Consider the following 57671-nt stretch of genomic DNA (forward strand, 5'->3'; position numbering starts at 1 on the left):
AGCTCAAAAATAAAACTTTAAACGTTGACGTTTTTGTTCGTTCAGTTTTCAAAGAGCAATTTAGTTTATCGCTTAAGGCGACTTTCACAATATATCATTTATCGACTTTGACGTCAACAACTTTTTTTAAAAAGTTATTTTGTTTCCCGTCAGCAGCGACGTTTATTAATATAACAGCATATTTATCCTTCGTCAATAGATTTCTAGAAATTTATTTAATATTTTCCAAATGTAATTAGCCTTTCTGTTCTTTCCTTTGATTATTACGCATGTACTTAAGACATTCATTAGGCGCTGCGACCCGCTTGAATAAAGAAAATAATATTTTATACCTTTCTTCCATCGCCCTTTTGACAATATAATCGATTCGTTTATCTTTTAAGTCAAATAAGATTTCATCCATTTCCCTTTTTATTAAGTATTGCATTTCTTTCACTTCTTTTTGACTAATTAGGATCCCTAACATCATAAAACCCCTTTGTACCAATCTATTTTTTGTAGTATTTTCCATTTAATTTATTTTTATGAATATGATATTTCATTCATTTACAAAAATAGTTCTGCATAAGATGAAGACAAGGATTGTATTGGACGAGGTGAAGGGAAAAATGAACTTCTTTTATGTGCTAAATGGAAAATCATTAAAACAAATTACTTTGATTTTGATTGCTGCTTTTTTTGCAGCCTGGATTCTGTATATCGGAAATACTGTCTATCTGCCGGTATTCTCTACAAAAGATGGGCCAAAGGCTATTTATAAGGGCGAGAAAGACTTAGCCCTTACCTTTAACATTGGGTGGGGGGATGAAAAAGCGGAGCCAATTCTTGATATTCTCAAAAAAGAGAACGTAAACTCAGCTACCTTTTTCCTTGCCGGGTCTTGGGCAGAGCGCCATCCGGAAATTGTCGCTCGAATGGTAAAGGAGGGATATGAGATTGGCATGCTTGGCTATAATTACGAAGATTATACTGAAATTGAAGAGGCAAAAATTAGGCAGGATTTAGCGAAAGCACAAATTGCATTTAAAAAGTTAAACGTAAAGGACATTAAACTAGTCCGGGCCCCTACAGGACACTTTGACCAAAAAACATTAAAAATTGCGGAAAGACTTGGATATTCAGTCGTCCATTGGAGTATTGATTCGAAAGACTGGACCAACCCGGGGGTAGAAGCAATTATTAATAATGTGTCAAAGGCAAAAAAAGGTGATATTATTTTATTTCATGCTTCCGATTCCGCTAAACAAACCGCTATGGCATTGCCGCAAATAATCAAAGAAATGCAAAGAAAAGGCTTAAAACTAGTCACTGTTTCAGAAATGATCACAAACGCTCAAACAAAAACAAGTGAGATAAAGTGAAAACGCTATTTAATTATAAAAATCAAAAAAGCCGTCCTTTTATTTGGTCGGCTTTTTTGCTGCTATTTTTTGTCTCTGTATTTGAGATTTTTCATTAAGCTTATGAAGAATAAGCAGCTGGTAGGCGTTACATACTAATAATGGAAAGAGCATAAAGTACACCCAGCTTTCTTCATTTACTCTTAATGCCGGTGTCCACTCAAGTGCAGTAACAACTACCATAAAGAATACAGCGGGAATAAACGCCTCTTTATTGGTCAACTTAGCTTTAATCGCAGCAATTACTAGTCCTGCCATCAGGACAATCAGCGCTAATCCGATATACGGAAGCAAGCTGTCCCCTTTTTCCGCAAATGCATTATAACGAAGATAAACTAAATCAAATACGACAAATAAAATAAGAACTACCTGAACAGCATTCCATAATAAATGGGATTTAAAAATCCCCAAACCGAAACGGTGAACGGTTAAATACGCAAAGAACCCCATTTGGCTAAGGACACTAAAAATTAAGCCGACACCCATTAGCCAAAACAGCACCGATAAAATCTCAGGCACGTCGAAGGCCATAAACATGGACTCATATTCTTTCCATCTAACGATAAAACCGACAACTCCAGTCGTTAATCCTCCAACTAAAAGAGTTGACATAAATAACTTTACCCAATTACGGCTAGTCAATTTATTTTTCCTCCATAGCAAAAAAATTCATACACTTTATGATTGTACCAACCTGCCTTTGAAAAATCTAGGTATTCCATTTCAAGCGAATAATATTTGCTAATTTTCTTCATTCTAATAGTAAGAGTAATAACTGAAAGGAGCTTCAATATGATTAAAAGACACCGTTTGCTCCTGCCATTTTTGATGATCATTTTTATTACTGGCTGCGGTGCAAAGGAAGCACGCAGTGGTCAAATGGATTATGATCAAACTAAAAAAATGGTTGTTGATATCCTAAAAACCGATGATGGAAAAAAGGCCATTCAAGAACTCATGTCAGATGATAAAATGAAGCAGAAACTTGTCATGGATCAAGCAATCGTGTCAGACACGATCGAAAAAACATTAACCTCTGAAAAGGGAACTGAATTTTGGAAAAAGTCATTTGAGGATCCTAAATTTGCTGAAAGCATTGCAAAAAGTATGAAAAAGGAAAATGAACAGCTTTTAAAGGATTTAATGAAGGATCCGGAATATCGCGGAATGATGATCGAGGTCTTGAAGGATCCAGAACTAGAAAAAGAAGTGACAACGATTTTAAAAAGCAAAAAATACCGGGAGCATTTACAAACCGTTGTAACAGATACGTTTGAAAGCCCAATCTTTAAAGCCAAAATCCAAGACATTCTTCTTAAAGCCGCGGAAGAAGTTAAAGCCGGAGAAAAAGGGGGCGGACAAGGCGGTAGCGGCGGAAAAGGTGGACAACAAGGTGGCGGCGGTCAAAGCGGAGGTTCCAAATAAAAAAAACGCAGCGTCTTGGACCCTCAATATACACAAGAGTTGGACAATTTATCTAAATCGAGTAGGGTAATATTTCAATAAAAAACCTCTTCTCGAGTGAGAAGAGGTTTTTTCAGATTACTTTCCTTCAAGAGAGTTAACCACTTTTTCGGCTATATCTCGGTATATTTTACCTAACTTATGATCTTCTTGATAAACAGAAGGGGCAAAATCGTCTTCATTCCAATCCGGCTGAGCTAATGGCAATTGGCCTAAAACCTTCGTTCTTAATTCATCAGCCAGCTTTTCTCCCCCGCCTTGCCCGAAAACATATTCTTTCTCTCCGGTAAGCTTACTTTCGAAATAAGCCATGTTTTCAATAACACCTAATATTTCATGGTTCGTCTTTAATGCCATCGCTCCAGCACGAGCAGCAACAAAAGCTGCAGTTGGATGAGGAGTCGTTACAACGATTTCTTTACAAGATGGGAGCATTGTATGAACATCCAATGCCACATCCCCAGTCCCAGGAGGCAAATCTAACAGTAAATAATCGAGTTCTCCCCACTCTACTTCATTGAAGAAACTATTTAGCATTTTCCCAAGCATTGGACCTCTCCAAATAATCGGTGAATTATCTTCAACAAAGAACCCCATCGAAATCACTTTCACGCCGAAACGATCGACAGGAATGATCCTTTCGCCCCTCACAACAGGGCGCTCTGTAATCCCCATCATATCCGGAACACTAAATCCATATATATCTGCGTCGATCAATCCGACCTTCTTACCTAATCTTGCTAAGGACACAGCAAGGTTAACGGAAACAGTCGATTTACCGACCCCGCCCTTTCCGCTCGCAATAGCAATGAACGTCGTCTTGCTGTCAGGGGATAGCAATCCCTTATCTTCCTCTGTTACCGATGCTCTGTATTGTGATAAAACAGCCTCAGGCAGCTCACTGAAACGTATGCCAACTGTAGCTGCTCCCGCTTCTTTCAAAAGATTAACAATTTGGGTTTGGAGTTGAAGCTGCTCTGCAGTCCCCGTTTTCGCTATCTGTATTTTCACACTGACATGATTTTTTTCTTCTTTAATCTTAACTTCTTCAATTGCACCAAGCTCGCCTAACGCTTTATGTAAAAATGGCTCCTGCAGTCCACCTAAAACATCTCTAATGTTCTGTTCAGTTAACATAATAGCACCCGCCTTATTGAATTCGTTTCCATTAAAGTATAACATACTCATTCGATGCTACTGTTAATTCTATCACACCTCAGTTAAATTAAACCAATCCTAGAGATCCGAGTAAAATTACAGCGTGAAGAAAGATGCCATTTGGCACCTTTTTATTCCCACACTTCAGTTAATTCTTTTTCATTCGAATAATGACGCATGATTCCATTGTAAATAGAGGCGGCAACTTTATCCTGGTATTTCTCGTTCTTTAAGTTAGCTCTTTCAGCTGGATTTGATAAAAACCCAACTTCAACCAATACACCTGGTTTCTTGGCGTTTTTTAGTATATATACACTGTTAATTTCTTTCGAATTTCGATTGGTGTTTTCTAAATTTCTGCGGAGTTCATCTTGAATAAACTTTGCAGCCTTGGCATTTTCCGGTATTTTAGGCGAATAAAATGTTTGTGCCCCACTCCACCTTGAGGATGGAATCGAATTTAAATGAATGCTTACATAAAACTCCGCACCTGATGTATTAATCAATTCCAGTCTCTTTTTTAAATCCTCTGCCTTTCTCCTGCTATATCCCCTCGTCCCTTCTGGAGCCAGGTCACGATCATCTACCCTCGTCATAATCACCAGAGCGCCTTGTTGCTGTAGGTAATCTCTAACCTTTAACGAAATATCAAGGGCAATCCCCTTCTCAAGCGCATCTTCATCGCCCGCTCCTCCATCCGGCCCCCCGTGACCCGGATCAAGCAAAATGATTTTACCTGTTAAGGGCAAGTTCCAAGACTCCCATGAATCATCCTCCGAAAAATCATATTGCAAAATTAAAAACAGGACGATAAGTCCAATCCCAAATGCGCCTGTTTTAATTATTTTTGTCATATCGCAGTCAATCCTCCCACTCGTCCTCACATTAAATATATGGGACAAGAAGGAGTTCTAGAACACGAAATCAGTGGAGTCTTAGCTTATGTCTTCTTTCTCCTTTCTGATAACCGTCCATCCACCAGCTACACACATACTGCTCGCATAAATAATAGAGAGATTCACCCATCACACCCTCTTCACCATGCCCCCAGTACAATAAAAAATGATATAACGTATCAATTAAATGCTGCTCTTCCTTCCTGCAGCGATTTTTAACGTTATCAATCGTCTCACCGTATATGCCGAAATGACTGAAGTTCGCTCCCAATAAATAAGCTTCGATCGCTACATCATAGCAAGCTTCCTCAATCCCTCTATTCATCATTAGCCCCGATACAAACCTTGAAGAACCAAAATACTGTTGTATTTTTTCTTTAAGTGCCTTGATCGAAATTTCCCGTAAGACGGATTTTTCATATTTGATCTGCTTTTCTCTTTTCTTCTCTGTAAATGTTGTTATCACATTCACTTCTATTCACCTCTTGCAGATAGTCTTTATCCTTTGTAAGGGAGAAATACAAAATGCAAATACCTTTCTGCTGCCAATTTTTATTATGCCGCTATTAAAATTAAGGCTGTGTTAAATGTAGCTGTTGATTTTCGCTGCAGGCACTCGCTTTCCGCTACAATCAACAAGTGCATTTATCAACATTAAGCTTTAACATAGCCTAAATTAAAAAGACTGACCCTTATTGAAGTCAGTCCCTTTCGCTTTCGTGTCTAAAGTTATTTAAGATTCATCAATGTTGCTTCATATTCCGTTAATGCTTCGTCTAGTTTTTGTAATCCCTCGTCAATTTGCTCCTTTGTGACAATTAGCGGTGGAATCATTCTGATTACTTCACTATGATTTCCGCAAAGATAGAATAATACCCCTTTTTCAAGCGCTAGATCAAGGATTTTTAACAATCCCTCTCCATTTGGTTCCCCTGTTTTTGGATGAATGATTTCAATTCCAATCATTAATCCAACAGCGCGGATGCTACCGATTACAGCGTGTCGTTCTTTTATGTGCTCAAGCTGCTGGACAGCATAGCTTCCCATTTTTCTAGTATTTTCAAGCAGATTTTCCTCTTTAATCACTTCTAATACTGCTAATCCAACAGAGCAAGCAATCGGATTGCCGCCGAACGTCGTTCCATGACTGCCAAGCGGCCACTGCTTCATTAATTCACTTGACGCAACGGTCGCACTGAGAGGGAGACCAGAAGCAATTCCTTTGGCAATAGCCATAATGTCTGGCGTCACATCAAATGTTTGTGCTGCAAACCATTCGCCTGTTCGACCGAATCCCGTTTGAACTTCATCAAAAATGAGTAAAATGTTGTGCCGATCACAGATTTCACGAACCTTTTTCAGCCAGCCTTTTGGCGGAACAATATACCCGCCCTCCCCAAGGACAGGCTCTAAAATAACACAAGCGACTTCTTCAGGTGTCACTTGATGACTAAATAAAGTGGCGAAATCCTTTTCTAATTTATTGATTACGTATTCCTCATGATCAGAACCAGGAGGGCATTCTTTCACATTTGCATAAGGTACTTGATAGGTGAGACCTGATGGCTGCATAAATTTGCGGTATTTACTTTTTGATGTTGTTACACTTAATGCGCCTAATGAACGACCATGGAAACAACCCGTGAATGAAATCACATAAGGACGCTTCGTTACATACTTAGCGAGCTTAATTGCCCCTTCAATGGCCTCAGTTCCACTATTCGCAAAGAAAAAGCAATCAAGGTCACCAGGTAAAATATCGGCCAGTTCATCTGCCAATTGTAAAATGGATTCATACATAATGACGCCAGAAGGACCATGCATCAAACCATCCGCTGCATCTTTGATCGCTTGAACCACTTTCGGGTGACGGTGTCCAACATTTGTTACAGCAATACCAGACGTGAAATCAAGATATTTCTTTCCATCTACTCCAAAGTAATAGCAGCCTTCTTCTTTCACAACCGGTAAGTTCGGATGATCTTTGGCCATACTAGGCGCTAATCGGTTTGGCATATTTTTCAGGAGATGATCCCATTTGTTTTCCATTCAATTGACCTCCATAATCGTATTGCAATCCCCTCAGAAAAGCGCAAGAGCCCGTTCAGCGTCGTATAGACTGGAGCACTTCGACTGAGATAAAGGAAACACGGTGAGTGGAGCGAACCGATGTTGACTTATCATAGGGAGAAGTGCGAAGTCTACTAGCCGCTGGGCGCTGGAGCTAGACAGTTATCTAACTCGAAAAAAGTTATGCTTTCGTATAATTTCAAAATTAAATGACATTCCTTATTTAATCGACTTTAAACTTTCTTCCCGAATGAGCGTCAATAATTCCTCTTTATATTTGCCAAACTCCGTTGTCCCTTTTACACTGAATTCCCTTGGTCGTTCAAGTGTAATCGGAACCTTTTTCTTTAATCGCCCCGGTCTTGCAGTCATCACATAAACCGAGTCTGCTAAAAAGATTGATTCCTCGACATCATGGGTAATAAATAAAATCGTCTTTTTGGACTCTTCCCATGCTTTAAGCAACACTTCTTGCATAATGTTTCTTGTTTGGGCATCCAGCGCGCCAAAAGGTTCATCCATTAATAAAATTTTCGGATCGTTAGCTAAAGCGCGCGCAATGGCTACACGTTGTTTCATGCCGCCTGATAACTGAATCGGGTAATGCTTTTCAAATCCTTCTAAACCAATTAATTGAAGGTAATGCCTTGCCACATCATCTCGCTCTTTTTGCGGAACACCCTTTAACTTTAAACCAAATGTTATATTTTCTTTCACGGTTAGCCATGGATATAAGGTATACGATTGAAAGACCATGCCTCGGTCAGGTCCTGGACCGCCTATTTCTTTCCCATCAAGGAGAACATGACCTGAGGTTGATTCTTCTAAACCTGCTACAATGCGCAAGACGGTTGATTTGCCGCATCCCGAAGGCCCTAAAATAGTCACAAACTCTCCATCTTCAATATTAAAGGAGGTTCTTTCTAATGCCGTCGTTTCGCCGCTTTTCGTTTTGAATATCTTCCCTACATCCTTAATTTCCAACTTAGGCGTTCTCACCTTCGAAACATTCTTCTCTCCGCTTTGCGTATCGAATTTCCCCGCTTCATTGATTTCTAACTTTGGTGTTCCCATCTTAAAAACCATCCTTTCTCATCCAAGAAAACGAAGCTCGGTAAATCGCTTTAAACAGAATATCTGTAATAAGCCCTAGCAAACCGATAATTAGAATTCCCACGATAATTTTATCTGGCTTCAGGAAACGTGAAGCTTGCATGATCATATAACCTAAACCACTGGATGCTCCGACAATTTCCGCCACCACCAAATAAGTCCAGGCCCATCCGAATGTAATCCGAAGTGTGTCGACAATTCCCGGTAAAGAAGCCGGAAGAATCACTTTTGCAAAAATTTGGGCTTTCTTAGCTCCTAATGTATAAGAAACATCAACTAAATCGTTTTGCACATTTTTGGTCACATCCATTACCATAAGCGTAAGCTGAAAAAACGTCCCTAAGAAAATTACGGACATTTTTTCTGTCTCACCAAGACCAATCCATAATATTAATAATGGTATAAATGCTGAAGCCGGCATATAACGAATAAATCCTATAATAGGCTCAAAGGCCCCTTCAATAATTCGCAGTGATCCCATAAAAATCCCTAAAGGTATCCCAATTACTGCAGCTAAAAGAAAGCCCGCAAGAACCCTTGAAAAACTAATCCCGATATCAGAAAGGATCTCGCCGCTTATAAATAATTTGGTGGCTGTAGCTAACACTGTCGTTGGAGTAGGCAAAAATAAAGGATTTACAACCCCGCCGTAGCTCAATACTGACCAAACCCCAAAAACAATAATAAAAGTAAGAAATCCTACCGATGTATATATCGCTTTTGGTATTTCTTTTTTAGGAGTAAACCACTTTTTCCCCATTAAAACCCCTCCATCTATGTACCAATTCGGAAAGTTCCTGACTCAGGAGGCATAAAGGATAGGCCTTTTGAGTCAGGTAAGTGCTTGATAAATTCGAGAAAGTGCTCGATAGGAACTGAAAAGCGCTCGATAAAGTTACTTTTTCGAATTGCGGCTAAGCTTTTTATTTAGTTCAAAAAGCTTGAATTAATTACATCTTCGGCTTTTGGTTCTTTATCAATCAATTTTTGCTCTAAGTAGAACTTAATGGCATTTTCCGTTGATTGATAAATTGCCCCTTTGGCACTATCTGAACCGAATAATTTATCGTTATCCTCTTTTGTCATGAATTTCAAGCCTGTTTCCGTAGCTTCAAATTCCGCTACATCAATATTTAGGCCCTTTGCCATAATTTCATTCGCTTCTGTTTTATTCTCTTTCCAATAATCCATCGCTTCACCCATCGCTTTCACAAATGCTTTCACATCTTCAGGGCGGTTTTTAATGACGTCTTCCTTAAAGCTGATCGTATCGACGATAATACCTGGGAGATCTTTTGTCGTTAACAATACCTTGCCGTTCGCTTCTGCGCCTTTTGTTAACCAAGGTTCCCATGTCACCGCAGCATCGACTTTGCCAGCTGCAAATGCTGCACCTGCATCACCCGCTGACATTTGGACGACTTCCACATCTTTTTCGGTTAATCCCGCTTGTTGCAACGCTGTTAATGCAAGCATATGGCTTGTTGAACCAACCTCAAATGCGACCTGTTTGCCTTTTAAGTCTTTTACATCATTGATATCATTTTTGACGAGAATCCCATCCCCGCCATAAGAATCATCCAATAACCACACAACTTGCACCGGAATATCAGACGCCGCTAATGTTACTTGCACGTCCAATGCTGTTGCCATGCCATCAATTTTTCCACCTGCCAACGCTTGTTTACGCTCGCCCAATCCTTCAATAATCGAAAGCTCAACATTTACGCCATTTTTTTCAAAAAAGCCCTTTTCTTTCGCTAAAAATAGCGGTCCATACCCCGTCCATGTTGGAAGCGTTACTTTTAACGGCGTCGTTGGCTTTCCATCCACGGTTTCCTTAGACACTTCCTCTTTTCCACATGCCACCAACGCGATCAGCAGCATAAACGAACATACAATCGTCAACCATTTTTTCATCCTAACTTCCCCCTTTTTTAAACTGTTTTCTTTTTGTAACTTAATTACCTTGCAATTTTTATGCCAATGTTTATTCTATTTTATATTTCTTGATTTTTCTAACTATAGAAGGCTGACTAATCCCTAACGCTTTAGCCATTTGAGTCGTTGTTTTGTATCGCTTTCTTGCTTGAATAAGTACCTGCTTTTCTACGCCTTCAAGAATGTCCGACAGTGACCGATTTCCATCGTCAACAGATGATACGTCATAGGAAGACTTCCGATAACGATCAGGCAAATTTTCCATTTCAATCAGATGTTTAGATGAAGTAACAACAAGCCTTTCAATTAAATTGATTAACTCCCGTACATTGCCCCTCCATTCTTGCGTTAGCAACAAATGGATAACCCCTTCATCAAGGCTGCGCTGACGGTTATATTTTTCTGAGAAATACTTAAGAAAGTAATCAATTAACGGAATAATATCAGTTGTACGTTTCCTTAATGGCGGTATTGTGATGGGTACAACATTTAAACGAAAGAAGAGATCCTTCCTAAACGTTCCTTCTTCAACAGCTTCTTCTAAATTTCGGTTAGTTGCAGCTATCATTCGAAAATCAGCGGTTCGCAGTTTCGTTCCGCCAACCCGGTAAAACTGCTTCTCTTGAATAAACTTCAATATCTTTACTTGATTGGCTAATGACAGCTCGCCGATCTCATCTAAAAATAATGTTCCACCTTCAGCAAGCTCCGCTAAACCTACCTTGCCTTTCACATTTGCACCTGTAAAAGAACCTGATTCATACCCAAAAAACTCTGCCTCGAAAAGCGTCTCCGGAATCGCTCCACAATTCACCTCAATAAAAGGACCGCCTTTTCTAGGACTTTTGTTATGAATAAATTTAGCGATATGTGATTTTCCCACTCCTGATTCGCCAAGCAGTAACACATTTACATCAATTTCAGCCACCTGTAATGCGAGGTGAAGGACCTTTTTCATTTCGTCACAAGTTGCGATCATGCCATCCTTATAAAAGTGAAGATTTCTAAGCATTTCAAGCTCACTCTTCACTCTCTCCATTTCGCCTTCCATGTCCTTTAAGTATTTTTTCATGTTAAGTAACTCAGTCACATCATGGGAATAACTCACAATCCGGACGAGCTGATTTTCCGGATTGAAAACTGGAATACCAGTAACAAGTAACTTTTTCCCATCCATCGTTGTTTGCACGAAAGTAATCTTCTTTTTTTCCTTAATAACCATCGGTGTCAAAATAGGTGTAAAAACACCTTCTTTTTCAAGATCATAAACGGAACGACCAACCATTTCCTTTGACTTCATATTATAAATCGCTTCTGTTGCTTCACTGACTTTCAAAATAATTCCGTCTGTATTCGTTACTAAAATATCATCTTGCAATGAGTGAAGAATCGCTTCATTTTCATTCCAATCTTTTTTTTTATCAATCAAAAATAGTCCTCCCTTCTATTTCGCTTTTCTCTAATTAATTATTTAATAATGAATAATCAGTTGACGGAATTCTCCCATAACTCAGTTATATCAAATAACAAGATGATTTTATACAATTTTGAATAATTTATTTATTTTTAAATAATCTTTAGGCAAGAACTGCGGTACGGAACTAAAATAAGTGTTAAATCTATTTCTTCTAAATCCTACAACTAAAAGCAAAAAACTCGCCGCTTGGCGAGTTTTCATATATAAAACCGATTTCCATCATGAAATGTGATTATTAGTGATAAAATTAATAGAATAGAAACTTGCTTCTCCTTATATGTCTTTCTAAATAAAAGAAGGTATTAAAGGACTTTATCGATTTTAGCCGATTTTCGGCACCTTGCGTATGGAAATTTTCCACTTGGAGCCTGTTTCGATATGATACGCTTGGGCGAATGAACCTTGATTGATTGCTACCCCGAGCTTGTCGAGTGAATTGACGAAAAGTAACGGCTCTCCCAAGTGACTATCTGCGAATGACCTGCCATACGTCATGATATTTTTATACACTTGGCGGACATCATTTTGGAGCGTTACTTCAAATGAATCACCGTGTTGGACATCCAATTGCTTGAAAAGCGTTCGATCGATATTCGTCCAAAGATTCCCGAAACGTATATCGAGAATATCAATATTCCCTGTAACTACCCCGTCCTTCAACGCTGCCTCGAATTTTGTTAGCTGAATCAGCGATTCTACAGATATTTCCGGCCCTATTTCTTCAAAGGTAATAATTCCTGAAGCAAGTCTTGCTGCTGTATAGGCGTACACGTCACGCCCATGGAATGTATAAGATTCACCCGATTGTGGCAAACGATTAACCGTTTCATCAATCATTCTTGCTTCGGTCACACCGATCTCCGCTTTAATATGGGTAAGAGTTCCATTATCAGGCGTCACAATATATTGATTTTCAGCTGTTTTGATAACAACGCTACGTCGGTCCGTCCCTACTCCAGGATCAACAACTGAAACAAACACTGTTTCTTCAGGCCAATACGAAATCGTCTGGTATAACCGATAGGACGCCTCCCAAATATTATACTGAGGGATATCATGGGTAAGGTCAAAAATTCTTAAAGAAGGATTTACCGAAATTGCCACCCCATACATTGCACTTACCGCTCCATCACTTGTACCAAAATCCGTCTGTAAAACTACATTTCTTTTAGCCATCATAATCCCTCCCAAATATAAAATTTCCATTAGAACATAAAAAAACCACGCCCTTATCAATTAAGATAAGGACGTGGTTGAATTCACGTGGTACCACCTTATTTCACCGTTTGCTTACGCTATACGGCCTCTGCAAGTACAGTAGAAAAAAACATCTCAGTATACTGTGGTTTTGATAACGAGTACCAACTCTCGTCGTGTCCTACTAATTTTCGAAAAAATGTTCAGCATGAGACTCCGAGGCCATTGTTCAGATTATTATTTTTGCTTCTTTTCAGCTACCGAAGCTCTCTGTGTAAAATAAGTGATCCTACTTTTTCTCATCAACGTCATTTAAGATTGATTTAGTTTTTTATTAAACTGAATTATACAACAATTACCCAAAAACACAAGTCTTTGTAATTTTTTTGATCAAGCAACTACATTACCCCAAACATGCCATTGATAAATGGTACTTAACGAACTAATCATGTTCAATCGTTATAAAGATTTTTTTACTTACCGCCATTACATTAATATACCCTCTACACATGAAGAATATTCATCCAAAGCAGAGTAAAGAGGAGGGAATAGTGAATTTGCTGTAACAAAAGAAATGACCGAGAAAAAATGACTTTCTCGACAATCTTTAGAAGAGTACACTCTTCTCTGTAAAACCTACTTAATATATTCATGGCTAACTAGATCGTCAGAAATAACTTTTGTTGGGATGACAAATTCAACAACTCCCATATAACCTGGGGCAACCTCATATTTGTTAAAGGAGATAACTAATTTTCCATTATTATTAATATAGAAATTTTGATCCTTCTTAATTGCTTCAAATGTTTCCACAAGGTCTTCATCCTCGAGTCCGGCTTCCGTAACCCAATATACTTTACCAGAATCAGTATCCTTCATTTGCTCTCTCATTTGTTCTTTAATGTTCTGACTAATGATAGGCACATAACGCTCATCTTTAAATAGCATAGGCAAGCTTAACAATATTTGATTTTTCTTGTCAATTGTGTCATATTTCATGACAGTCGAGGATGAACCAACCGTTTCTACAGTATATCTACCAATAGATAAAATCCGATCGTTATCGGTTTTGACTTCATAACCGCTGTTAACACCAAGATGCCCGCCGCCATTTTTCTCTAGATCCTCAGTATCAGCCACGAACTGCTCGTATAGTTGTTTTCCTTCTTTTGTATATTTTTTATTGAGACTTTGCGCTAAATCTCTATTTTCCAAATCTGTTACTACTGGCACTTTAATATCTGCCTGATAGTTATCTTTATCAAGTTTAAACTCTGTAAAAGTCAGGACTTTGACAATATTTCCAACAACCGGAACTTCTGCTAAGGAGCTAGCCATTGCTGGACTCATATTAATGCTTCCAACAAAAAGCATGGAAGCTGCAGCTGCTACAGAGATCCATTTATAATGAGTTTTCCTTTTCCTTCCCTTCTTTAATGCTTTCTCCACGACGAAATTGAGTTCATCAGGAATTGAAATATTTTTATATTGCGTTTTAAGTTGTTCCAATTTTTTATCCATACTATTTAGCTCCTTTGATCTTTTCATCATTCATTTCAATACGTAATAATTTCAAAGCTTTATACAATCGCGTTTTAATCGTATTGACATTTTCATTCAATACAGCCGCTACTTCATCGAGCTTCAAATCTTCAAAATATCGTAAAATAATAATGCTCTTATATTCTGGCGCCAATTGATCCACTGCCATTTCTAAATCAAAAATTTCATAATGGTCTTCTTTTCCTGAACACATCATCTCTATCGTTTCAGCATCGACAATACTGACTCTCTTATGTTTCCTAAGGAAATCTAGAGAAGTATTCACAACGATTCTGTAAAACCAGCTTTTAAGCATGCTTAAATCTTGAAGGGAATGACTGGAACGGATCGCTTTGTGAATGGAGTCTTGTACAATATCTAAAGCATCCTCTGGATTTTTCACATAGCTATAGGCCAGTCGGTAAACATTCTCTTTGTTTTCTCTTATAAATTCAGTAAATACATCATCATCAATGAATCTGCTTTTCTTACCCATTCGCAAAAAGGCTCCTTTATTGCATTTAATTTGTATACACTAATAAGACGTTTTATCTATTACAAAAAGTTTTACCCTTATAAGTGACATTCTTATGTTTCCAAACGGGAAGTGTCCATCATTACCACCATGATGGACATTTTTCCGATTAAAAGAACCGACATTGTCCTTCATATACTTTTCCCCATAAAAGAAGCGTTCCCCGAAAGGAACGCTAACATGAACACATTAGTAGATAAAACGAAGAAAGTTTCCTTCTGGTTAGTATTACGAAGAACAGCATGATCCCTGCATATTACTTGATGGCTACTTATATAATCGGACTTGTAATAGTTGGCGTTTTTGTTAAAAAAACAGCTGGGAGATCGTTACGTGGGTCTGCACCAACTGTAGAAGATCCAAGCGAAATCGATGAAATATTGAAAAGTCCAGATAAAGCTCTCTGGCGGAAAGAAGAAATGCCATTGAAAGCAGCGGTAGAAAGTGACCATAATCAAAACGTATCTGCAAAATAACAAAGGAATTAATCAAAGGAATATAAAACACATTACAAAAGATCATCTTCTCTTTTATGAGGTGCTTTACTTTTTATTTAATAGCAGTTTTTAAGCCTATTGTGTTGACCTCTTGATAATGATTGTTATGGATGCTATGTTAAATATGATAGAACCCACCACGCCTCTTAACAATGCGGACCAAGGTGTTATCTTTAGATAATGTGGGTCAAGGATATTTAAATAAAAGGCATGAACATATTTGACATATCAAATATGTTCATGCCTTTTTGTTGCTTTGAAATAAAGTTTGATCTTTTTCTATATATGTTGTTCAATCAGCGCCCCGATTATGGAAGACACACTAATTCAATTTAAATATTATCTATTATTGTTTTTTCTCTTCATGATTTCCCGTATGAAAAGTATTATAAATATAATGTATAAACAAATGGTAATAATACTAACCAAGACCAATGGAGTTAGAGCTATTTGTTAATGAAGGAGCTTGTGTAATCGCTACAGATATACAATTTGAAAAACTTTTGGGAAAGGTCGGTGAACTTAAGGGCCTTGCAAAAAAAGACAAATTGTGAATATCGAATCATTATTAATCTCGCTTCGAGACCGCCTTGAATCTGAAAAATTAAGGTATCGTAAATCTTTAGAAGAGAAAGAATTTCGAAGAAAGATAGCCGATGATCGATCTCGAACGAATTATAATCCCAACTCGGACGGACAAATGTCGCGCACGTATTATACTGGTCAATGGGGTATAGGGAGAAAGAAATGAATCTTCCATTGAAAGAAGAAATCAATCTTCCTTCTAACGTTGATTTCTTCCTTGCTACTTTTGTTGTTTACTTCTTAGAAACACACCTTTTACAAGAACTTCAAATAAAAGAAAATTAGGTTGCAGGAGCATACATTTACGCCTGTGACCTAATTTTCTTTTATCTATATACGATCAAACTGTAAACCGAACTGAAGCGATGTTCTTTTTCGTCTTCATTGCAATTACATAGACAATAATTGAAACGTTCTATGAACTCTTAATGGTGAGGATTTTTCATGCGGGTATCCCAAAACGCAGGCTATTAGCCATCATGACTACCGTTCGGGGTACTTTCTTATTAAAACGCGTTTTATAAACCTTTCATGAATACCATTCGAGCCGCTTTCCTACTAAAAAATACTCCAAGATTCCCTTATCCCCGCCTCTCCATCAGCCCTTCACCAAATGACAGCGAACCATCCGCCCTAATCCACGGTATTTTTGCACGAGAAACTTGCTTCCGTAAAATAATTACATTCACTAACTTTTCCACAAACGGAAACAGGCTATCCCATCATAAATGAGATAGCCTGTATACGTTGATATATCAATATTTTTAATACGATTAACGTTTTGAGAACTGAGGTGCACGACGAGCGCCTTTTTAATCTAGCTACTCTTACTTCTTGCGGGGCATCCCCAAGCGCCAAAGCGCTTATTAGTGAAATTCCTAAGTTCAATTTATCTGATAAAATAAATTGGCTAAAGGTAAAATATCTAAAAGATTTTTCAGACAGCCTTTTAAACTAGTATTTATTAAACTGCTTCTTCTATTTTCTCTCTTTTTTTTAAAACATAACTGAGCAAGTCGAGAGAAATGCGAGCTGCAACTTGACCCGTCATTCCTGTCGGGTCATAAGGAGGAGCGACTTCAACAATATCAAATCCAATGACGCTGCCTCTTTTTGCAATTCCTTCAAGCAACTCATTCACTTCATCATAAATAAAACCGCCTGGTGAGGGTGTACCTGTACCTGGAGCTATGGAAGGATCGATTCCATCAATATCAATGGTAACATAATATTTTTCTCCAGCAGGAATTTGCTCAATCACTTGATCTATACCCATTTTTCGTATGTGACGTGGCGATAGGATTACACTACCGTATTCCCTAGCTGCATCTACATCTTCTTTTTTACTACTACTGATACCGCGAATACCAAATTGAAATATTTTCTGCACATGATCTAATTCAGATAAACGTCGGATGCAGTTACCATGTCCATATCGCATTCCAGAGCGGTGGTCTGCCCAGTCCAAGTGAGCATCAATTTGAATGACATGAAACGGCCCTAATTCCTCTAAGCCTTTCCCAACCGCGGCTGTAATGGAGTGATCCCCTCCTAACACAACTGGCATGGCACCTTTTGATACAATCTTTCGAATGGCTTCTTCCGTATTTTCATGACATTGCATCAAATCACCATGAACCATATCAACATCACCGCAGTCAACAATCTTCCACTTTGGCCCAAGATACATGATATCATTCTCAATATCATAAGCACCGTCCAAGCCAAAACTATAAAGAGTCGAGCCTTCGCGAATTCCCCTTGGTCCCATTCGAGCACCCGATTTCCACTGTGTACCCATATCATTCGGAACACCTATTACAGCTACATCTGCGTCCAATTTCTCCAAATCATCACATATTGGATATTTCCCAAACGTACAAATCCCGGTAAAAGGCAAATTTAAAAATTGCTTTTCGTCTTTGCTGACCATTAAAATACCCTCCATACTTTGACAAAAACTTGCTTAAAGCTATAAAAAACTTAAGCATTCATTTATAAAACTATTCTTGATCGCCAAACCAGTTTGTTGGTTCCACTTGAAGGTTAATATTAATTTGTTTTACTTCCGTAAATTCTTCCAAACCAAATGTTCCTAGCCCGCGTCCAATCCCACTTTGTTTATAACCACCCCATGGGGCTTCGTTATACGCAAGGTTATAGGCATTCACCCACGTAATTCCTGCTCGCACCTTTTTAATGGTTCTTAAAGCCTTCGCTCCGTCTTGTGAAAACACACCAGCTGCTAGTCCATATGGCGTATCATTTGCCAATTGAATTGCCTCTGCTTCATTTTTAAACTTTTGAACGACAAGCACTGGTCCAAAAATTTCTTCTTGAACAATTTTCATATCAGGCGTTGTATCTACAAAAATAGTTGGCTCGATGAAATAACCCTTTTCAAGTCCATTCTCAGTAATCCGCTTGCCGCCGCAAGCCAATTTCGCACCCTCTTCAATGCCCGCTTGTATATAACTAAGTACTTTATTCATATGCGATTCACTTACAAGAGCACCCATCTCAGTCGAATCTTGATTGCCAGGACCTACACGAATTGCTTGCGCTTTTTCAACCAATTTGTTTACAAATTCATCATGGATGCTTTCTTCAAGTAGCAATCTTGATCCAGCATTACAAACTTGTCCTGCATTCATGAAAATCCCATTTAACGCGTAATCAATCGCGGTCTCGAGATCGGCATCCGCAAAGACGATATTTGGCGATTTACCGCCGAGCTCAAGTGATATATTTTTAATGTTTCCTGATGCATTTGTCATAATGCTTCTACCTGTCGCTGTACTACCTGTAAACGAAATCATGTCCACTTTATCGCTCTCAGCGATTTCATTTCCAACGGTCGATCCGCCGCCCATAACAAGGTTTGCAACACCTTTAGGAATTCCTACTTCCTCCATAATTTCAAATAATTTAACCGTCGTAATCGGCGTTACTCCAGAAGGCTTAAAAATTATGGTGTTCCCAGCTGCTAGAGCAGGAGCAATTTTCCACGCACCTGTTAAAAGCGGGAAGTTCCATGGAGCAATCAATCCACAAACCCCTATTGGCTCCCGTACAACCAACGCCTGAACCGGATCAGACACTGGATATGTTTGTCCGTTCGGTTTTGTAACTAAGCCCGCATGGTAGCGAAAACAATTGACCGCATCCGCGATATCGAATTCCGCTTCCCTATATGGCTTCCCAGTATTGCTAGATTCAATTCTGCTAAGTTCCATCGCATTTTGTTCGAGCTTATCCGCAATTTTAAATAAGTAGTCTGCGCGTTCTGCAGCTGGCAAGTCGGACCACACCCCCGAATCGAACGCCACACGCGCTGCTTCAATAGCCTTTCTCGTATCTTCAACGTCCCCTACAACAGCTTCTGCAATCACCTCACCGTTTGCAGGATTGATCACTTCGCTCATTTCATTCATTTTTGAATCGACCCAATTACCGTTAATATACATTTGTAACTTCAACAATTCGATTACCCCCAATTGATGATGATGTCTTTTTTTACAAACACCAAGATTATTCAAAACATGACGTTAGTACGTAAAACCCTCTCCATAGCGACTTATTGAATATTTCCCCTATTCAGAAAGGATAACTTCTGCTTCATATGCCGATTGAAATAATTTTAGATACTCTTCATATGACAATTTTCGTGAATTCGTAATGGTGCACAAATGCTTGAATGCACTTTGCGCTAAAAATGGGAAGTCATCAGAATTCACTTCACTCAAGCTATTAAAGCTCGGAATTCCTAATTTAGCCGCAAGTTCTTTTAGCAAACGCACACCTTCATACGCTGTTTCTTCTGCCGATTCTTTTGGGCTTGCCCCAAGTTTAATTGCGATATCCGCATGTTTTTCAGGATTTGAAGGAATATTGTATTCAAAAACATACGGAAGGAAAATGGCATTTGCGACTCCATGTGGCGTATCGTAAAGCCCTCCCAATGGCTCTGCCATCGCGTGAACCGCACCAAGATCTGTATTATCGAATGCCATACCAGCAATTAAGCTCGCAACCAACATATTTCTTCTCGCCTCTAGATTACTACCGTTCTCCACCGCTTCAGGAAGATGCTTAGCAATTAGTTCAATCGCATGCAAACTTAGTCCGTCTGATATCGGTTGTGCGAGAGTACTCGTATAAGCTTCAATCGCATGTGTAAGTGCGTCCATTCCTGTTGCGGCCGTAATTGAACGAGGCAACGTTAAAGTTAATTCAGGATCGAGAATTGCTAATTTCGGAGCAACTCGAATGTCTAAAATAGCCTCTTTCTGCATCGTAACTGTATCTGTAATAACAGCTCCTGTTGTCACTTCACTACCCGTACCGGAAGTAGTTGGAACACAAATTAAAGGAATAATTTCTCGTTCAAGTCGGTTTACACCATAGCGCTCTCTCAATTCACCATCATGCGTCAACAGTGTCCCAATTGCTTTTGCAAAGTCCATGGAGCTTCCTCCACCAATCCCAACAAGTAAATCAATATTCTCATTTTTAAATCGCTGGGCTGCTTTTTCGCAGTCAACATCTTTTGGGTTCGGTGTAACTTCGTCGAACACGATATATTGAATTTTTTCTTGATCGAGGGCGATTGTAATTTTTCCCAGAATACCTGTTTTCGCTAAACCTTTATCTGTCAGGATCAGAGCTTTTTTACTTCCAAAGCTTTTTGCTCTTTTTCCGATTTCATGTATTTTTCCATCTCCAAATTCGATAGGAGTAGCTATCTTAAAATTAAAATTCCAAGTCATCATTTAATTCTCCTTTATTTATAATAATTTTTCGAAATCTAATTGTTCAGTGTAATAGGGTTTTACTTTATCCCTTGAAAATCACCTCCTTTAATAAATAAAATCGTCCTAACGAGCACTTTCCTCCTTAGATTCGATTACTTGTTTATCTAAATTGATATCCATGAGGCTTTTATTAGAAAGCTTGGTCAAATAGATTAGGTAGAATAAACCAAACACCATCCAAGCACCCCCAACGACTAATGCTGAGATCTCTAGATTTGTCCACAACCAGAAGGTCAGCGATGCACCAATTAGCGGTAAAATAAGATATCTTGCATAATCATTAAAAGTAGAGCGCTTACAATTGCGAATAAAATAGTGTGCAATGACCGACAAGTTAACGGAGGTGAATGCCATAAGCGCTCCAAAGTTAATAAATTTGATCACTTGTTCCAGCGTTAAGACGATCCCTAGCATCGAGAAAATAACGATAACTAAAATGGCACGTGATGGTGTTTTAAATTTCGGATGTACATAGCCAAAAATTCTTTTAGACAAGACAGAGTCTCTTCCCATCGCATATAAAACGCGTGATGCACTGGTTGTTGCAGCAATACCAGAAGTGAAGTTTCCAATAAGCATAATGCTGATAAATACCGCTTGGAAAAGGTTTCCGCCAATGATTGCAGCGATTTCGAGCGATGCTGAATCTGCATGTTCGAATGAAAATCCCGGAAGAACCAATTGTGACAAATAGGAGGAACTGATATACAAAAAACCGATTATGAGCAACATAATGATAATTGCTCGTGGAATTGTTTTTTCTGGATTAATTGTTTCTTCCGATAACGTCGTAAGCGAGTCAAAGCCAAGAAAACTAAAGCATAAAATAGCAGCACCTGATAACATAACGGACATAGGAACATCTGAACTAAAAAGAGGTGCTACGGAGATAATGCTTCCTGCTCCAACTCCTTCTAGTAAACTTTTAATGGACAGGATACAGAACAAAATAACAAAAACGATTTGCACGAGAACGAAAATTTTACTCATAAAGGCCGAGAAGTTAATACCGAGTATGCTCGGTATAACAATCCCCACTGTCCAAAGTATGATCCAGACAAAATGTGGAACGACCGGAATGATAGTACTTAAGTAAATCGTAGACATTAAAGCCGTAACGAGTGGTGTTAACATATAGTCCAACATGATCGTCCAGCCTACAATAAAGCCAACACCCGGATGGATAGATTTTTGAGCAAATGTGTAAGCCGATCCGGCAATCGGGTAAGCTTTTGCCATCTTCGCATAACTAAGCGCTGTGGAGAAAATTGCCAAAAAAGCTAAAATATATGCACCCGTTATCACGCCGTTTGAAGTTACAGTTGCAATTCCATACGTATTGAAAAAAACTGCTGGATTATTCCATGCAATTCCAAGAATAACTACTTGCGACAGGGTAAGTATTCTTGCGAGTTTTACTTTCTCCATTCTCATTCCTCCTATAAAACTGTTTAATTTAAAAAACAATTTAAAGCACTCTAGCTTATTTCACTCCAATAAAACCTCCTTCAAAAAAGCCTCTTTCTACGATTATTTTGATATTTCATATAATTTAAAATAGTCCATATTCGGAGTTTAAACTTTTGTGTTGCACAAAGGTCAATAGTGGTGTTTACTATTTTTAAAGAAAATATTTTAGGGAGTGAGAATTGAGATGAAGGAAAAATTAACGATTGGTGAGATGGCAAAGTTACGAAATCTAACGACTGAAACGTTGCGACACTATGACCGAATCGGTTTATTCAAGCCTCAATATACGGACCCTCAATCGGGATACCGGTATTATTCCATCTATCAATATGAGATTTTAGGAACGATTAAAGAATTGCGACAGCTCGGCATGAGCACCGATGAAATTAAAGCATATTTTGATGAACGAAGTGTTCGCAAATCTCTAGAACTGCTTAGGCAGAAACATGAAGAGCTTGTTTCAAAGATTAACGAAATAACTGAACTAGAAGAAAACATTAGTGAAAAAATTGCTTACCTTGAACAAGTCAGAGCGGGAGAAGATTATAAAAAAGTATTTTTCCGTCATATCGAAAGCAGAAGATTAATTACATTAAACGAAAAAATTAATAATAATTTGGAGCTTTGTTATGGTGTGACCAAATTGGAAAATTTGCTTAACGAGAAGGCACCGATTTTAGCTAGTAGTCGACTAGGCATTATCATTAATGAAGAGGAACTACACCAACAACGTTTTGAAGAACCTTCCGTTATTTTTATCGTTGCAAAAAACCATCGACAGCTCTCAAAAAATTATGAGCGGATCATTCCTGCCGGATTATTTGCGTGCATTCGTTATAATGGCGAATTGCTTTGGAATCGAAGCAAAAGCTTAACTGAAATTCTTGAACATCTCGATAAAAATGGTTTTCGTATTACAGGTGATGCGTTACAAATCATGTACATCGACATTACAATCACAGACAGGCTAAATGAAATTACATTCGAAATTCAAGTACCTATTGAAAAAATTTAAGTAGGGAGTCGTACATAGAAGACTTTCTACATTTTAGGGAAGGGTATGAATTTACATCTCTCAATCCGTAGAAACAATAGAACAAGGGGCTATTTCAAAACTTCCGAAGTTAACAAGGAGCATATGATTATCAATTTTATTATTCATTCTGTATAGAAGAGTTGCTAAAAACATCATGGAGTATGATGATTTGAACAACTCTTCTTTGATGCTGAAAAATACCTGTATTTTACAAACGATCCAAATACCTCTTATGAAAACGTGATTGTTAGTACTAAATTACTAGCAAGGTGATCAATCAAATGATATATTTGGGAGGAATGCGTAGTAACTATGCCCAATACTTGAAAGCCCTTCAGAATGAACATCGCGACTCTAATTTATTTGCCTACCAATCGCTAAAAGTCCCTTTATCGGAAGAGAAACCTACCACCATAATTTCCCTTCAAGCAACATTCTTTGTTATTCCCTTTTCACCTCAATACCTGCATAATAAGAAATTTCTTGTCCGTTTTTAAGTGGATAAGTCTATCAAAATCGGATCCATTATAATCGCTAGCACTTTTTAACAAATTATAGAAATAGGAGTTGGAGTGGACCATGCATGTAAAGTCTCGTGTTGTGTCAAATGAATTAAGTATATTGAGATCTATAAACGCACGAATGAATTTATCATTAAAGGTTAAGAAATACTATTTAAACATCGAAAAAGGCTATCAGGGTGAAGTGTTATTTGATCAATTAACTGCTCAGCTGCAATCCGATATGTACATAATAAATGATTTATGCCTTGAATTTAACCATTCTGTATTCCAAATTGATACGTTAATCATTTCTCAAAAAACAATTTTCACCATCGAAATAAAGAATTATGAAGGCGATTATAAATACGAATCAGAAGAATTCCGAGGAGCTTTTTCCAACCATGAAATTATGAATCCACTGATTCAGTTAAAACGCACCAATTCATTACTCCGCTCCTTACTTAAAAGTATACGGATAAACCTACCAGTCGAAGGATACGTAACCTTTGTAAACCCCGAATTCACTTTATATCAAGCCCCCTTAGATTCATCGATTATTTTTCCAACCCAGCTAAATCGTTTTGTAAAAAAATTAAATGAAATGCATTCGAAACTAAATGAACAGCATAAGCAGCTAGCTGACCTTTTACTCTCGATGCATCAAGCTGAATCCCCGTACACCCGTTTACCACCTTATGACTATGGTGAATTGCAAAAAGGGATAACTTGTGTAGCCTGTCGTTCATTTGGGATTACTGTTGGGAACAAGAAAATTGTTTGTAATCAATGTGGGTTCATAGAAGATGTTGACTCCGCAGTTCTGCGCAATGTCGAGGAATTAAGGCTTCTTTTTCCGGAGAAAAAAATTACGACTAATCTTGTTCATGAATGGTGTAAGCTGGTTAAGTCGAAAAAGAAAATTAGAAGGATTCTCCTGCAAAACTTAAAATCTGTTGGAGCAAGGGAGCATAGATATTTTGTATAATAATCAGTGAATTATCCTTTTGATTTTAACAAGTACATCGTGTGCGTTCCTATCGAAATTTCTCATTTTTTGATTAGTGTAATTTGTTTTTACATACCAATAATGCACTTTTTCCTTTTCCGGCAATGATAATAGCTTTCTTATACTTTAATTACAATAGAATTGCAGTACATTTACCATGAACGGAAATTCTGACGCTGCGCGGGGAATGGAAATGCCTTCCTTTTACCCTGAACGAACTTTTTGACGCTACATGGGAAGTCGAAGCGCTTTCCTTTTACCCTGATCTAACTTTTCGACACTGCACGGGAAGTCGAAACGCTTTCCTTTTACCCTGAACGAACTTTTTGACGCTACACGGGAAGTCGAAGCGCTTTCCTTTTACCCCAAACGAGAATTTTGGCGCTTCTGGGGAAATCGAAACGTATTCCATTTACCCTGAACGCACATTTTGCCACTTCGCGGGAAATAGAACTACTCTCATTTCCCTAAAACTCCTCTTTTCTCTTCACCCAGGCATTGTAACTCGACCAAATAAAAAAGACCCCCAACCAAATCGGTTGAGAGCCTTGAATTGTTGATAGATTAACGTTTTGAGAACTGAGGCGCACGACGAGCGCCTTTAAGACCGTATTTTTTACGTTCTTTCATACGAGCGTCACGAGTTAATAGTCCTGCACTCTTAAGTGTTGGACGGTATTCTGGGTCAGCTTGAAGTAACGCACGAGCGATACCGTGGCGGATTGCGCCAGCTTGACCAGTGTATCCACCGCCATTTACATTTACATGCACGTCATAGCTGCCGACTGTTTCAGTAGCTACAAGCGGTTGGTTTACAACTGCACGTAATGCTGCAAATGGGATATACTCTTCAATTTCACGACCATTGATAATAATTTTACCGTCGCCTGGAACTAAACGAACACGAGCAACGGAGCTCTTACGACGACCAGTACCGATATATTGAACCTGTGCCAAGTTAATAACCTCCTCTATTAATTATCCACGAAGTTCGTAAACTTCAGGTTGTTGTGCTTGGTGCGGATGTTCGCTACCAGCATATACGTGTAATTTCTTGAACATTTGACGGCCAAGAGAGTTCTTTGGAAGCATGCCTTTGATTGCAAGCTCTAACATTCTCTCAGGGAATTTCGTACGCATCTCAAGAGCTGTTCTTGATTTCAATCCACCTGGGTGGTTTGTGTGACGGTAGTAGATTTTGTCAGTTAGTTTCTTACCAGTTAATTCAATCTTTTCAGCATTAAGAATAATTACATGATCACCAGTATCAACATGTGGTGTGAAAGTTGGTTTATGTTTACCACGTAGGATTGATGCTACTTCAGTAGAAAGACGACCTAGAGTCTTGCCTTCTGCATCAACCACGTACCATTTACGTTCGATATTGTTTGAATTCGCCATAAACGTTGTACGCATCAGTTTCCCTCCTAAATAATTCCATTATCATAGTTCATTTGGTTTCTATATTTTCGACACAATAAGTTCCGGGGCTTATCGTGGGTTTAATAATAATACCTATGCTATAATATAACTTTGAACAGCTAATGTCAAGAAAATGTTACGCCAGGTTTAGTTGTTTTAAGAATTTTTTATATAATAAAGCAAACTTTACAACGCTCCACCGGCATTTCTTCTAATCCTTTTCCATTTTTCAATAAAAAACTTCCCATAAATACAGTCCCTGCCCCGGAGCAGTTTTTCCCGCCAGTGCTCGATCTTTCCCTTCGACAATCTCTGGAATGGAGTGAGGAGCCATCCCCCCAGAACCGACCTCGATCAGCGTGCCTACTAGAATTCTTACCATATTATAAAGAAATCCATTTCCGACAAAACGAAAAACGAGCAGTTCCCCATCTTCATGCAGCTCGATCTTTGTTATCTCTCTTACCTTATCCTCTACATCAGTCTTTGCAGAGCAGAAGCTCGTAAAATCATGCTTGCCAATTAAATACGGCAGTGCCTCTTTCATGGCCCGAATATCTAGAGAATACGGATACTGATAAGCAAAGTTGCGCCGAAATGGATCCCTTGTGGGGGATAAGTGAACATAATAGCGGTATTCCTTCCCCTTTGCATCGAAACGGGCATGGAAGTCACTTTCAGCAGCCTCTACCTTGACGATCACAATATCATCAGGCAAGAGAGAATTCAGAGCCACCGCCCACTTTGAACAAGGAATATTGAGCTGGGAATCAAAGTGAAAAACCTGCCCCTTCGCATGGACGCCCGCATCTGTTCTCCCAGAAGCGCTAATCTTTATATCTATACCTTTATGAAGCTTGTTCAAAGCACGTTCAATTTCGCTCTGTACAGTGAGTTTATTGGGCTGAACTTGATAACCGGCAAACCGGGTTCCGTCATAGCTGACAATACATTTATATCTTTGCATCCTTCCACTCCATTACGATCTCAATAATATTAATACGAGGGTTAATATTCCGAGTAAAACGAGCATTCCTGTATCATTTAAACCCCAGCTAAGCTGCCTATATTTCGTTCGCCCTTCTCCCCCCCTGTATCCTCTAGCTTCCATCGCCGTCGCAAGTTCTTCCGCCCTTTTAAAGGAGCTGACGAATAGTGGAATAAGCAGTGGGATAATTGCCTTTACCCTCTCTTTAATAGGGCCGCTTGTAAAATCGACTCCTCTTGCCGTTTGCGCCTTCATAATCTTATCTGTCTCTTGCATAAGAGTCGGGATAAAACGAAGCGAAATAGACATCATGAGAGCAAGCTCATGAACAGGAAACTTGACTTTATTTAACGGATCCAACAGACTTTCTAACCCATCAGTTATTTCAATCGGTGTCGTCGTTAATGTAAGGATCGATGTCATTAATATGAGCAGGAAGAACCGCATAGCGATAAAAGCCCCCTGTCTTAACCCTTCTTCATAAATCGTCAACCAGCCTGCCTGAAATAGAATCTCCCCTTCCTTTGTTAAGAACAAATGGAGAAGCAAAGTGAAAAGGACGAGCCAGAGAATGGGTTTCAGCCCTGTATAAATAAAACGAAAGGGCACTTTTGACAATGAAATCATTAAAAACGTGTAAATAACTAAAGCCCCATATGTCAAACTATTGTTTGCGATAAAAACGATGCAAACGAATAAAAAGATAATAATTAGCTTTGAACGGGGATCCATTCGATGGATTAAGGAATGAGCAGGTACATAACGGCCAAAAATCATTTTCTCCATCATTTCAGCTCATCCCCCTTTAAAAAAGCAGCAACCTCTTCTGATAATTCTTCTACCGTTAAACAAGTTTTTGGAAACTTTATGCCAAAGGTTTTTTCTATTTTGTGCTGAAAGCGAACCACTTCTGGGACATCCAATCCAAGCTCAAGTAAGCCATCAGGAGATGAAAAGATTTCTTCGGCCGTTCCTTTTTTATACACTTCTCCTTTATGCATGATAACAATTTGATCCGCATATCTTGAGGCATCTTCCATACTGTGTGTAACTAACACCGTCGAAAGCTTCCTGTCTTGATGAAGAGCATGGAACATGTCCATAATTTCCTTGCGGCCTCGGGGATCGAGACCTGCGGTCGGCTCATCGAGCACGATCACATCCGGCTCCATCGCTAACACCCCGGCGATTGCTACCCTGCGCATTTGCCCGCCTGATAAATCGAAAGGCGATTTACTTAAGATGTCTTCTGAAAGCCCTACTTGCCCGATGGCAATTCGCGCCCTCTTTATCGCTTCTTCCTCAGACACACCAAAATTCATCGGCCCAAAACAAATATCCTTCTCAACTGTTTCCTCAAACAATTGATGTTCAGGGAATTGAAAGACGATCCCTACCTTTTGCCTTACCTCTTTGAGTTTTTTCTGTTTTTTATTTGCGGTTATTTCTATGTCCCCAATGATTACTTTGCCCTCTGTAGGCTTTAACAAGGCGTTCAAATGCTGTAAAACGGTCGACTTCCCAGAACCTGTATGCCCGATAATTGCTAGGAACGTCCCCGATGGAATATCGATAGAAACATTTTTAATAGCAAGCCGTTCAAAAGGGGTTTTAACCTGATACCGATATTCTACTTCTTGTAGTGAGATGTCCATAACTCTGCCACCAACTCTTCTTCCGATAAAAAATGTTTAGACAGGGAAATTCCTTGTTCCCTTAAAACCTTACTCACTTTAACTGGGAAGGGAATATCCAATCCAAGTTTAATCAGTTCTTCATCCATTTGAAAGATTTCCTCGGGGCTTCCCTCTCGATAAAGTTGGCCTTTATTCATTACGAGGATTCGATCAGCTTTTGCGGCTTCTTCTAAATCATGTGTAATCGAAATAACAGTCATTTTATGGTGCTCCTTCAACTCTCTGACTGTTTCTAATACCTCTTCCCTACCTCTCGGGTCAAGCATCGATGTCGCTTCATCTAGAATGATTATAGACGGTCGGAGAGCTATGACACTGGCAATGGCCACTCTTTGCTTCTGGCCACCTGATAGATGGTGCGGCTCTTGATCAAGAAATTGCGCCATTTTCACCTTTTCCAAGGAATTATTGACTCTTTCTACCATTTCATTTCTTTCAATCCCATTGTTTTCTAAACCAAAAGCCACATCATCTTGAACCGTCGTTCCAACAAACTGATTATCAGGATTTTGAAATACCATCCCGATTTTCTTTCTTGTCTCCCAAACCGTTTCTTCTGTCAGCAGCATTCCATTAACTACAATCGAACCTTCTTGGGGATATTGCAGCCCATTTAATAGCTTTGCAAGTGTTGATTTCCCAGACCCATTATGTCCAACAATCGCAAGCCATTCCCCCTCGTATATCTCAAAAGAAACATTTCGAAGAGCATAACCGGATTCGATGTCATATTGAAATGAGACATTCTCTAATTGTACTAACGGCTTATTGCTCATTGGGGCTCCTCCTCTCAACTCTCTCTTCTCTCTATTCTAAACTGTTCTACCAAACAATCAAACATTTCAATAAGCTTTTTTTAGGTGAGTAAGTCTGATAAATCAAATTCGCCTTGGCGTATTTGTGCCCAGATTTTTATCGAGCTAACTCGATAAATTCCTTTGAAAAATCTGTGGCATCCGCCGGAGGCTTAACTTTATTCAGCAGAGGTTTGAACCCCCACTGAATTAGATACCTGTTTAAATTCATCTCGCCATTTATATCGTCTAGTGACTTCTGCTGAATAAAGTTTAACCTAATAAAAAACCCGCCACATTTGGCGAGCTTCAATAGTAATGACAGTGGATATATGGCTGATAACAAATGTAAGCAAAGATTGTTCCTGCCGTTAACAAGAATAGAAAAGAAAAAATTCCAAATAAACCATTTTCTATCCAGGCTAATAAGACACTTAAACTGCCCCTATTCAAGCCCAACATTACAGTATATCTTTGATTAGCAATAAAAAAGCCTGCACCTTTCCGAAAACAGGATGACCTGCTGCGCGAGAAATACTTGAATAAAATCGGAAAGGTGCATGCAAGAGCTAGACGAGACATGGCACGATCGGGAAAAGCCCGCCAAATTCTTTGGTAACGCCTGCACCAGTATTCCTGTGCATCGAAATCCTTTTTAATCCATGCTCATCATAACGCTCACTTTTGGCTAAACTTCATTACGCTGCCACCTATGGACAGACAGCCCTCTTACAGAAAAAGGGCAAAGAACAAGTTTGTTAAAAAACCGTCCCGCCCTTGTTGTCTGTAAAAGATATTATACTAACTCGATAACAACCATTGGTGCTCCGTCTCCACGACGAGGCCCTAATTTCATAATACGAGTATACCCACCTTGGCGTTCTTCGTAGCGTGGTGCAATATCGCTGAATAATTTTTGTACAGCATCTTGATTTGTTTCAGCGTTTGCTACCTCGTTGCGTATGAATGCAGCTGCTTGACGACGTGCGTGTAAATCGCCGCGTTTTCCAAGAGTGATCATTTTCTCAACAACTGAACGAAGTTCTTTCGCACGAGTTTCAGTTGTTTGAATGCGCTCATTGATGATTAAATCTGTTGCTAAGTCACGTAGCATAGCTTTACGCTGAGAGCTAGTACGTCCTAACTTTCTGTATCCCATGAAAGTTTCCCTCCTTTGTTGAAGTCATTCATTCGGCTCTAGAGCTTTCAACAATATAATTAGTTAAACAATTGTTTAACAAATCAATCGTCTTTTCGCAAGCCTAATCCGAGCTCTTCTAGTTTGTGTTTAACTTCCTCAAGAGACTTTCTGCCTAAGTTACGCACCTTCATCATATCTTCTTCAGTTTTGTTAGCAAGTTCCTGAACGGTATTGATGCCTGCACGTTTTAAACAGTTATATGAACGAACAGAAAGATCTAGTTCTTCAATTGTCATCTCAAGTACTTTCTCTTTTTGATCTTCTTCTTTTTCAACCATGATTTCTGCATTTTGAGCTTCATCGGTTAAACCAACAAAGATATTCAAATGCTCAGTTAAGACCTTCGCACCAAGTGCAACCGCATCTTGAGGACCAGTACTTCCGTCAGTCCAAACATCGAATGTTAACTTATCATAGTTAGTCATTTGGCCTACACGTGTATTTTCTACTTGATAAGAAACACGAGAAACTGGAGTATAGATGGAATCGATAGGAATCACGCCGATAGGCTGATCTTCCCTTTTGTTTTGGACAGCAGTAATATAGCCGCGACCACGTTTAGCAGTCAGGCGCATACGTAAATGGCCGTTCGTTCCAAGCGAAGCAATGTGAAGATCCGGATTTAGAATTTCAACATCACTGTCGTGGGTAATGTCCGCTGCTTTAACAACGCCTTCGCCCTGTACATCGATTTCTAGAGTTTTTTCTTCATCAGAGTAGATTTTAAGCGCTAGTTTCTTAATGTTCAAAATGATAGATGTTACATCTTCTACGACGCCTTCAATTGTTGAGAACTCATGAAGTACCCCATCAATTTGGATCGATGTGACTGCGGCACCTGGGAGTGAAGATAATAGGATACGACGTAAGGAGTTACCCAAAGTTGTACCATACCCACGCTCAAGTGGCTCGACGACGAACTTCCCGTACTTGGCATCATCGCTGATCTCAACCGTTTCGATTTTTGGTTTTTCTATTTCGATCATGAAAATATACCCTCCTTCAAAACGTCGAAACCCCGGTTAGCAATTTCTAACCGAAATTCCCCCATGTATACGTTCCCGTTTTGTGCACAACAACTGGATTAAAAATTCTGTATGAAAGTAAAAACTTTCCCATCATATCCCATTATAGACAAGGATACAAAATTTATACAGAAAAATTAAACACGGCGACGTTTTGGCGGGCGACAACCATTATGTGGAACTGGAGTCACGTCTCTGATTGCAGTAACTTCAAGACCGGCAGCTTGAAGAGCACGAATAGCAGCTTCACGTCCAGCACCTGGTCCTTTAACTGTTACTTCAAGAGTTTTCATTCCGTGTTCCATGGAAGTTTTCGCTGCAGTTTCAGCTGCCATTTGAGCTGCGAAAGGAGTAGATTTACGTGAACCTCTAAATCCTAGAGCTCCCGCACTTGACCAAGAAAGTGCATTACCATGAGCATCAGTAATTGTTACGATTGTGTTATTGAAAGTAGAACGAATATGTGCAATACCTTGTTCAATATTCTTTTTCACACGACGTTTACGTGTATTAGTTTTACGAGCCATTAAAAGTACCTCCTTTACCGATTATTTCTTCTTGTTCGCTACAGTCTTACGAGGACCTTTGCGTGTGCGAGCATTGTTTTTTGTATTTTGTCCGCGAACCGGTAAACCACGGCGATGACGTAGACCGCGATAGCTTCCGATCTCCATTAAACGCTTGATGTTAAGTGAAACCTCACGACGAAGGTCTCCTTCAACTTTTAATTTATCAATGACTTCACGGATTTTATTTAATTCATCTTCCGTTAAATCACGAACACGAGTGTCTTCAGAAACACCAGCTTCTGCTAACACTTTCTGAGCAGTTACTTTACCAATTCCATAGATGTAAGTTAATGAGATTACTACACGTTTTTCACGTGGAATATCTACACCAGCAATACGTGCCATTCGCCCAGCACCTCCTTGTTTTTAACCTTGTTTTTGTTTATGTTTAGGGTTTTCACAGATAACCATAACTTTTCCACGTCTGCGGATAACTTTGCACTTTTCGCAGATTGGTTTAACAGATGGTCTTACTTTCATTATCCTAACCTCCTTAATAGTACGGAGTGCATTGGTTATTTAAAACGATAAGTGATTCTTCCGCGAGTTAAGTCATATGGAGAAAGCTCAACCGTTACTTTATCCCCTGGTAAAATGCGAATAAAGTGCATGCGGATTTTACCGGAAACATGAGCCAGCACTGTATGACCATTTTCTAGTTCTACTTTAAACATGGCATTTGGCAGAGTATCAACAACTGTACCTTCTATTTCAATTACATCGTCTTTCGCCATCGAACGTGTCTCCCTTCTACTTTTCAAATACGAAACCTTTGAACACTTTGCAAAAGCAAAGCATCATTTCCCATTAGTTACACGACCGGATTTCTGATAACTTTTTCTGAACTTCTGGTACATAATCAATGAGTTGTAAAAAGTCATATATGCTTTATCTAAAGGTGATCGTATATTCAATACACCATCAGTTATTTCATATAGAATGAGTCTTCAAACAACACAACCATATTATTATAGCACATTGATTAGCACCCGTCCGCAAATAACCAAAACGATTTGACCTGCAAACGGAACAGAACGGGATAAAATGCGATCAACTACACTTTAGAGCTGTGTAAGGATCTCATAACCTGTTTCAGTGATGGCAATCGTATGCTCAAAGTGTGCACACATTTTCCCATCAACCGTAACAACTGTCCAATCATCGGCTAACGTTTTTACATATCGGCTTCCTGCATTCACCATCGGTTCAACAGCAAGTACCATACCCGGTTTTAAACGTGGACCTTTGTTTGGGGGACCGTAATGAGGGATTTGAGGAGCCTCATGTAAGTTTTGCCCTACTCCATGGCCTACATACTCGCGTACAATGGAAAAACCATTTGATTCCGCATAGGTTTGAATCGCGTGTGAGATGTTCGATAGACGTTCACCTGGCTTTGCTTCCTTTAGGCCTATATATAATGATTCTTCTGTTACGTCTAGAAGACGCTTAGTTTCATCATCAATCCGGCCTACGGGATAAGTCCAAGCTGAGTCACCATGATAACCGTTATATTTAGCACCGATATCCAGACTGATAATGTCGCCCTCTTTTAATACCCGATTACCAGGTATGCCATGAACAAGCTCATCATTTACTGAAGCGCAGATACTGCCAGAAAAGCCATTATAACCTTTGAAAGATGGAATTGCATCATGCTTCAAGATAAACTTTTCCGCAATCGCATCCAATTGTTTTGTTGTAATGCCAGGCACAATATGCTGTTTCAATTCCTGATGAGTCAGTGCGACAATTTTGCCGGCTTCACGCATGATCTCAATTTCACGCGGTGTTTTGCAAATGATCATTATTGCAAGCCCCCGAGTAAAACATCCAAATCAGAAAATACTTTGTCTATTTCCTGTTGGCCATCGATATTGCGTAAATAACCCTTTGATTCATAAAAATCAAGCAAAGGTTTTGTTTGTTTAATATTAACGTCCAGTCTATTCTTAACAGTTGCTTCATTATCATCTGCACGCTGATACAGTTCACCGTCACAACGATCGCATATTCCCTCTTTTGCAGGAGGATTAAATACGAGATGATAAGTAGCACCGCAATCTTTACAGATACGACGGCCAGTTAGGCGATCCATCAGAATATCCTGATCTACATCAACATTAATCACATAATTAATTTGTTTACCCAATTGTGTAAGAATGTTTTCTAATGCATCCGCCTGAGCCACTGTTCGTGGAAAACCATCAAGAAGGAAGCCTTTTTCACAATCATTCTTACTTAATCGTTCACGGACAATACCGATTGTTACTTCATCAGGAACAAGTTCGCCTTTATCCATGAATGATTTTGCTTGCAGGCCTAGTTCCGTTTCACCTTTAATAGCTGCACGAAACATATCTCCAGTAGAGATATGAGGGATGCCGTATTTTTGGACAATCTTCTCTGCTTGTGTACCTTTACCGGCACCAGGGAGCCCCATTAATACTAAATTCACACGAATTCCCCCTAGCATCAAATTGGTTTTTAGGGAACAGAAGTCCCCTTTAAACCAAATTATTTTATAAACCCTTTATAATGACGTTTAACAAGCTGAGCTTCAAGCTGTTTCATCGTTTCAAGCGCAACGCCGACAACGATTAGCAAGCTTGTTCCTCCAATTTGAGCCGATGCTGGCAAGCCTGCTATTTTAGTAAAAAATACAGGCAGAACAGAAATCGCTGTTAAGAAGAGCGCACCAACTAAAGTTAAACGGTATAAGACCCGAGTTAAATACTCTTGCGTGTTTTTCCCTGGACGGATTCCAGGAATATATCCGCCTTGCTTCTTCAAGTTATCCGCAACTTGTTCAGGATTAACTTGAATGAAAGCATAAAAGTAAGTAAAAGCAATAATTAATGCACTGTAAATGATCATCCCAATTGGCGACGTATTGTCAAAAACTCTCTCAATCCAGGCCGCTGTATCACTATTTCCGAAGAAACCAGCAATGGTTCTTGGGGTAACGATAAACGACATGGCGAAAATAACCGGGATAACACCAGCTGCATTTACTTTTAATGGCAAGTGTGTGGATTGACCGCCAACAGGGTTTTTACCCTCAACCATACGCTTAGCATATTGAATAGGGATTTTTCTTAATGCCTGTTGGATAAAGATTGTACCGACAACGATCGCAACAACGGCCAAAAGAATAAGCAATACAGTAACAATGCGCAAGAATAGTTGTTCTCCAGCATTTTCAAGTTGCTGAGCATAGATTTGGTTTACCGTATTTGGAATACCAGCAGCGATACCAGCAAAGATAATGATAGAGATCCCATTCCCTACACCTTTAGCAGTAATTTGCTCACCTAACCACATTAAAAATGCTGTACCGGCAGTTAATACCGTGGCAATTAAAAGATACGTTCCAACGCCAGGGTTTTCAATTAACATACCACCAGCAAGGTTATTGAAACCGTAAGACATACCAAGAGCCTGAATAAAACCAAGCACGATAGTAAAATAGCGGGTAAACTGAGCTAATTTACGGCGACCAACTTCTCCTTGCTTTGACCACTCCGTAAACTTCGGCACTACATCCATTTGCAGAAGCTGAATGATAATAGATGCTGTAATATACGGCATGATTCCCATCGCAAGAATGGAGAAGTTGAGCAACGCCCCACCGCCGAATGTATTCAGTACCCCAAATACATTTAGTTGGTCTTGTGATTTTAATAGTTCTGCATTTACATTCGGAACTGGAATAAACGTACCGATACGAAATACAATCAACATTAAAAGGGTGAAAATGATTTTTCTTCTAATATCACCAACGCGCATAAAATTGGAGATGGTCTGAAACATTAAATCACCTCAGTTTGACCGCCGGCAGCTTCAATAGCTTCCTTGGCAGCAGAGGAGAATTTATGAGCTTTAACTGTAAGCTTTTTCTCCACTTTGCCTTTAGCAAGAATTTTAATTCCTGCTCTTTCATTACTAACAACGCCAGTTTCGATAAGAAGTTCTGGAGTTACTTCAGTTCCATCTTCAAAACGATTTAATGCATCAAGGTTCACAATCGCGTATTCTTTACGGTTAATGTTCGTAAAACCACGTTTTGGCAGACGTTGGAACAAAGGTGTTTGACCACCCTCGAAACCAGGACGAACACCGCCGCCAGAACGAGCGTTTTGCCCTTTATGACCTTTACCAGCAGTTTTACCATTACCAGAACCGATTCCACGACCTTTACGTTTACGTTCTTGACGTGAACCTTCTGCAGGCTTTAATTCATGAAGTTTCATGTTGGCACCTCCTTATTTGTAGAAGAATAAAATTATTTTTCTTTTACCATAACAAGGTGAGCAACTTTGTTGATCATTCCGCGAATAGCAGGATTATCTTGATGCTCAACTGTTTGGTGCATTTTTCGTAAGCCAAGAGCTTTAACTGTTTCGCGTTGGTCACCAGGACGACCAATCACGCTGCGAGTGAGGGTAATTTCTAGTTTATTCGCCATTTGATTTCCCTCCTTATCCTAACAGTTCTTCTACTGATTTACCACGTAATTTCGCTACGTCCTCAGCACGTTTTAGTTGTGTTAAACCGTTCAAAGTTGCGCGAACCATGTTAATTGGTGTGTTTGTACCTAAAGATTTAGATAGGATGTCACCAACACCAGCTAATTCTAAAACGGCACGAACTGGTCCACCAGCGATAACTCCAGTACCTTCATATGCAGGTTTTAAAAGAACTTCACCAGCACCAAAGTACCCAATTACTTGGTGAGGAATAGTTGTTCCAACCATTGGTACTTGGATTAAGTTTTTCTTCGCATCTTCAATCGCTTTACGAATTGCTTCTGGTACTTCTTGTGCTTTACCAGTACCAAAGCCGACATGTCCGTTTTTGTCACCTACTACTACTAGAGCAGAGAAGCGAAAACGACGTCCACCTTTAACAACCTTCGCTACACGATTAACCGTAACTACGCGTTCTTCAAGTTCAAGTTTGTTTGGATCAATACGACGCATCTTTTTGTGTCCCTCCTTTGACTATTAAAATTCTAACCCGTTTTCGCGTGCTGCATCAGCTAATGCTTGAACGCGGCCATGATAAAGGTATCCTCCACGGTCGAAAACGACTGCTTTAACACCCTTTTCTACTGCACGTTTTGCAACTAATTCTCCGACCTTAACTGCTGCATCAACGTTGCCTGTAGAATCTAGACTAACTTCTTTATCTAATGTAGAAGCACTTGCTAAAGTCACTCCATTTACATCGTCAACTAATTGAGCATAAATATGCTTATTAGAGCGGAACACATTTAAACGAGGACGAGCTTCAGTTCCAGAAAGCTTTGCACGGACACGGCCATGTCTTTTCTTACGAACTGCATTTTTGTCAGCCTTCGTAATCATTTCAGTCACTCCTTTCGTTTACCTATGCGGCATTACTTACCAGTTTTACCTTCTTTACGACGCACATATTCGCCTTCATAACGGATACCTTTCCCTTTGTAAGGCTCAGGAGGACGAACATCACGAATGTTAGCAGCTAATGCACCAACACGTTCTTTGTTGATACCTTTAACGATAACTTTTGTATTAGATGGTACTTCAACTTCGACACCTTCTTCAGGCTCGATTTCAACAGGATGAGAGTAACCAACGTTTAATACAAGCTTTTTACCTTGTTTTTGAGCACGGTAACCGACCCCGATTAACTCAAGACCTTTTTCGAAACCTTTAGATACACCTTCAACCATATTAGCCAATAACGCACGAGTTGTACCGTGGTTTGTGCGGTGCTCTTTTGATTCAGATGGACGAGAAATGTTAATAACATTATCCTCCACTTGAATGATCATATCAGGATTAAATGAACGTGTAAGTTCACCTTTAGGTCCTTTTACAGTAACTGTGTTCTTATCCATAGTGATTGTAACACCAGTTGGAATTTCAATTGGTTTTTTACCTATACGAGACATTTATTGCACCTCCATTCATTAAGAAACTCTTTTACCAAACGTATGCTAAAACTTCTCCGCCAACTTGTTTAGCACGAGCTTCTTTATCTGTAAGAACTCCTTGAGAAGTAGAAACTAGTGCGATCCCAAGGCCGTTAAGTACACGTGGCACTTCGTCAGCTTTTGCGTACACACGAAGACCAGGTTTGCTAATACGTTTTAGACCAGTGATAACGCGCTCGTTGTTTGCACCGTATTTCAAGAAAATGCGGATAATACCTTGCTTGTTGTCTTCGATAAACTCAACATCACGTACGAAACCTTCACGTTTAAGGATGTCAGCAACCTCTTTTTTGATATTAGAAGCAGGAACTTCTAATTTTTCGTGACGTACCATATTCGCATTACGGATGCGAGTAAGCAAATCTGCAATTGGATCTGTCATGACCATTGTTTTTACCTCCTTCCCACACTTGGGGTTTACCAGCTAGCTTTTTTCACACCAGGAATTTGACCTTTATATGCTAATTCACGGAAACAAATACGGCAAAGCTTAAATTTACGGTATACAGAATGTGGACGTCCACAACGCTCGCAGCGTGTATATTCTTGTACCTTGTATTTAGGCGTGCGTTTTTGTTTCGCAATCATTGACTTTTTAGCCACGTTTTCGCCTCCCTCTATTTAGCGATTACTTTTGGAATGGCATTCCAAATTGAGTTAAAAGTTCACGAGCTTCTTCATCAGTATTAGCTGTAGTTACGATAACGATATCCATACCACGAACTTTACTTACTTTATCGTAATCGATCTCAGGGAAGATTAACTGCTCTTTTACACCTAGAGTATAGTTCCCACGTCCGTCGAAAGATTTCTTGGAAATACCGCGGAAGTCACGAACACGTGGAAGAGATACAGATACTAACTTATCGAAGAACTCATACATGCGCTCTCCACGTAATGTAACTTTTGCACCGATAGGCATACCTTCACGAAGACGGAAACCAGCGATAGAATTTTTCGCACGAGTTACTACTGGTTTTTGACCAGAAAGTAATGCTAATTCTTCTACTGCATTGTCTAGTGCTTTTGTATTTTGAACAGCATCACCAACACCCATGTTGATAACGATTTTATCAATTTTAGGCACTTGCATAACTGATGTATAGTTAAACTTGCTCATAAGAGCAGGAGTAATTTCTTTTGAGAATTTTTCTTTTAGGCGGTTCACTTATTGTACCTCCCTTCTTCTTTGGACTATTTATCTAGAACTTCACCGGATTTTTTTGCTACACGTACTTTTTTGCCATCAACCGTTTTGTAGCCAACACGTGTTGGATTACCAGACTTAGGGTCGACAGGCATAACGTTTGATACATGAATCGGAGCCTCTTGGCTAATGATTCCGCCTTGCGGATTCACTTGGGAAGGCTTTGAATGTTTCTTTACAATGTTCACACCTTCAACTAGTACACGACTTTGTTTAGGGAACGAAGCAAGAATAACACCCGTTTTGCCTTTATCCTTACCAGAGATGACCATAACTTTGTCACCTTTTTTTACATGCATCTGTAAGCACCTCCTTAAAGGCAATTAGATTGAATTTGAATTATAGAACTTCTGGTGCTAAAGAAATAATTTTCATGAAGTTGCTGTCACGTAGTTCACGAGCAACTGGTCCAAAGATACGAGTACCACGAGGACCCTTGTCATCACGAATAATTACACATGCATTTTCATCGAAACGAATGTAAGTACCATCATTACGACGTACACCACTTTTCGTACGAACAACTACTGCTTTAACAATATCACCTTTTTTAACAACGCCACCTGGTGTTGCTTGTTTCACTGTACAAACGATGATATCACCGATATTAGCGTACTTGCGGCCAGTGCCTCCAAGAACTTTAATTGTAAGTACTTCACGAGCACCAGAGTTGTCAGCAACTTTTAAACGTGATTCTTGTTGAATCATGTGTGTAACCTCCCTTCGGAATCAAACTTTTTCCGAACCATTAGATAATTACTGCTTTTTCTACTACTTCTACAAGACGGAAGCGTTTTGTCGCAGAAAGCGGACGAGTTTCCATAATACGGACAACATCCCCAGTTTTCGCTATGTTTTGCTCATCATGAGCCTTGAATTTTTTAGAGTACTTAACGCGTTTACCATATAAAGGGTGCTTTTTATGTGTTTCAACAAGGACAGTAACAGTCTTATCCATTTTGTCGGAAACTACACGCCCAGTGTAAACTTTGCGTTGGTTGCGTTCACTCATTGTGCGAACCTCCTCTCACTATCACTTAGTAATGCCGATTTCTCTTTCACGAATAACAGTTTTCATACGGGCGATCGATTTACGTACTTCACGTATGCGAGCTGTATTTTCAAGTTGTCCAGTCGCCAATTGAAAGCGAAGATTGAATAACTCTTCTTTTAATGATTTGACTTTTTGTTCGATTTCAGCAGTGGTAAGGTCACGAATATCATTAGCTTTCATTTGATTCACCACCAATTTCTTCTCGTTTTACAAACTTACACTTAATAGGAAGTTTGTGTGCTGCAAGGCGTAAAGCTTCACGAGCGATTTCCTCAGATACACCTGCAATTTCAAACATTACTTTCCCAGGCTTTACAACTGCTACCCATCCTTCTGGAGCACCTTTACCGGAACCCATTCGGACCTCTAGAGGCTTTGCAGTGTAAGGCTTATGCGGGAATATATTAATCCAAACTTTACCGCCACGTTTCATGTAACGGGTCATTGCAATACGGGCAGATTCGATCTGACGGTTTGTGATCCATGAAGCTTCAGTAGCTTGTAGACCGAACTCACCGAAGTTAACTTCTGTTCCGCCTTTTGATTGACCGCGCATTTTCCCACGGAAAACACGGCGATATTTAACGCGTTTAGGCACTAACATATTATTTGCCTCCTTCCCCAGTTTTCTTCTTCGTAGGAAGGACCTCTCCACGATAGATCCATACTTTTACGCCAAGTTTACCGTAAGTTGTATCAGCTTCAGCTGTAGCATAATCGATATCAGCACGAAGAGTATGAAGTGGAACTGTTCCTTCGCTGTATGATTCCGAACGAGCGATGTCAGCACCGCCTAAGCGACCAGATACCATTGTTTTGATACCTTTAGCACCAGCGCGCATTGCACGTTGAATCGTTTGTTTTTGAGCACGACGGAAAGACACACGGCCTTCTAATTGACGAGCAATGTTTTCCGCTACTAACTTCGCATCGATGTCAGCTCTTTTGATTTCAAGAATATTGATGTGAACACGTTTACCAGTTAATGAGTTAAGTGATTTACGAAGTGCTTCAACTTCAGTACCACCCTTACCGATAACCATACCTGGTTTGGCAGTGTGAATAGTGACGTTTAGACGATTAGCTGCACGTTCGATTTCAACTTTAGAAACAGAAGCATCTTTTAAACGCTTTGCAATATACTCACGAACTTTAAGGTCTTCGTGTAAAAGATCAGCATAGTCTTTGCCCGCGTACCATTTAGATTCCCAATCACGGATGATTCCGATACGCAAACCGACTGGATTTACTTTTTGACCCACTGATTATCCCTCCTTCTTTTCTGATAAAACGATAGTGATATGACTAGTACGCTTGTTAATTTGGCTTGCACGGCCCATTGCGCGAGGACGGAAACGTTTCAATGTCGGTCCTTCGTCAACAAATGCTTGAGCTACTACTAAATTGTTTACGTCCATTTCGTAGTTATGCTCTGCGTTTGCTAATGCAGATTTCAAAACTTTCTCTACGATTGGAGAAGCAGCTTTTGGTGTTAAGTTTAAAATGGCTACTGCTTCACCCACTTGCTTACCTCGAATTAAATCTACGACTAAACGAGCTTTACGAGGAGCAATACGAACTGTTCTTGCAACAGCTTTAGCTTGCATATGAATGCCCTCCTCTCATTAACGTCTTGTTTTCTTATCATCATTGCCATGGCCTTTGTATGCACGTGTTGGAGCGAATTCTCCAAGCTTGTGGCCTACCATGTCTTCAGTGACATATACAGGTACGTGTTTACGACCATCATAAACAGCAACTGTGTGTCCGATGAATTGCGGGAAGATCGTAGAACGGCGAGACCAAGTTTTGATCACTTGTTTACCATCTGTTTCATTTAGCTTTTCGATCTTTGTCATTAAATGTTCATCAACAAAAGGTCCTTTTTTTAAGCTGCGACCCATGATTGAACCTCCCTTCGTGATTGTTCTACGGTTCGATTGGGGAACCGTAGGGCAATCCCGTTATTTTTTACGACGACGTACAATGAATTTATCCGACTTGTTTGTCTTTTTGCGTGTTTTGAATCCAAGAGTTGGTTTGCCCCAAGGAGTCATTGGAGACTTACGTCCAATTGGTGAACGGCCTTCCCCACCACCGTGCGGGTGATCGTTAGGGTTCATTACAGATCCACGAACTGCTGGGCGCTTACCTAACCAACGAGAACGTCCTGCTTTACCAATTTTGATTAGTTCATGTTGTTCATTACCAACTTGACCGATAGTAGCGCGGCAAGTAGCAAGAATCATACGAACCTCTCCGGAGTTTAGACGAACTAGTACGTATTTGCCTTCTTTACCAAGGACTTGTGCAGATGTTCCTGCAGAACGTACTAATTGACCGCCTTTTTCTGGCTTTAGTTCGATATTATGGACAACTGTACCTACTGGAATATTTACCAATGGCAATGCGTTACCCACTTTAATATCTGCTTCTGGTCCAGACATTACTTCCATGCCCACTTCAAGGTTCTTTGGAGCTAGAATATAACGCTTTTCACCGTCTACATAGTTGATTAAGGCAATTCTTGCTGAACGGTTTGGATCATATTCGATCGTAGCAACGCGTCCTGGAATGCCATCTTTGTTACGTTTAAAATCAATAATACGATACTGGCGTTTATGACCGCCGGCTTGATGACGAACAGTTATTTTACCTTGGTTGTTGCGGCCTGCTTTTTTCTTCAATGGTGCTAACAGTGACTTTTCCGGTCTATCAGTAGTGATTTCCTCGAAAGTGGAGACTGTCATTCCGCGACGACCATTAGAGGTAGGTTTATACTTTTTAATCGCCATTTCTTTTCCCTCCTCTTCTTAAATATTAAGCTTCAAAGAATTCAATTTCTTTGCTATCAGCAGTTAATTTCACAATTGCTTTACGACGTTTATTTGTGTATCCGCCGAATTTACCCATACGTTTGAATTTACCTTTGTAGTTCATGACATTAACTTTCTCAACTTTAACACCGAAGATTGTTTCGACAGCATCTTTAACTTGAGTTTTATTAGCTCTAACGTCAACTTCAAACGTATATTTTTTGTCAGCCATAAAATCAGTAGAACGTTCAGTAATCACGGGGCGCTTAATGATATCGCGTGCATCCATTATGCAAGCACCTCCTCTACTTTTTCGACCGCTGCTTTCGTCATGATTAATTTATCATGATTTAAAACATCCAGAACATTGATTCCAGAAGCAGAAACAACAGTTACACCAGGAATATTACGAGCAGATAATGCTACGTTTTCATCTAGGTCAGCTGTTACAATTAGTGCTTTTGAATCAACAGAAAGGCCTTTTAAGACACCTTTAAAGTCTTTTGTTTTTGGAGTTTCGAAAGCAAGGCTTTCTAATACTAAGATATTTTCTTCTAGTGCTTTAGAAGATAACGCTGATTTAATAGCTAAACGACGTACCTTTTTAGGCATTTTATAGCTGTAGCTGCGAGGTACCGGACCAAACACTGTACCGCCTCCACGCCATTGTGGGGAACGGATAGAACCTTGACGAGCACGGCCAGTTCCTTTTTGACGCCACGGTTTACGTCCGCCGCCTGCTACTTCAGAACGAATTTTTGTTTTATGAGTTCCTTGACGTAAAGAAGCTCTTTGCATAACAACTGCTTCGAATAACACATGGTTGTTAGGCTCAATCCCAAAGACAGTATCATTCAGTTCGATTTCACCAACTTTAGATCCACTTTGGTTAAACAACGCTACTTTCGGCATTCTAATTTCCTCCTTTCTGACTTAATACTATGCTTTAATCGCACTTTTGATTTTTAGTAATGCTTTTTTAGGACCAGGTACGTTCCCTTTAATTAGAAGTAAGTTGCGTTCAACGTCAACTTTTACAATTTCAAGGTTTTGAACCGTAACTTGCTCTCCGCCCATACGTCCAGGTAATAATTTACCTTTAAATACACGGTTTGGAGCGACAGGACCCATTGAACCAGGGCGACGGTGGTAACGTGAACCGTGTGTCATTGGTCCGCGTGATTGTCCGTGGCGCTTGATTGCACCTTGGAAACCTTTCCCTTTTGAAACTCCTGTTACATCCACAGTTTCGCCCGCTGCGAACATATCAACTTTGACTTCTTGACCAACTTCATATTCTCCTAAATTAGCACCGCGCAATTCGCGTACGAAGCGCTTAGGAGCAGTGTTAGCTTTTGCAACATGTCCTTTTTCAGGTTTGTTAGACAGCTTTTCACGTTTGTCTTCGAATCCAATTTGGATTGCTTCATAGCCATCAGTTTCAACTGATTTCTTCTGAAGAACTACGTTAGCAGCAGCCTCAACTACTGTTACCGGAATTAATTCTCCGTTTTCAGCAAACACTTGAGTCATACCAATCTTTCTTCCTAAGATTCCTTTGGTCATTTCAGTCACACCTCCTAGATTAGTTTAGTAAAATTTATTTCATTAAAGTTTAATTTCGATATCTACACCAGATGGTAAATCCAGACGCATTAGAGAATCAACCGTTTGTGGTGTTGGGTTAATGATGTCGATTAGACGTTTGTGTGTACGCATTTCGAACTGCTCACGAGAATCTTTGTACTTATGAACGGCACGTAGAATTGTGTACACAGACTTTTCAGTCGGCAATGGAATCGGGCCTGAAACAGCCGCTCCAGAACGTTTTGCAGTCTCAACAATCTTTTCAGCAGATTGATCAAGAATTCTGTGATCATATGCTTTCAAACGAATACGAATTTTTTGTTTTGCCATTACTTTCCCTCCTTTTCGCCTATTTTCAAATAGACATTCTCAGTGAAAATTTCCCACACACTCGCCATGGCAAAGCGGCCGGGTGTGTCAGCAACCTTTCACATCATCGCAGTCAAAGACCAACATTGTCTATTATAAAGAAATCACAATCAAAATGCAACATCTTTCTTCTAATTTCTTTATGTTTGTAACCACTCGTATTATTATAGCGACTTCATTAGCAATATTCAAGTATCACTTTGTATATCCAGATATTTCACTTCATTTACATGAAATACAATCCCTAATATACAACATTCATTTTATTGATTTATAGGGATAGTATTCTAATAGAAGATACTAGCTCTTATCGTATAAGTAAAACAATTTATCAAACCATCCTTGAAAATAAAAAGGCCCAAGTGGATCGTCATCCACTTGGGCCTTTTTATATAAATAATTAATTACTCAGTGATTGTAGCAACAACGCCAGCGCCTACAGTACGTCCACCCTCACGGATTGAGAATTTTGTACCTTCTTCGATAGCGATTGGAGCGATAAGCTCAACAGTCATTTCAATGTTATCTCCAGGCATAACCATTTCTACGCCTTCAGGAAGATTACAAATACCAGTTACATCAGTTGTACGGAAGTAGAACTGTGGGCGGTAGTTTGTGAAGAATGGAGTATGACGTCCACCCTCTTCTTTAGATAACACGTAAACTTCAGCTTTGAACTTCGTGTGTTGTGTAATTGATTTTGGTTTTGCTAAAACTTGTCCACGTTGGATATCATCTCTTGAAACCCCACGAAGAAGAGCACCAATGTTGTCTCCAGCTTCAGCGTAATCTAGTAATTTACGGAACATTTCAACACCAGTTACAGTTGTTGATTTTGGCTCTTCAGTCATACCGATGATGTCAATAACGTCACCGACTTTAACTTGTCCACGCTCAACACGTCCTGTTGCAACTGTTCCACGTCCAGTGATTGAGAATACATCCTCAACTGGCATCATGAATGGTTTGTCTGTGTCACGAGTTGGGTTTGGAACGTACTCGTCAACAGCAGCCATAAGCTCAAGAACTTTTTCTTCCCATTCAGGTTCGCCTTCAAGAGCTTTAAGAGCAGAACCTTTAACAACTGGAATGTCATCGCCAGGGAATTCATATTCTGATAATAGATCACGAATTTCCATTTCTACTAATTCAAGTAGCTCTTCATCGTCTACCATGTCACATTTGTTCATAAATACAACAAGGAAAGGTACACCTACTTGACGAGAAAGAAGGATGTGCTCACGTGTTTGTGGCATTGGGCCATCAGCAGCAGAAACTACTAGGATTCCGCCGTCCATTTGTGCAGCACCAGTGATCATATTTTTAACGTAGTCAGCATGTCCTGGGCAGTCAACGTGTGCATAGTGACGGTTTGCAGTTTCATACTCTACGTGAGAAGTTGAGATTGTGATTCCACGCTCTTTTTCTTCAGGAGCCGCGTCAATTTGGTCATATCCGCGTGCTTCTCCGCCACCAGCTTTTGCAAGAACAGTAGTGATAGCAGCTGTTAAAGTTGTTTTACCATGGTCAACGTGTCCAATTGTACCAATGTTAACATGGGGTTTTGTACGGTCGAATTTAGCTTTTGCCATTAGGAAAATCCTCCTTTAAATTATAAAAATTAAGTATTTTTTAATTGCTGCAGGAAGGAGACCTCCCTGCAGCTTCATTGCCTACATTAGTAGTTATACTGTATTCATAAGGTGAAATCAATTATTCACCTTTATTTTTTTTGATAATTTCTTCTGAAATTGATTTTGGCACTTCTTCGTAGTGATCGAAAACCATTGAGAATACTCCACGACCTTGTGTGCTAGAACGCAGGGAAGTAGCATATCCAAACATTTCAGAAAGTGGAACTGTCGCACGGACAACTTGAGCGTTACCGCGAGCTTCCATTCCTTCTACACGACCACGACGGGAAGTGATGTTACCCATAATATCGCCTAAGTATTCTTCAGGCATAATTACTTCTACCTTCATAACTGGCTCTAGAATTACTGGGCTACATTTTGATGCAGCGTTTTTAAGCGCCATAGAAGCAGCGATTTTGAACGCCATTTCAGATGAGTCAACATCATGGTAAGATCCATCGAACAATCTAGCTTTAATATCAACTAACGGATAACCAGCAAGAACTCCTCTATCAAGAGCATCTTCTAAACCAGCTTGTACAGCAGGAATGTATTCACGAGGAACTACCCCACCGACGATTCCGTTTTCGAATTCAAAACCTTTTCCTTCTTCGTTTGGAGAGAACTCAATCCAAACGTGTCCGAATTGTCCGCGTCCACCTGATTGACGTGCGAATTTACCTTCAACTGATGCTGAACCACGGAAAGTTTCACGATATGCAACTTGAGGTGCACCAACGTTTGCTTCCACTTTAAATTCACGACGCATACGGTCAACTAAAATATCTAAGTGAAGTTCACCCATACCAGCAATGATAACTTGACCTGTTTCTTGGTCAGTATGTGCACGGAATGTAGGATCTTCTTCTTGTAGTTTTTGTAGAGCTGTAGACAGCTTATCTTGGTCAGCTTTTGATTTAGGCTCAATAGATAACTGGATAACTGGTTCTGGGAACTCCATAGATTCTAGGATAACGAGCTCTTTCTCGTCACATAGTGTATCTCCAGTTGTCGTATCTTTAAGACCTACCGCTGCTGCGATATCTCCTGCGTGTACAATTGAAATCTCTTCACGGGAGTTAGCATGCATTTGTAGGATACGTCCTACACGTTCACGCTTTCCTTTAGTTGAGTTTTTTACATAAGAACCGGAGTTCAATGTACCAGAGTATACACGGAAGAATGTTAGCTTACCTACGAAAGGATCCGTCATTACTTTAAATGCAAGTGCAGAGAATGGCGCGTCGTCACTTGAAGGACGAGTTGTTTCTTCTTCAGTATCTGGGTTGACACCTTTGATCGCAGGTACGTCAGTCGGAGCTGGAAGGTACGCGATCGCTGCATCAAGCATCTTTTGGACACCTTTGTTTTTGAAAGCAGTTCCACACATTACTGGATAAAATTCAACGCTTAAAGTACCTTTACGAATAGCTGCTTTTAGCTCTTCTTTAGTGATTTCTTCACCACCAAGATACTTTTCCATTAAATCTTCATCAAATTCTGATACTGCTTCAATTAATTTTTCACGGTATTCTTCGGCTTGAGCTTTATATTCTTCTGGGATTTCTCCCTCTACCATATCTGTTCCAAGGTCATTGTTATAAATCGTAGCATTCATTTCAACTAAATCGATGATGCCTTTGAATTGATCCTCAGCACCGATCGGTAATTGAATTGCAGCTGCATTCGCTTGTAAACGGTCATGAAGCGTTTTGATAGAATATAAGAAATCCGCACCGATTTTATCCATTTTGTTAACAAAAACAATACGAGGTACGCCGTAAGTTGTTGCTTGGCGCCAAACTGTTTCTGTTTGTGGTTCAACACCTGATTGAGCATCAAGCACTGTAACAGCACCATCAAGTACACGAAGTGAACGTTCAACTTCTACCGTAAAGTCTACGTGTCCTGGTGTATCGATGATATTAACGCGGTGACCTTTCCATTGTGCAGTCGTTGCTGCAGATGTAATTGTGATTCCGCGTTCTTGTTCTTGCTCCATCCAGTCCATCTGAGCTCCACCTTCGTGTGTTTCACCGATTTTGTGGATTTTCCCAGTGTAGTAAAGGATACGCTCAGTTGTTGTTGTTTTACCAGCATCGATGTGAGCCATGATACCGATATTACGAGTATTTTCTAAGGAGAACTCTCTTGCCATTGGGTCTTTCTCCTTCCTAGTATGAGTGTTATTTTATTTAGAATGTGAATCCTACCAGCGATAGTGAGCAAACGCTTTGTTCGCTTCCGCCATTTTATGTGTATCTTCACGCTTCTTAACAGATGCGCCAGAGTTGTTAGCAGCATCTAGAATTTCATGTGCTAAACGTTCTTCCATCGTTTTCTCTCCACGAAGACGAGAATAGTTTACTAACCAGCGAAGACCAAGAGTTGTACGGCGATCAGGACGCACCTCAACTGGTACTTGATAGTTAGCTCCACCAACACGGCGTGCTCTTACTTCAAGTACAGGCATGATGTTTTTAAGCGCTTGATCGAATACTTCCATTGGCTCTTTGCCAGTACGCTCACTAATGATATCAAATGCAGAGTATAGAATAGCTTGTGATTTACCTCTTTTACCGTCAGTCATCATTTTATTGATTAACTTACTGACAAGCTTTGAATTGTAAATCGGATCCGGCAATACGTCTCTTTTTGCTACAGGACCTTTACGTGGCATATTGTTTCCTCCTTTCGGAAATTCTTTTCTTTTATTGTTTAATTATTATTTTTTAGGAGCTTTTGGTCTCTTCGCTCCGTATTTAGAACGAGATTGCATACGGTTGTTAACACCAGCAGTATCTAATGCTCCACGAACGATGTGGTAACGTACCCCCGGTAAGTCTTTTACACGACCGCCGCGGATTAATACAACGCTATGCTCTTGCAGGTTGTGGCCGATACCAGGAATATAAGCATTGACCTCGATCCCATTAGATAAACGAACACGTGCATATTTACGTAATGCTGAGTTCGGTTTTTTCGGAGTCATAGTACCAACACGAGTACATACACCGCGCTTTTGTGGTGATGAAACATTAGTTTGTGCCTTTTTGAAGCTGTTATAACCTTTGTTAAGCGCAGGTGAGTTCGACTTCTCCTTAAGAGATTTACGAGGCTTGCGCACTAATTGGTTAATTGTAGGCATGTGATTGTCCTCCCTTCATATTTGTTAAGCCCACACATCCAGGTGGTTCATTTTGATGCAAAAAACAAAGTCTTTGCAGATCGATTCTACAAAAACAGTTTTTAAATAGTAATTGCAACAGCTGCTGCACCTACTTCTATGCCGCATACTTTTCCAAGTTTTTTCATTGAATCAACATATACGACCGGAACGTTTACTTCAGCTGCTGTATCCGCCACTTTCGCTATCACCTTTTGGTCAGCGTCCCTAGCGATTACAACTTCTTTTATTGTTCCTAGTTTCAGAGCCTTCACTGTTTGCTTCGTTCCTATTATAAAACCTTTTGCCTGTAATACTTTTTCATAAGACATGAATAACTTCCTCCAAAGTATCCAGCGAATAGGAGCACCTTTGCTATATTAACATCTTCTTTTTTCGATGTCAACAAGCAATGCAATTATTTTATGTTTATTTTTTAAAAACGAGGTGCTTACTTGGCTTATCGACAAGCAAGCACCTCAGAATGGAAATTATTCTACTGTCACTGTATCTAAAGTTGCCTCTTCATTTGTGAAAGGCTCGGCTCTTCGATAACGTTGCATTCCTGTTCCAGCAGGAACAAGTTTACCGATAATGACATTTTCCTTTAATCCTAATAACTCATCACGTTTTCCTTTAATAGCTGCATCCGTAAGAACTCTTGTTGTTTCTTGGAAAGATGCTGCAGATAAGAAGGAATCTGTTTCCAGTGAAGCTTTCGTGATCCCCAGCAATACAGGGCGACCCGTTGCAGGTAATTTACCAGCAAGGAGAGCTTTTTCGTTCGCATCTGTAAATTGATGGATATCAAGCAGCGTGCCTGGAAGCACATCTGTTTCAGCCGCATCAATTACACGTACTTTACGAAGCATTTGACGAACCATAACTTCGATATGCTTGTCGCCGATTTCTACCCCTTGCATGCGGTAGACTTTTTGTACTTCGCGCAATAAGTATTCTTGAACGGCAGTAACGTCTTTTACTTTGATTAATTCTTTTGGATCAATCGATCCCTCTGTTAATACCTCACCACGATCTACATGATCGTTCACAGCTACCTTAAGACGGGCTGTGTATGGCGCAGTATAAGTGCGGGTTTCCACTTCGCCTTGGACAACAATTTCATGCTGACGGTCGCGACCTTCGTTAATCCCGACAACTACACCCTCTATTTCAGTTATGACTGCCTGACCTTTCGGGTTACGAGCTTCAAACAGTTCTTGGATACGCGGCAAACCTTGTGTAATATCGTCCCCAGCAACTCCACCTGTATGGAATGTACGCATTGTTAACTGCGTACCTGGTTCACCGATTGACTGGGCTGCGATAATACCAACTGCCTCGCCTACCTCTACTTCCTGTCCAGTTGCAAGGTTTCGACCGTAACATTTTTTACACACGCCATGGCGAGTGTTACAAGTAAATGCCGAACGAATCCACACTTCTTCAATTTTTGCTTCAATAACCTTTTCGGCTAGATCTTCTGTAAATAAGCCGTTTTCAGGCACAATTACTTCTTTTGTTTCCGGATGCTTGACTGCTCTTCTAGCATAGCGGCCGATCAGACGCTCTTCTAGGGTTTCAATCACCTCAGTACCATCCTTCAACGAACCAATTAGAAGGCCACGGTCTGTTCCACAATCATCTTCACGAACAATTACATCTTGGGCAACGTCTACTAAACGTCGAGTTAAATAACCAGAGTCAGCTGTTTTCAAGGCTGTATCAGCAAGTCCTTTACGGGCACCGTGAGTGGATATAAAGTACTCCAACACGGTTAAACCTTCACGGAAGCTAGATTTAATCGGCAACTCAATAATCCGTCCTGCCGGGTTAGCCATGAGTCCGCGCATACCTGCTAACTGCGTAAAGTTAGATGCGTTACCACGGGCACCTGAATCACTCATCATAAAGATTGGGTTATATATATCAAGAGATTTCATCAGCTTCTCTTGAATAATGTCTTTTGCAGCACTCCAAATTGTGATAACACGATCATAGCGCTCATCTTCAGTAATAAGACCACGTCTAAATTGCTTTAAGACATTATCAACCTTGGATTGAGCGTCTTGAATGATTTGTTCTTTTTCGCCTAATACAACAATGTCAGCAACCCCAACTGTAATACCGGCTTTAGTAGAGTATTTGAATCCAAGGTCTTTCATGCGGTCAAGCATTTTTGATGTTTCAGTAATTTTGTAACGTTTAAATACTTCCGCAATAATATTACCAAGGATTTTCTTCTTAAATGGATCCACTAACGGCATTTCTTGAATAACAGGTAGCACTTCTGTACCCTTCTCAATAAAATACTGCTCCGGTGTTTCCTCTTCAAGATTCCGTCTCGTAGGTTCATTTATATATGGGAACGACGCAGGTAAAATCTCATTAAATATTAGCTTACCTACCGTTGTTATTAAAAGCTTTTGATTTTGTTCAGCAGTAAACGCCTGGTTGTTTAAAGATCCGGCATGAATAGCAACTCGCGTATGCAAATGCACATAGCCGTTTTGATAAGCTAGTATCGCTTCATTCGTATCTTTAAATACCATCCCTTCGCCAACAGCGCCCTCTTTTTCCAATGTTAAGTAGTAGTTTCCTAATACCATGTCTTGGGAAGGAGTAACAACTGGCTTTCCATCTTTCGGGTTCAAGATATTTTGAGCAGCAAGCATCAATAGTCGCGCTTCTGCTTGCGCTTCAGATGATAAAGGTACATGGACCGCCATTTGGTCTCCATCAAAGTCAGCGTTGTATGCTGTACAAACAAGCGGATGGAGTCGAATCGCACGGCCTTCTACTAATGTTGGTTCAAACGCCTGGATGCCAAGTCTATGCAAAGTAGGGGCACGGTTCAGAAGAACTGGATGCTCCTTAATGACATTTTCTAAAACGTCCCAAACCTCTGGCTGAACTCTTTCAATTTTACGTTTAGCCGATTTAATGTTGTGTGCCAATCCTTTTTCAACTAATTCTTTCATTACGAATGGTTTAAATAGCTCTAACGCCATTTCTTTAGGAAGCCCACACTGATACATTTTTAAATTCGGTCCTACGACAATAACTGAACGGCCTGAGTAGTCAACACGCTTTCCAAGCAAGTTTTGGCGGAAACGGCCTTGCTTACCTTTAAGCATGTGGGACAGTGATTTTAATGGGCGATTTCCAGGTCCTGTAACAGGACGTCCGCGACGGCCATTATCAATTAACGCATCTACCGCTTCTTGGAGCATGCGTTTTTCATTTTGAACAATGATGCTTGGCGCACCAAGATCTAATAATCGTTTCAAACGGTTGTTCCGGTTAATAACACGGCGATATAGATCATTGAGATCTGATGTTGCGAACCGTCCGCCATCCAGTTGAACCATTGGTCTAAGCTCCGGAGGAATAACAGGAAGGACATCAAGAATCATCCAAGAAGGTTCATTACCAGATCCCCGGAATGCTTCCAATACTTCCAAACGCTTAATTGCCCGCGTTCTTCGTTGTCCTTGTGCTGTTCTTAATTCTTCTTTTAGTCCTTCGACATCTTTATTAAGATCGATATCAGAAAGAAGCTTTTTAATGGATTCCGCACCCATTGAAGCCTGGAACTTGTTTCCGTATTTCTCACGATATGCACGGAATTCCTTTTCAGAAAGAAGCTGTTTCTTTTCTAAGGCTGTATCACCAGGGTCCGTTACCACGTAGGAAGCGAAATATATGACTTCCTCTAGTGCACGCGGTGACATGTCAAGAACAAGCCCCATACGGCTTGGAATCCCTTTGAAATACCAAATATGCGAAACTGGAGCAGCAAGCTCGATATGACCCATTCTTTCCCGGCGGACCTTTGCGCGTGTAACCTCTACGCCGCATCGATCACAGACTACACCTTTATATCGTACGCGTTTGTATTTTCCACAATGACATTCCCAGTCCTTTGTAGGTCCAAAAATACGTTCACAGAACAATCCATCTTTTTCTGGTTTTAATGTACGATAGTTAATCGTTTCTGGTTTTTTTACCTCACCATGTGACCATGAACGAATTTTATCTGGTGAAGCAAGACCGATTTTCATATACTCAAAATTGTTTACATCCAGCAAGGGGCCTACCTCCCTTTTGATCTCCGGGCTTTACCCTTATTGCTCCTATAAAGCAGCATCGGTGCCGTATTCGTTCACCGTTCTCTGCTGGTAATATCAGACGGAGAACGATGAACAGAGGACGGCATATCCTCATTGTCTATTTAAAACTACTCTTTCGTAACAACCTGCTCTAACTCAGCGTTTCGCGGTTCTGGAGCAATCGTCAAAGACTCAGCTTGCTGAATTTCTTCGTCATCCTCCGTGTCACGCATTTCTATTTCTTTTTCGTCACCAGATAGAATTTTAACGTCCATACCTAAGCTCTGAAGTTCTTTAATTAATACTTTAAATGATTCAGGTACGCCTGGTTCCGGAACGTTTTCTCCTTTAACGATTGATTCATACGTTTTCACACGTCCGACAACATCATCAGATTTAACGGTTAATATTTCTTGAAGCGTGTATGCAGCACCGTAAGCTTCAAGTGCCCATACCTCCATCTCACCAAAACGCTGACCACCAAATTGAGCTTTACCGCCCAATGGCTGCTGGGTAACAAGTGAGTATGGTCCTGTAGAACGAGCATGAAGTTTGTCATCAACCATATGTGCAAGTTTAATCATATACATGACTCCAACCGATACACGGTTGTCAAATGGTTCTCCTGAACGTCCATCATAAAGGACCGTTTTTGCATCACGTGCCATACCGGCTTCTTCAATTGTTGCCCATACATCTTCCTCACTCGCACCATCGAATACAGGAGAAGCCACATGGATCCCAAGAGCTCTAGCTGCCATTCCAAGGTGAAGCTCAAGCACCTGTCCAATATTCATCCTAGACGGAACCCCTAGTGGGTTTAACATGATGTCAACCGGTGTGCCATCTGGTAAATAAGGCATATCTTCTTCAGGTAAGATACGGGAGATAACCCCTTTGTTACCATGTCGTCCCGCCATTTTATCCCCTTCAGAGATTTTACGCTTCTGGACAATATATACACGTACAAGCTGATTTACCCCCGGTGGAAGCTCGTCGCCATCTTCTCTATTGAAGACTTTGACGTCCAGAACGATTCCGCCGCCGCCATGTGGTACACGGAGGGATGTATCGCGGACTTCACGAGCCTTTTCACCAAAGATTGCATGCAGGAGTCTTTCTTCAGCAGTTAATTCCGTTACCCCTTTTGGTGTAACTTTCCCTACTAAAAGATCTCCGTCTTTCACTTCTGCTCCTGTACGAATGATTCCGCGCTCATCTAGATTACGAAGAGCATCCTCACCCACATTTGGAATATCACGGGTAATCTCTTCAGGTCCTAGCTTTGTATCACGTGATTCAGATTCGTATTCTTCGATATGAATTGAAGTATAGACATCATCTTTTACGAGGCGTTCACTCATAATGATCGCATCTTCGTAGTTATAGCCATCCCATGTCATAAAGGCTACAAGAACATTGCGGCCTAGTGCTAATTCTCCGAGTTCCATCGATGGTCCATCAGCAAGAATTTCGCCCTTTGTAACACGGTTGCCAACTGCCACGATCGGACGCTGATTATAGCATGTTCCTTGGTTAGAACGGATAAACTTCAGCATTCTATATTTATCAAGATCGCCTTTTACTTCTTGTCCATCAACATCTTTAATCCGACGTACCCATACCTCACGTGCTTCCACGTGCTCAACGATCCCCTCATGCTTACAAATAACTGCAGCACCAGAGTCTTTACCAGATACGTATTCCATACCAGTTCCAACACGAGGAGCTTCCGGCTGCATTAACGGCACAGCCTGACGTTGCATGTTTGCTCCCATTAGCGCACGGTTGGAGTCATCATTTTCTAAGAAGGGAATACATGCTGTTGCAGCAGACACAACTTGCTTAGGAGAGACATCCATATAGTCTACTCTGTCCCTTATTACAACTGTATTTTCTCCCTTGAAACGTGCAACTACTTCTTCTTCAAGGAATGAACCATCATCACCAAGTAGTGCATTTGCCTGAGCTACAACATAGTTATCCTCTTCATCAGCTGTTAAATAATCAATTCGATCGGTTACTTTCCCGGTTTCAGGATCAACACGGCGATAAGGCGTTTCAATAAAGCCAAATCGATTCACCTTAGCGAATGAAGATAACGAGTTGATTAATCCAATGTTTGGTCCCTCTGGCGTCTCAATCGGACACATCCGTCCATAGTGGGAATAGTGAACGTCACGCACTTCAAATCCAGCACGTTCACGTGTTAATCCACCAGGTCCGAGTGCAGATAAACGGCGTTTATGCGTTAATTCTGCAAGCGGGTTCGTTTGATCCATGAATTGAGATAACTGAGAGCTTCCAAAGAACTCTTTAATGGATGCGATCACAGGACGAATATTAATCAGCTGCTGCGGAGTAATCGTGTTTGTATCCTGAATAGACATTCTCTCACGAACAACACGTTCCATTCTTGAAAGACCAATGCGGAATTGATTCTGCAAAAGTTCGCCAACAGAACGTAAACGTCTGTTTCCAAGATGGTCAATATCATCCGTATCCCCTACATCATGCAACAAATTAAAGAAGTAGCTGATCGATGCAATGATATCTGATGGGGAAATGTTTTTCACTGCCTCTTCTACATAGGCATTCCCTATTACATTGATGGCTTTTTCACCATCTTCATTCGGAGCATAGATTTTTATCGATTGGAGCAGAACGTCATCATCTACCACTCCACCAACAAGGCTAACCGTTTTAAACCCGATATCCTTTTCTAAATTAGGAATGATCCGATCCAATGTACGGCGGTCAAGAGTGACTCCTTTTTCAGCGATAATCTCGCCAGTTTCAGGATCGACAAGTGTCTCAGCCAAGCGCTGCCCAAATAATCTATTTTTTATATGAAGCTTTTTATTTATTTTGTATCTTCCAACATTCGCCAAGTCATAGCGTTTAGGATCGAAAAAGCGTGAAACTAGCAAGCTTTTCGCATTTTCTACTGTTGGCGGTTCACCAGGACGAAGGCGCTCATAGATTTCTAACAGGGCCTTGTCTGTGCCTTCAGTATTGTCTTTTTCAAGTGTATTCCTAATGTATTCATTGTCTCCAATCAAATCAATGATCTCTTGATCAGATCCGAACCCAAGTGCACGCAAAAGAACCGTAACGGGCAGTTTCCGAGTACGATCTATTCTCACATATACGACATCTTTGGCATCTGTTTCATACTCAAGCCAAGCGCCGCGGTTCGGGATTACGGTTGCAGTGTAGCCTTTTTTCCCGTTTTTATCTAGTTTTCCACTAAAGTATACGCTTGGTGAACGGACTAACTGCGATACAATTACACGCTCCGCTCCATTAATAACAAACGTACCTGTTTCTGTCATAAGCGGGAAGT

The 57671-nt window shown here is 40.1% G+C and carries 66 protein-coding genes and 1 other annotated feature (1 of these 67 cut by a window edge); of the genes, 6 read left to right on the forward strand and 60 right to left on the reverse strand.

Translation table 11 applies throughout. The features are described 5' to 3' along the window. Positions 1 to 235: 235 nt before the first annotated feature. Positions 236 to 466 carry a hypothetical protein gene (locus tag BGM26_RS14650; protein ID WP_217040490.1) on the reverse strand — a complete coding sequence of 77 codons (231 nt, stop codon included), beginning with the start codon at positions 464 to 466 and terminating at the stop codon, positions 236 to 238. 142 nt (positions 467 to 608) lie between these two features. Here BGM26_RS14650 and pdaB point away from each other — a divergent pair, with 142 nt between their 5' ends. Beyond that, positions 609 to 1361 (forward strand): polysaccharide deacetylase family sporulation protein PdaB, encoded by a 753-nt coding sequence (gene pdaB, locus BGM26_RS14655; protein WP_217040491.1) that lies wholly within the window; start codon positions 609 to 611, stop codon positions 1359 to 1361. Positions 1362 to 1400: 39 nt separating this feature from the next. Here the strand turns inward: pdaB and BGM26_RS14660 are convergent, their stop codons facing one another. After that, positions 1401 to 2042, reverse strand: a complete 642-nt coding sequence (locus BGM26_RS14660; protein WP_217040492.1) for a KinB-signaling pathway activation protein — start codon at positions 2040 to 2042, stop codon at positions 1401 to 1403. A gap of 150 nt (positions 2043 to 2192) precedes the next feature. Here BGM26_RS14660 and gerD point away from each other — a divergent pair, with 150 nt between their 5' ends. Continuing rightward, positions 2193 to 2825 (forward strand): spore germination lipoprotein GerD, encoded by a 633-nt coding sequence (gene gerD, locus BGM26_RS14665; protein ID WP_217040493.1) that lies wholly within the window; start codon positions 2193 to 2195, stop codon positions 2823 to 2825. 117 nt (positions 2826 to 2942) lie between these two features. Here the strand turns inward: gerD and BGM26_RS14670 are convergent, their stop codons facing one another. The 11 genes from BGM26_RS14670 to BGM26_RS14720 form a co-directional block, all read right to left on the reverse strand. Further along, a complete protein-coding gene (locus BGM26_RS14670) occupies positions 2943 to 4001 on the reverse strand; it encodes a P-loop NTPase (RefSeq protein ID WP_217040494.1) in 1059 nt (352 codons plus the stop codon). A gap of 152 nt (positions 4002 to 4153) precedes the next feature. Continuing rightward, on the reverse strand, positions 4154 to 4876 hold the full coding sequence (gene cwlD, locus BGM26_RS14675; RefSeq protein ID WP_217040495.1) for an N-acetylmuramoyl-L-alanine amidase CwlD: 723 nt from the start codon (positions 4874 to 4876) through the stop codon (positions 4154 to 4156). Between the two features lie 70 nt (positions 4877 to 4946). After that, positions 4947 to 5390 (reverse strand): YbaK family protein, encoded by a 444-nt coding sequence (locus BGM26_RS14680; protein ID WP_217040496.1) that lies wholly within the window; start codon positions 5388 to 5390, stop codon positions 4947 to 4949. Positions 5391 to 5647: 257 nt separating this feature from the next. Next, positions 5648 to 6967, reverse strand: coding sequence for an aspartate aminotransferase family protein (locus BGM26_RS14685; protein WP_217040497.1), 1320 nt, complete (start codon positions 6965 to 6967; stop codon positions 5648 to 5650). A gap of 240 nt (positions 6968 to 7207) precedes the next feature. Beyond that, positions 7208 to 8074 carry an ABC transporter ATP-binding protein gene (locus BGM26_RS14690; protein WP_483297785.1) on the reverse strand — a complete coding sequence of 289 codons (867 nt, stop codon included), beginning with the start codon at positions 8072 to 8074 and terminating at the stop codon, positions 7208 to 7210. Further along, the gene (locus BGM26_RS14695) at positions 8064 to 8861 is read right to left on the reverse strand and encodes an ABC transporter permease (protein WP_217040498.1); all 798 of its coding nucleotides are present in this window, start codon (positions 8859 to 8861) and stop codon (positions 8064 to 8066) included. The genes BGM26_RS14690 and BGM26_RS14695 overlap by 11 nt, the downstream gene beginning before the upstream one ends. Positions 8862 to 9028: 167 nt before the next feature. Beyond that, the gene (locus tag BGM26_RS14700; RefSeq protein ID WP_217040499.1) at positions 9029 to 10021 is read right to left on the reverse strand and encodes an ABC transporter substrate-binding protein; all 993 of its coding nucleotides are present in this window, start codon (positions 10019 to 10021) and stop codon (positions 9029 to 9031) included. A 70-nt stretch (positions 10022 to 10091) separates the two neighbouring features. Beyond that, the gene (locus BGM26_RS14705; RefSeq protein ID WP_254119299.1) at positions 10092 to 11471 is read right to left on the reverse strand and encodes a sigma-54 interaction domain-containing protein; all 1380 of its coding nucleotides are present in this window, start codon (positions 11469 to 11471) and stop codon (positions 10092 to 10094) included. Positions 11472 to 11840: 369 nt separating this feature from the next. Next, positions 11841 to 12695, reverse strand: coding sequence for an SAM hydrolase/SAM-dependent halogenase family protein (locus tag BGM26_RS14710; RefSeq protein ID WP_217040500.1), 855 nt, complete (start codon positions 12693 to 12695; stop codon positions 11841 to 11843). Between the two features lie 64 nt (positions 12696 to 12759). Further along, positions 12760 to 13031 (reverse strand) — a binding site (T-box leader). Positions 13032 to 13352: 321 nt separating this feature from the next. Further along, positions 13353 to 14237, reverse strand: a complete 885-nt coding sequence (gene rsiV, locus BGM26_RS14715; RefSeq protein WP_217040501.1) for an anti-sigma-V factor RsiV — start codon at positions 14235 to 14237, stop codon at positions 13353 to 13355. 1 nt (position 14238) lies between these two features. Continuing rightward, positions 14239 to 14754, reverse strand: a complete 516-nt coding sequence (locus tag BGM26_RS14720; protein ID WP_217040502.1) for an RNA polymerase sigma factor SigV — start codon at positions 14752 to 14754, stop codon at positions 14239 to 14241. A gap of 302 nt (positions 14755 to 15056) precedes the next feature. Here BGM26_RS14720 and BGM26_RS14725 point away from each other — a divergent pair, with 302 nt between their 5' ends. Beyond that, entirely contained in the window at positions 15057 to 15269 is a 213-nt protein-coding gene (locus BGM26_RS14725; protein WP_254119301.1) for a hypothetical protein, read from the forward strand. 768 nt (positions 15270 to 16037) lie between these two features. Further along, positions 16038 to 16160 carry a hypothetical protein gene (locus tag BGM26_RS21725; RefSeq protein WP_302053236.1) on the forward strand — a complete coding sequence of 41 codons (123 nt, stop codon included), beginning with the start codon at positions 16038 to 16040 and terminating at the stop codon, positions 16158 to 16160. A gap of 679 nt (positions 16161 to 16839) precedes the next feature. Here the strand turns inward: BGM26_RS21725 and speB are convergent. The 4 genes from speB to BGM26_RS14745 form a co-directional block, all read right to left on the reverse strand. Further along, complete coding sequence (speB, locus tag BGM26_RS14730) at positions 16840 to 17808, reverse strand: agmatinase (RefSeq protein WP_217040503.1); 969 nt, start codon at positions 17806 to 17808, stop codon at positions 16840 to 16842. Positions 17809 to 17878: 70 nt separating this feature from the next. Beyond that, the gene (locus tag BGM26_RS14735) at positions 17879 to 19357 is read right to left on the reverse strand and encodes an aldehyde dehydrogenase family protein (protein WP_217040504.1); all 1479 of its coding nucleotides are present in this window, start codon (positions 19355 to 19357) and stop codon (positions 17879 to 17881) included. 111 nt (positions 19358 to 19468) lie between these two features. Then, on the reverse strand, positions 19469 to 20644 hold the full coding sequence (locus BGM26_RS14740; RefSeq protein ID WP_217040505.1) for an iron-containing alcohol dehydrogenase: 1176 nt from the start codon (positions 20642 to 20644) through the stop codon (positions 19469 to 19471). A gap of 108 nt (positions 20645 to 20752) precedes the next feature. Beyond that, the gene (locus BGM26_RS14745) at positions 20753 to 22117 is read right to left on the reverse strand and encodes an APC family permease (protein ID WP_217040506.1); all 1365 of its coding nucleotides are present in this window, start codon (positions 22115 to 22117) and stop codon (positions 20753 to 20755) included. Between the two features lie 226 nt (positions 22118 to 22343). On the opposite strand from BGM26_RS14745, the gene BGM26_RS14750 reads away from it, so the two are divergent. Together BGM26_RS14750 and BGM26_RS14755 are read left to right on the forward strand one after the other, a co-directional pair. Further along, positions 22344 to 23174, forward strand: a complete 831-nt coding sequence (locus BGM26_RS14750; RefSeq protein WP_217040507.1) for a MerR family transcriptional regulator — start codon at positions 22344 to 22346, stop codon at positions 23172 to 23174. Between the two features lie 600 nt (positions 23175 to 23774). Beyond that, the gene (locus tag BGM26_RS14755; RefSeq protein ID WP_217040508.1) at positions 23775 to 24683 is read left to right on the forward strand and encodes a nuclease-related domain-containing protein; all 909 of its coding nucleotides are present in this window, start codon (positions 23775 to 23777) and stop codon (positions 24681 to 24683) included. Between the two features lie 585 nt (positions 24684 to 25268). On the opposite strand, the gene rpsI is transcribed toward BGM26_RS14755, so the two are convergent. The 43 genes from rpsI to rpoB all read right to left on the reverse strand — a co-directional run. Beyond that, positions 25269 to 25661, reverse strand: a complete 393-nt coding sequence (gene rpsI / locus BGM26_RS14760) for a 30S ribosomal protein S9 (RefSeq protein ID WP_217040509.1) — start codon at positions 25659 to 25661, stop codon at positions 25269 to 25271. A gap of 21 nt (positions 25662 to 25682) precedes the next feature. Further along, positions 25683 to 26120, reverse strand: a complete 438-nt coding sequence (gene rplM, locus BGM26_RS14765) for a 50S ribosomal protein L13 (protein ID WP_217040510.1) — start codon at positions 26118 to 26120, stop codon at positions 25683 to 25685. A gap of 235 nt (positions 26121 to 26355) precedes the next feature. Then, positions 26356 to 27093, reverse strand: a complete 738-nt coding sequence (truA, locus tag BGM26_RS14770; RefSeq protein WP_217040511.1) for a tRNA pseudouridine(38-40) synthase TruA — start codon at positions 27091 to 27093, stop codon at positions 26356 to 26358. A 12-nt stretch (positions 27094 to 27105) separates the two neighbouring features. Further along, on the reverse strand, positions 27106 to 27903 hold the full coding sequence (locus BGM26_RS14775; RefSeq protein ID WP_217040512.1) for an energy-coupling factor transporter transmembrane component T family protein: 798 nt from the start codon (positions 27901 to 27903) through the stop codon (positions 27106 to 27108). Then, positions 27900 to 28769 carry an energy-coupling factor ABC transporter ATP-binding protein gene (locus BGM26_RS14780; RefSeq protein ID WP_217040513.1) on the reverse strand — a complete coding sequence of 290 codons (870 nt, stop codon included), beginning with the start codon at positions 28767 to 28769 and terminating at the stop codon, positions 27900 to 27902. The genes BGM26_RS14775 and BGM26_RS14780 overlap by 4 nt, the downstream gene beginning before the upstream one ends. Continuing rightward, positions 28745 to 29587 carry an energy-coupling factor ABC transporter ATP-binding protein gene (locus BGM26_RS14785; RefSeq protein WP_217040514.1) on the reverse strand — a complete coding sequence of 281 codons (843 nt, stop codon included), beginning with the start codon at positions 29585 to 29587 and terminating at the stop codon, positions 28745 to 28747. Before BGM26_RS14785 ends, BGM26_RS14780 begins: the two co-directional genes overlap by 25 nt. Positions 29588 to 30401: 814 nt before the next feature. Further along, the gene (gene rplQ / locus BGM26_RS14790) at positions 30402 to 30764 is read right to left on the reverse strand and encodes a 50S ribosomal protein L17 (protein WP_217040515.1); all 363 of its coding nucleotides are present in this window, start codon (positions 30762 to 30764) and stop codon (positions 30402 to 30404) included. Positions 30765 to 30847: 83 nt separating this feature from the next. Further along, a complete protein-coding gene (locus tag BGM26_RS14795) occupies positions 30848 to 31792 on the reverse strand; it encodes a DNA-directed RNA polymerase subunit alpha (RefSeq protein WP_217040516.1) in 945 nt (314 codons plus the stop codon). A 176-nt stretch (positions 31793 to 31968) separates the two neighbouring features. After that, positions 31969 to 32358 (reverse strand): 30S ribosomal protein S11, encoded by a 390-nt coding sequence (rpsK, locus tag BGM26_RS14800; protein ID WP_217040517.1) that lies wholly within the window; start codon positions 32356 to 32358, stop codon positions 31969 to 31971. 21 nt (positions 32359 to 32379) lie between these two features. Then, on the reverse strand, positions 32380 to 32745 hold the full coding sequence (gene rpsM / locus BGM26_RS14805) for a 30S ribosomal protein S13 (protein WP_217040518.1): 366 nt from the start codon (positions 32743 to 32745) through the stop codon (positions 32380 to 32382). Positions 32746 to 32766: 21 nt separating this feature from the next. Beyond that, complete coding sequence (rpmJ, locus tag BGM26_RS14810) at positions 32767 to 32880, reverse strand: 50S ribosomal protein L36 (RefSeq protein WP_000868344.1); 114 nt, start codon at positions 32878 to 32880, stop codon at positions 32767 to 32769. Between the two features lie 35 nt (positions 32881 to 32915). Further along, a complete protein-coding gene (gene infA / locus BGM26_RS14815; protein WP_009336604.1) occupies positions 32916 to 33134 on the reverse strand; it encodes a translation initiation factor IF-1 in 219 nt (72 codons plus the stop codon). A 327-nt stretch (positions 33135 to 33461) separates the two neighbouring features. Beyond that, the gene (gene map, locus BGM26_RS14820; protein ID WP_217040519.1) at positions 33462 to 34208 is read right to left on the reverse strand and encodes a type I methionyl aminopeptidase; all 747 of its coding nucleotides are present in this window, start codon (positions 34206 to 34208) and stop codon (positions 33462 to 33464) included. Beyond that, the gene (locus BGM26_RS14825; protein WP_217040520.1) at positions 34208 to 34858 is read right to left on the reverse strand and encodes an adenylate kinase; all 651 of its coding nucleotides are present in this window, start codon (positions 34856 to 34858) and stop codon (positions 34208 to 34210) included. The genes map and BGM26_RS14825 overlap by 1 nt, the downstream gene beginning before the upstream one ends. Before the next feature lie 59 nt (positions 34859 to 34917). After that, a complete protein-coding gene (secY, locus tag BGM26_RS14830) occupies positions 34918 to 36213 on the reverse strand; it encodes a preprotein translocase subunit SecY (RefSeq protein ID WP_217040521.1) in 1296 nt (431 codons plus the stop codon). Next, entirely contained in the window at positions 36213 to 36653 is a 441-nt protein-coding gene (gene rplO / locus BGM26_RS14835; protein ID WP_217040522.1) for a 50S ribosomal protein L15, read from the reverse strand. Before rplO ends, secY begins: the two co-directional genes overlap by 1 nt. Before the next feature lie 32 nt (positions 36654 to 36685). After that, positions 36686 to 36868, reverse strand: a complete 183-nt coding sequence (gene rpmD / locus BGM26_RS14840) for a 50S ribosomal protein L30 (protein WP_217040523.1) — start codon at positions 36866 to 36868, stop codon at positions 36686 to 36688. A 13-nt stretch (positions 36869 to 36881) separates the two neighbouring features. Next, positions 36882 to 37382, reverse strand: a complete 501-nt coding sequence (gene rpsE / locus BGM26_RS14845) for a 30S ribosomal protein S5 (RefSeq protein ID WP_217040524.1) — start codon at positions 37380 to 37382, stop codon at positions 36882 to 36884. A 24-nt stretch (positions 37383 to 37406) separates the two neighbouring features. Next, on the reverse strand, positions 37407 to 37769 hold the full coding sequence (rplR, locus tag BGM26_RS14850) for a 50S ribosomal protein L18 (RefSeq protein ID WP_217040525.1): 363 nt from the start codon (positions 37767 to 37769) through the stop codon (positions 37407 to 37409). A gap of 32 nt (positions 37770 to 37801) precedes the next feature. After that, positions 37802 to 38338 (reverse strand): 50S ribosomal protein L6, encoded by a 537-nt coding sequence (gene rplF, locus BGM26_RS14855; RefSeq protein ID WP_217040526.1) that lies wholly within the window; start codon positions 38336 to 38338, stop codon positions 37802 to 37804. 31 nt (positions 38339 to 38369) lie between these two features. Further along, the gene (gene rpsH / locus BGM26_RS14860) at positions 38370 to 38768 is read right to left on the reverse strand and encodes a 30S ribosomal protein S8 (RefSeq protein WP_217040527.1); all 399 of its coding nucleotides are present in this window, start codon (positions 38766 to 38768) and stop codon (positions 38370 to 38372) included. Between the two features lie 29 nt (positions 38769 to 38797). Further along, positions 38798 to 38983 carry a 30S ribosomal protein S14 gene (gene rpsN, locus BGM26_RS14865; protein ID WP_009499044.1) on the reverse strand — a complete coding sequence of 62 codons (186 nt, stop codon included), beginning with the start codon at positions 38981 to 38983 and terminating at the stop codon, positions 38798 to 38800. 25 nt (positions 38984 to 39008) lie between these two features. Beyond that, positions 39009 to 39548, reverse strand: a complete 540-nt coding sequence (gene rplE / locus BGM26_RS14870) for a 50S ribosomal protein L5 (protein WP_217040528.1) — start codon at positions 39546 to 39548, stop codon at positions 39009 to 39011. A gap of 26 nt (positions 39549 to 39574) precedes the next feature. Next, the gene (gene rplX, locus BGM26_RS14875) at positions 39575 to 39886 is read right to left on the reverse strand and encodes a 50S ribosomal protein L24 (protein WP_217040529.1); all 312 of its coding nucleotides are present in this window, start codon (positions 39884 to 39886) and stop codon (positions 39575 to 39577) included. Positions 39887 to 39926: 40 nt separating this feature from the next. After that, complete coding sequence (rplN, locus tag BGM26_RS14880) at positions 39927 to 40295, reverse strand: 50S ribosomal protein L14 (RefSeq protein ID WP_217040530.1); 369 nt, start codon at positions 40293 to 40295, stop codon at positions 39927 to 39929. Between the two features lie 40 nt (positions 40296 to 40335). Next, positions 40336 to 40599 carry a 30S ribosomal protein S17 gene (gene rpsQ, locus BGM26_RS14885; RefSeq protein WP_217040531.1) on the reverse strand — a complete coding sequence of 88 codons (264 nt, stop codon included), beginning with the start codon at positions 40597 to 40599 and terminating at the stop codon, positions 40336 to 40338. A gap of 21 nt (positions 40600 to 40620) precedes the next feature. Further along, a complete protein-coding gene (gene rpmC, locus BGM26_RS14890; protein ID WP_217040532.1) occupies positions 40621 to 40821 on the reverse strand; it encodes a 50S ribosomal protein L29 in 201 nt (66 codons plus the stop codon). Next, the gene (rplP, locus tag BGM26_RS14895) at positions 40811 to 41245 is read right to left on the reverse strand and encodes a 50S ribosomal protein L16 (RefSeq protein WP_217040533.1); all 435 of its coding nucleotides are present in this window, start codon (positions 41243 to 41245) and stop codon (positions 40811 to 40813) included. The genes rpmC and rplP overlap by 11 nt, the downstream gene beginning before the upstream one ends. A gap of 1 nt (position 41246) precedes the next feature. Beyond that, positions 41247 to 41903, reverse strand: a complete 657-nt coding sequence (gene rpsC, locus BGM26_RS14900) for a 30S ribosomal protein S3 (protein WP_217040534.1) — start codon at positions 41901 to 41903, stop codon at positions 41247 to 41249. Positions 41904 to 41906: 3 nt separating this feature from the next. Beyond that, entirely contained in the window at positions 41907 to 42248 is a 342-nt protein-coding gene (rplV, locus tag BGM26_RS14905) for a 50S ribosomal protein L22 (protein WP_009336582.1), read from the reverse strand. Between the two features lie 18 nt (positions 42249 to 42266). After that, on the reverse strand, positions 42267 to 42545 hold the full coding sequence (gene rpsS, locus BGM26_RS14910; protein WP_217040535.1) for a 30S ribosomal protein S19: 279 nt from the start codon (positions 42543 to 42545) through the stop codon (positions 42267 to 42269). Positions 42546 to 42605: 60 nt separating this feature from the next. After that, the gene (rplB, locus tag BGM26_RS14915; protein WP_217040536.1) at positions 42606 to 43436 is read right to left on the reverse strand and encodes a 50S ribosomal protein L2; all 831 of its coding nucleotides are present in this window, start codon (positions 43434 to 43436) and stop codon (positions 42606 to 42608) included. Positions 43437 to 43461: 25 nt separating this feature from the next. Continuing rightward, complete coding sequence (gene rplW / locus BGM26_RS14920; protein WP_217040791.1) at positions 43462 to 43749, reverse strand: 50S ribosomal protein L23; 288 nt, start codon at positions 43747 to 43749, stop codon at positions 43462 to 43464. Next, the gene (rplD, locus tag BGM26_RS14925) at positions 43746 to 44369 is read right to left on the reverse strand and encodes a 50S ribosomal protein L4 (RefSeq protein WP_217040537.1); all 624 of its coding nucleotides are present in this window, start codon (positions 44367 to 44369) and stop codon (positions 43746 to 43748) included. The genes rplW and rplD overlap by 4 nt, the downstream gene beginning before the upstream one ends. A gap of 27 nt (positions 44370 to 44396) precedes the next feature. Beyond that, positions 44397 to 45023 (reverse strand): 50S ribosomal protein L3, encoded by a 627-nt coding sequence (gene rplC / locus BGM26_RS14930; RefSeq protein WP_217040538.1) that lies wholly within the window; start codon positions 45021 to 45023, stop codon positions 44397 to 44399. A 42-nt stretch (positions 45024 to 45065) separates the two neighbouring features. Beyond that, positions 45066 to 45374 carry a 30S ribosomal protein S10 gene (gene rpsJ / locus BGM26_RS14935; RefSeq protein ID WP_003348621.1) on the reverse strand — a complete coding sequence of 103 codons (309 nt, stop codon included), beginning with the start codon at positions 45372 to 45374 and terminating at the stop codon, positions 45066 to 45068. A gap of 443 nt (positions 45375 to 45817) precedes the next feature. Then, positions 45818 to 47005 carry an elongation factor Tu gene (gene tuf, locus BGM26_RS14940; protein ID WP_217040539.1) on the reverse strand — a complete coding sequence of 396 codons (1188 nt, stop codon included), beginning with the start codon at positions 47003 to 47005 and terminating at the stop codon, positions 45818 to 45820. Between the two features lie 121 nt (positions 47006 to 47126). Next, positions 47127 to 49205, reverse strand: a complete 2079-nt coding sequence (gene fusA, locus BGM26_RS14945) for an elongation factor G (protein WP_217040540.1) — start codon at positions 49203 to 49205, stop codon at positions 47127 to 47129. A gap of 51 nt (positions 49206 to 49256) precedes the next feature. After that, positions 49257 to 49727, reverse strand: coding sequence for a 30S ribosomal protein S7 (rpsG, locus tag BGM26_RS14950; RefSeq protein WP_217040541.1), 471 nt, complete (start codon positions 49725 to 49727; stop codon positions 49257 to 49259). A gap of 45 nt (positions 49728 to 49772) precedes the next feature. Further along, positions 49773 to 50195, reverse strand: a complete 423-nt coding sequence (gene rpsL, locus BGM26_RS14955; protein ID WP_217040542.1) for a 30S ribosomal protein S12 — start codon at positions 50193 to 50195, stop codon at positions 49773 to 49775. A 101-nt stretch (positions 50196 to 50296) separates the two neighbouring features. Next, positions 50297 to 50545, reverse strand: a complete 249-nt coding sequence (locus BGM26_RS14960; protein ID WP_217040543.1) for a 50S ribosomal protein L7ae-like protein — start codon at positions 50543 to 50545, stop codon at positions 50297 to 50299. 159 nt (positions 50546 to 50704) lie between these two features. After that, positions 50705 to 54304 carry a DNA-directed RNA polymerase subunit beta' gene (rpoC, locus tag BGM26_RS14965; protein WP_217040544.1) on the reverse strand — a complete coding sequence of 1200 codons (3600 nt, stop codon included), beginning with the start codon at positions 54302 to 54304 and terminating at the stop codon, positions 50705 to 50707. 149 nt (positions 54305 to 54453) lie between these two features. Then, positions 54454 to 57671, reverse strand: partial view of a DNA-directed RNA polymerase subunit beta gene (rpoB, locus tag BGM26_RS14970; protein ID WP_217040545.1) — the 3' portion only. Its footprint extends 343 nt past the window's final position; 3218 of the gene's 3561 nt are visible here — the last part of the coding sequence; the start codon falls outside the window, past its right edge; its stop codon occupies positions 54454 to 54456.

The sequence above is a fragment of the Bacillus sp. FJAT-29790 genome (genome assembly GCF_019039215.1).
Lineage (GTDB): Bacteria > Bacillota > Bacilli > Bacillales > Cytobacillaceae > Cytobacillus.

Bases quoted from the DNA above. Each gene is read 5' to 3' on its own strand.
- BGM26_RS14650 (WP_217040490.1), bottom strand. From the start codon at position 466: ATGTTAGGGATCCTAATTAGTCAAAAAGAAGTGAAAGAAATGCAATAC.
- pdaB (WP_217040491.1), top strand. From the start codon at position 609: ATGAACTTCTTTTATGTGCTAAATGGAAAATCATTAAAACAAATTACT.
- gerD (WP_217040493.1), top strand. From the start codon at position 2,193: ATGATTAAAAGACACCGTTTGCTCCTGCCATTTTTGATGATCATTTTT.
- BGM26_RS14670 (WP_217040494.1), bottom strand. From the start codon at position 4,001: ATGTTAACTGAACAGAACATTAGAGATGTTTTAGGTGGACTGCAGGAG.
- cwlD (WP_217040495.1), bottom strand. From the start codon at position 4,876: ATGACAAAAATAATTAAAACAGGCGCATTTGGGATTGGACTTATCGTC.
- BGM26_RS14685 (WP_217040497.1), bottom strand. From the start codon at position 6,967: ATGGAAAACAAATGGGATCATCTCCTGAAAAATATGCCAAACCGATTA.
- BGM26_RS14690 (WP_483297785.1), bottom strand. From the start codon at position 8,074: ATGGTTTTTAAGATGGGAACACCAAAGTTAGAAATCAATGAAGCGGGG.
- BGM26_RS14695 (WP_217040498.1), bottom strand. From the start codon at position 8,861: ATGGGGAAAAAGTGGTTTACTCCTAAAAAAGAAATACCAAAAGCGATA.
- BGM26_RS14700 (WP_217040499.1), bottom strand. From the start codon at position 10,021: ATGAAAAAATGGTTGACGATTGTATGTTCGTTTATGCTGCTGATCGCG.
- BGM26_RS14710 (WP_217040500.1), bottom strand. From the start codon at position 12,695: ATGGCTAAAAGAAATGTAGTTTTACAGACGGATTTTGGTACAAGTGAT.
- rsiV (WP_217040501.1), bottom strand. From the start codon at position 14,237: ATGGATAAAAAATTGGAACAACTTAAAACGCAATATAAAAATATTTCA.
- BGM26_RS14720 (WP_217040502.1), bottom strand. From the start codon at position 14,754: ATGGGTAAGAAAAGCAGATTCATTGATGATGATGTATTTACTGAATTT.
- BGM26_RS14725 (WP_254119301.1), top strand. From the start codon at position 15,057: ATGGCTACTTATATAATCGGACTTGTAATAGTTGGCGTTTTTGTTAAA.
- BGM26_RS21725 (WP_302053236.1), top strand. From the start codon at position 16,038: ATGAATCTTCCATTGAAAGAAGAAATCAATCTTCCTTCTAACGTTGAT.
- speB (WP_217040503.1), bottom strand. From the start codon at position 17,808: ATGGTCAGCAAAGACGAAAAGCAATTTTTAAATTTGCCTTTTACCGGG.
- BGM26_RS14740 (WP_217040505.1), bottom strand. From the start codon at position 20,644: ATGACTTGGAATTTTAATTTTAAGATAGCTACTCCTATCGAATTTGGA.
- BGM26_RS14745 (WP_217040506.1), bottom strand. From the start codon at position 22,117: ATGGAGAAAGTAAAACTCGCAAGAATACTTACCCTGTCGCAAGTAGTT.
- BGM26_RS14750 (WP_217040507.1), top strand. From the start codon at position 22,344: ATGAAGGAAAAATTAACGATTGGTGAGATGGCAAAGTTACGAAATCTA.
- BGM26_RS14755 (WP_217040508.1), top strand. From the start codon at position 23,775: ATGCATGTAAAGTCTCGTGTTGTGTCAAATGAATTAAGTATATTGAGA.
- rplM (WP_217040510.1), bottom strand. From the start codon at position 26,120: ATGCGTACAACGTTTATGGCGAATTCAAACAATATCGAACGTAAATGG.
- truA (WP_217040511.1), bottom strand. From the start codon at position 27,093: ATGCAAAGATATAAATGTATTGTCAGCTATGACGGAACCCGGTTTGCC.
- BGM26_RS14775 (WP_217040512.1), bottom strand. From the start codon at position 27,903: ATGATGGAGAAAATGATTTTTGGCCGTTATGTACCTGCTCATTCCTTA.
- BGM26_RS14780 (WP_217040513.1), bottom strand. From the start codon at position 28,769: ATGGACATCTCACTACAAGAAGTAGAATATCGGTATCAGGTTAAAACC.
- BGM26_RS14785 (WP_217040514.1), bottom strand. From the start codon at position 29,587: ATGAGCAATAAGCCGTTAGTACAATTAGAGAATGTCTCATTTCAATAT.
- rplQ (WP_217040515.1), bottom strand. From the start codon at position 30,764: ATGGGATACAGAAAGTTAGGACGTACTAGCTCTCAGCGTAAAGCTATG.
- BGM26_RS14795 (WP_217040516.1), bottom strand. From the start codon at position 31,792: ATGATCGAAATAGAAAAACCAAAAATCGAAACGGTTGAGATCAGCGAT.
- rpsK (WP_217040517.1), bottom strand. From the start codon at position 32,358: ATGGCTCGTAAAACTAATACACGTAAACGTCGTGTGAAAAAGAATATT.
- rpsM (WP_217040518.1), bottom strand. From the start codon at position 32,745: ATGGCACGTATTGCTGGTGTAGATATTCCACGTGAAAAACGTGTAGTA.
- rpmJ (WP_000868344.1), bottom strand. From the start codon at position 32,880: ATGAAAGTAAGACCATCTGTTAAACCAATCTGCGAAAAGTGCAAAGTT.
- infA (WP_009336604.1), bottom strand. From the start codon at position 33,134: ATGGCGAAAGACGATGTAATTGAAATAGAAGGTACAGTTGTTGATACT.
- map (WP_217040519.1), bottom strand. From the start codon at position 34,208: ATGATCATTTGCAAAACACCGCGTGAAATTGAGATCATGCGTGAAGCC.
- secY (WP_217040521.1), bottom strand. From the start codon at position 36,213: ATGTTTCAGACCATCTCCAATTTTATGCGCGTTGGTGATATTAGAAGA.
- rplO (WP_217040522.1), bottom strand. From the start codon at position 36,653: ATGAAACTTCATGAATTAAAGCCTGCAGAAGGTTCACGTCAAGAACGT.
- rpmD (WP_217040523.1), bottom strand. From the start codon at position 36,868: ATGGCGAATAAACTAGAAATTACCCTCACTCGCAGCGTGATTGGTCGT.
- rpsE (WP_217040524.1), bottom strand. From the start codon at position 37,382: ATGCGTCGTATTGATCCAAACAAACTTGAACTTGAAGAACGCGTAGTT.
- rplR (WP_217040525.1), bottom strand. From the start codon at position 37,769: ATGATTACGAAGGCTGACAAAAATGCAGTTCGTAAGAAAAGACATGGC.
- rplF (WP_217040526.1), bottom strand. From the start codon at position 38,338: ATGTCTCGTATAGGTAAAAAACCAATTGAAATTCCAACTGGTGTTACA.
- rpsH (WP_217040527.1), bottom strand. From the start codon at position 38,768: ATGGTCATGACAGATCCAATTGCAGATTTGCTTACTCGCATCCGTAAT.
- rplX (WP_217040529.1), bottom strand. From the start codon at position 39,886: ATGCATGTAAAAAAAGGTGACAAAGTTATGGTCATCTCTGGTAAGGAT.
- rplN (WP_217040530.1), bottom strand. From the start codon at position 40,295: ATGATTCAACAAGAATCACGTTTAAAAGTTGCTGACAACTCTGGTGCT.
- rpsQ (WP_217040531.1), bottom strand. From the start codon at position 40,599: ATGAGTGAACGCAACCAACGCAAAGTTTACACTGGGCGTGTAGTTTCC.
- rpmC (WP_217040532.1), bottom strand. From the start codon at position 40,821: ATGAAAGCTAATGATATTCGTGACCTTACCACTGCTGAAATCGAACAA.
- rplP (WP_217040533.1), bottom strand. From the start codon at position 41,245: ATGTTAGTGCCTAAACGCGTTAAATATCGCCGTGTTTTCCGTGGGAAA.
- rplV (WP_009336582.1), bottom strand. From the start codon at position 42,248: ATGCAAGCTAAAGCTGTTGCAAGAACAGTTCGTATTGCTCCTCGTAAA.
- rpsS (WP_217040535.1), bottom strand. From the start codon at position 42,545: ATGGGTCGCAGCTTAAAAAAAGGACCTTTTGTTGATGAACATTTAATG.
- rplB (WP_217040536.1), bottom strand. From the start codon at position 43,436: ATGGCGATTAAAAAGTATAAACCTACCTCTAATGGTCGTCGCGGAATG.
- rplD (WP_217040537.1), bottom strand. From the start codon at position 44,369: ATGCCGAAAGTAGCGTTGTTTAACCAAAGTGGATCTAAAGTTGGTGAA.
- rplC (WP_217040538.1), bottom strand. From the start codon at position 45,023: ATGACCAAAGGAATCTTAGGAAGAAAGATTGGTATGACTCAAGTGTTT.
- rpsJ (WP_003348621.1), bottom strand. From the start codon at position 45,374: ATGGCAAAACAAAAAATTCGTATTCGTTTGAAAGCATATGATCACAGA.
- tuf (WP_217040539.1), bottom strand. From the start codon at position 47,005: ATGGCAAAAGCTAAATTCGACCGTACAAAACCCCATGTTAACATTGGT.
- fusA (WP_217040540.1), bottom strand. From the start codon at position 49,205: ATGGCAAGAGAGTTCTCCTTAGAAAATACTCGTAATATCGGTATCATG.
- rpsG (WP_217040541.1), bottom strand. From the start codon at position 49,727: ATGCCACGTAAAGGTCCTGTAGCAAAAAGAGACGTATTGCCGGATCCG.
- rpsL (WP_217040542.1), bottom strand. From the start codon at position 50,195: ATGCCTACAATTAACCAATTAGTGCGCAAGCCTCGTAAATCTCTTAAG.
- BGM26_RS14960 (WP_217040543.1), bottom strand. From the start codon at position 50,545: ATGTCTTATGAAAAAGTATTACAGGCAAAAGGTTTTATAATAGGAACG.